This window comes from Pseudomonas sp. PS01270, assembly GCF_029959775.1.
Taxonomy (GTDB): Bacteria; Pseudomonadota; Gammaproteobacteria; order Pseudomonadales; family Pseudomonadaceae; genus Aquipseudomonas; species Aquipseudomonas atacamensis.
Genome location: NZ_JASCPT010000012.1, coordinates 1 through 56,849, shown reverse-complemented (window position 1 = coordinate 56,849; position 56,849 = coordinate 1). Strand labels below are relative to the sequence as shown.

Sequence of the window (56,849 nt, the reverse complement as noted above, 5' to 3'; positions counted from 1 at the left end):
CGCCGAGCCACGCGGTCATGCTCGCGCAGGTGATGCCAGCGGCGATCGACACCACCAGTTGATTAGGCTTGAGGCTCGGGCGAATCGCCTCGCACACGGCTTTCATCGCCTGTGGCTTGACCGCCAGCACGATGACATCGACGCTGTCGATGGCCTGGGCGTTGTCAGCGAAGGTTTCGATGCCGTGTTCGGCGCTGACCTTGGCACGGGTGTCTTCGCCCGGATCACTGGCGCGGATCTGCGCCGCTTCCAGACCTTTGGCGCGCAAGCCGCCAATCAGACTGGCCGCCATGTTGCCCGCACCGATAAACGCAATACGTGTGTTGCTCATGTGTGGTCCTTATCTGGAAACGTTCAAGACTGGGAATAATCTCTGGCGCCAAACAGCGCGGTACCGATCCGCACCCAGGTGGCGCCTTGGGCGATGGCCGACTCGAGGTCGTGGCTCATGCCCATGGACAGTGTGTCGAGCGGCAGAGCGAGGCTCGCCTGCAATGTCTGCACGGCGGCGAAGGCAGCGTCCTGTTCGGCGCGCTCCTCGGTCGGCTCGGGAATCGCCATCAGTCCGCGCAGTTTCAAACGGGGCAACGCGCTGATGGCCTCGGCCAGCGCTGGCAGATCGGCCGGGGTGCAACCGGATTTGCTCGCCTCGCCGCTGACATTGACCTGAATGCAGATGTTCAGTGGCGGCAGTTCGGCCGGGCGTTGTTCGGACAGGCGTTGGGCAATTTTCAGACGATCCACGGAGTGCACCCAGTCGAAATGCTCGGCAATCGCGCGAGTCTTGTTCGATTGAATGGGGCCGATGAAGTGCCAGATCAAGGGCAGGTCGGCCAGCTCCAGCTGTTTGCCCAAGGCTTCCTGCAAGTAGTTCTCGCCGAAGTCGCGCAGGCCGGCGGCGTAGGCCTCCCGCAGGGCCTGGGCGGGTTTGGTCTTGCTCACGGCGAGCAAATGGATGCTGTTTTCGTCGCGGTGCGCGGCTTTGGCCGCTGCCTGGATGCGCGAACTAACCTGAAGGATGTTGTCTGCTATCGTGGACATCAAGAGGCGCCGGCGGTCTGTAGGTTCGCGGCATTCTACTGGAATTGAGGGACGCTATGGATATCACTGAACTGCTGGCCTTCAGCGCCAAACAGGGCGCTTCCGACCTGCACCTGTCGGCCGGCCTGCCGCCGATGATCCGTGTCGATGGCGACGTGCGACGGATTAATCTGCCGGCGCTGGATCACAAGCAAGTGCACGATCTGATCTACGACATCATGAACGACACCCAGCGCATCGAATTCGAGAAAAATCTGGAAACGGATTTTTCCTTCGATGTACCCGGCGTGGCGCGCTTTCGGGTCAACGCCTTTAACCAGAATCGTGGTGCCGGCGCGGTGTTCCGCACCATTCCGTCGAAAGTGCTGAGCATGGAAGACCTCGCCATGGGCGATGTTTTCCGCAAGATCACCGATGCGCCGCGCGGGCTGGTCCTGGTCACCGGGCCGACCGGCTCCGGCAAATCGACCACGCTGGCGGCGATGATCGATTACCTCAACACCCATCGCCATCACCACATTCTCACCATCGAAGACCCCATCGAGTTCGTCCATGAATCGCGCAAATGCCTGATCAATCAGCGCGAAGTCCATCGCGATACGCGCAGCTTCGCCACCGCACTGCGCTCGGCGCTGCGTGAAGACCCGGACGTGATTCTGGTCGGCGAGATGCGTGATCTGGAAACCATTCGCCTGGCGCTGACCGCCGCCGAGACCGGGCATCTGGTGTTCGGCACGCTGCACACGACCTCGGCGGCGAAGACCATCGACCGCGTGGTCGACGTGTTTCCCGGCGACGAGAAATCGATGGTGCGTTCGATGCTGTCAGAGTCGTTGCTCGCGGTGGTGTCGCAGACGTTGATCAAGAAGATCGGCGGCGGGCGGGTGGCGGCGCATGAAATCATGCTCGGGACATCGGCGATCCGTAACCTCATTCGCGAGGACAAGGTGGCGCAGATGTATTCAGCGATTCAGACCGGTGGGTCGTTGGGGATGCAGACACTCGATATGTGCCTGAAGGATCTGGTGACCAAGGGCTTGATCAGCCGCGAGCATGCACGCGAGAAAGCGCGTACGCCGGATAATTTTTGAGGGAGTGATCGTTCCCACGCTCTGCGTGGGAATGCAGCCCGGGACGCTCTGCGTCCCTGCCGAAGCGGACGCGGAGCGTCCATTGAGTCATTCCCACGTGGAGCGTGGGAACGATCGGTATGGTGTTAGCGCTGGACTACGCGCATCTGCTGTTGTTCTTTCGGCAGTACGCGCTTGGCCACGACGTAATGCTTTTGCCAGTACGGCTTGTTCAGCGTGTCGATGCTCACCGCTTTGCCCCGGCGCGGGGCGTGGATGAAGCGGTCGTTGCCCAGGTAGATGGCAACGTGGTTGACCCGACGGCTCTTGATGTTGAAGAAAATCAGATCGCCCGGCTTCAGATCCTTGCGCTCGACTTTCTCGCCGTGACCGCTGGCCATGGCGTTGGAGGTGCGTGGCAGGTCGAAAGTAGCGTCGTTGAACGCATATTTCACCAGACCGCTGCAATCGAAGCCTTTACTTGGGCTGCTGCCGCCCCAACGATAAGGTGTACCGAGGACGTTTACCGCACGGCTCAGCACATTGCTGCTTTCTTTGCTCGCCATTGGTGGCACCAGCTTGCTGCGGCTCTTGCTGCTCAGCGTGGTGGTCTTGCTCTTGCTGCTTTTGCTCGATGGAGCCGAAGCATGGGATTTAGGGGTGAAGCCGTTGACGTTGGGAAGACGTTGCTCACGATTGGTGGCGTGGGCGGCCAGTGGCATTAATAGGCAAATAGTCAGCCATGTCTTGAAAAATGGTCGCATTAGGCGTGGCTCATAAGTGATAGCGCGCAACTTTATAACAGCTTTTTTTGCCGTTCCGAGGCCGTTCATCGATTCATTCGGCTGGCTACGGAACCAAAAACGCTCAAAAAGTACGCAATTGTCCGACAGAAGTCAGGTTCTGCAAGGGTTTCGCGCTAGCAACGGTAACATTTGCCATACGTCGGCCACCTGTAAAAAAGTCACAAAGAAATGAAGAATATTTATCTATCGAGTGCAATGAGGTCTTAATGAACAGCTATCAGCTCCCCCGCGTGAAAGAAAAAGACACTCACAGCAAAGTCATCGGCTACCTGCTGTGGATTTTCGGATTCACTGGCGCGCACCGCTTTTACTACGGCAAACCGGTGACCGGGACGATCTGGTTCTTCACCTTCGGTTTGCTGGGGATTGGCTGGCTGATCGACCTGTTTCTGATCCCGGCGATGGATCGCGAAGCGGATTTGCGCTTTGCTGCCGGGCCGATCGAGTACAACGTCGCGTGGATTCTGCTGACTTTCCTCGGTGTGTTCGGCGTGCACCGGATGTATCAGGGCAAATGGATCAGCGGCCTGCTATATCTGCTGACCGGCGGGTTGTTCTTTATTGGCGTGCTGTATGACTTCTGGACCCTGAACGATCAGGTGTCGGTGCGCAACGCGCAGAATCGCGGCGCCTTCCAGTAAGTAGTGGCGAGGGGATTTATCCCCGTTGGGCCGCGAAGCGGTCCTGAATCCGAGAACGCGGTGGATTTGTTCCACCGCGTGCAATGCCTTCGCGACTGCTACGCAGCCGAACGGGGATAAATCTCCTCGCCACAATCTCCCTCAGCAGCAGGTCATGCCTGGTGGGTAATCCGCCCATCCACCAGCGTATAGCGCACCACGCCCGGCAGACTGTGCCCGATGAACGGGCAGTTCTCGCCCTTCGACAGCCAGTGTTCACCGGCCACCGTCGAAGCTTTCGGATCGAACAGGACGATATCCGCCGCGCCGCCTACCGCCAGTTTGCCCGCCGGCAGGCGCAGGGCTTCGGCCGGGCCTGCGCTGAGACGTGCCAGCAGCGTCGGCAAGTCGAGCAAACCATCCTCGACCAGCGTCATCGCCAGCGGCAGCAGCAACTCAACACTGCTGATGCCCGGCTCGGTGGCGCCGAACGGTGCCAGTTTGGCGTCGCGCTCGTGGGGCTGGTGATGGCTGGAGATCGCTGAAACCACCCCGGACTTCACTGCCTCACGCAGGCCATCGCGGTCGGCGCGGGTGCGCAGCGGCGGTTGCACGTGGTAGAGGCTGTTGAAGTCGATCAGCGCTTCGTCAGTCAGTATCAGCTGATACAACGCAACATCCGCCGTTACCTTCAAGCCACGGGCCTGCGCCTGGGCAATCAGGGCAACACCGCGCGCACTGGTCAATTGGCTGAAGTGCGCACGCACGCCGGTCTGCTCGACCAGCAGCAGATCGCGAGCCAGCGCCACGGTTTCGGCGGTTTCCGGGATGCCCGGCAGGCCGAGGAAACTGGCGACCGCGCCTTCGTGAGCGAGACCGCCCTCGGCCAGATCGTGATCCTGCGAGTTGAAGATCACCGTCAGGTCGAACGTCGCCGCGTATTCCAGCGCCCGGCACAGGGTGCGGCTGTTGCGGAAGCTCTCCAGACCGTTGCCGAACGCCACGCAACCGGCGTCGCGCAGCGCGACCAGTTCGGCCAATTGCTCGCCATCAAGACCTTTGCTCAGCGCGCCAATCGGGAACACCTTGGTGTTACCGGCCTCGCGGGCGCGGTCGAGGATCAATTCGGCGACGGCGGATGTGTCGAGCACCGGTCTGGTCTTCGGCGGGCAGCACAGGCTGGTCACGCCACCGGCAGCGGCGGCGCGGGTTTCGCTGACGATCGAGCCTTTGCGGCTGTAGCCCGGCTCGCGCAGGGCAACGTTGAGGTCGACCAGGCCAGGCGCGGCGACCAGACCTTGGGCATCGATGGTTTCCACTGCGCTGAAACCGGCCGGCGCGGCGCCGAGGGCGACGATCTTGCAGGCTTCAACGTGGATGTCGGTGATTTGATCCAGGCCGCTGCTGGGATCGATAACGCGTGCGCCGAGAATGCTGAGCTTCACTGGGCGTTCTCCTGCTCGAATTGACGTTGCGCAGTCTGCCCGCTCATGGCCATGGACAGCACGGCCATACGAATCGCGATGCCGTAGGTCACTTGATTGAGGATCACCGAGTGCGGGCCGTCGGCCACCGCCGACTCGATCTCCACGCCACGGTTGATCGGCCCCGGGTGCATGACGATGCAATCGGGTTTGGCCCCGGCCAGACGTGCGGTGGTCAGGCCGAACAGGCGATAGAACTCGCCTTCGCTGGGCAGCAGTCCGCCGGTCATGCGCTCGCGCTGCAGGCGCAGCATGATCACCACGTCGACGTCTTTCAGGCCTTCAGCCATGTCGGTGTAGACCTTGACGCCGTATTGCTCGATGCCGATCGGCAGCAGGGTTTTCGGCGCGATCACGCGGATATCCGGGCAGCCGAGGGTTTTCAGCGCGAGCATGTTCGAGCGCGCCACCCGCGAATGCAGGATGTCGCCGACGATCGCCACCGAAAGGTTTTCGAAACCGCCCTTGTGCCGACGGATGGTGAGCATGTCGAGCATGCCCTGGGTCGGGTGCGCATGCCGGCCGTCGCCGCCGTTGATGATCGCCACCTGCGGGCAGACATGTTCGGCGATGAAATGCGCCGCGCCCGAGTCGCCGTGACGCACGACAAACATGTCGGCGGCCATCGCTTCAAGGTTGCGCAGGGTATCGAGCAGCGTTTCGCCCTTGCTCGCCGACGATGTCGACACGTTCAGGGTGATCACGTCCGCCGACAACCGTTGGGCCGCCAGTTCAAACGTGGTGCGGGTGCGCGTGGAGTTTTCGAAGAATACGTTGCACACGGTCTTGCCGCGCAGCAACGGGACTTTCTTCACCGCCCGGGCACCCACTTCAAGGAACGAGTCGGCAGTGTCGAGGATTTCCGTCAGCAACTCGCGGCGCAAACCGTCGAGCGAGAGGAAGTGGCGCAGCTGGCCCTGATCATTGAGCTGCAGCGGGCGCTTGGTATCTAGAGGCGTCATCGCGAGGGGGACTCTCAATAGGGCGGATTAAAGGGTGACGTCTTGCAGTTCGAGCGTCAGCGGCTCGGGGCCGGACAACTTGACCCGCTGGTTGCCGGCCAGGGTCAGGGTGGCGCCGACCACGTTGGGGCGGATCGGCAGCTCGCCGGCGTCCAGGTCCAGCAGGCAGACCAGGGTGACGCTGGCCGGGCGGCCGTAATCGAACAGTTCATTCATGGCGGCGCGGATGGTCCGACCGCTCATCAGCACGTCGTCGATCAGCACCAGATGCTGGCCTTCGATCTCGAAGGGCAGGGCGGACGGGCGCACTTGCGGGTGCAGGCCGTTCTGGCTGAAGTCGTCGCGGTAGAAGGACACATCCAGCGTGCCCAGTGGCGCATCGCTGGCCAGTTCCTTGAGCAGCGCCTGCGCGACCCAGATGCCGCCGGTGCGAATGCCGATGTAACGCGGTTCGCTGATGTCACGCTGGGCAAGGTGCGCCTTGAGGCGGGTCGCCATCTGGCTGATCAGATCGGCGGGATTGGGCAGGCTCATGGTTGCTCCTTCGTGATTCCGCGCTGCGTCCTGCCGGACGAAGCTCGGTTTATAACCAAAAGAAAAGCGCCGAAGCGCTTGTCAGGATTCAAACAATGCAGTGTTTTCATCGAGCCAGCCCTGCAGCAGCAGGGCAGCGGCGATGGCGTCCACCGGGTTGTCGCGGTAACTGCCTTTCTGCCCGCCACGCACCAGTCGCTCGCCCTTGGCTTCGAAGGTGGTCAGGCGTTCGTCGTGGGTATAGAAGGGCAGGTTGTAGCGGCCGTTGAGGCGGCGGGCGAATTTCTCCGCGCGCACGCACATCTCGCCGGGCGTGCCGTCCATGTTCAGCGGCAGGCCGACCACCACGGCGTCGGGTTTCCATTCTTTTATCAGCGCTTCGACCTGATCCCAGTTCGGCACGCCATTCTGTGCTTTGAGGGTGCACAGCTCGCGGGCCTGGCCGGTGATGACCTGGCCGACCGCGACGCCGATCTGTTTGGTGCCGTAGTCGAAGCCGAGAATCAGGCGCAGGGCCATCAGGCGTGACCCGCCTGGCTGGTGAGCAGATTGAGGTCGATGCCCAAGTGCCGCGCTGCCGCTTCCAGGCGCAATTCGCTGCGGGTGTTGAACAGGATGTCGGCGTTGAACGGGCAGGTCAGCCAGGCGTTGTCAGCCAGTTCGGCTTCCAGTTGCCCGGCTTCCCAACCGGCGTAACCGAGGGTAATCAGGCTCTGCGCGGGGCCGACGCCGTCAGCGATGGCAAACAGCACGTCCTGCGAAGTCGACAGGGCCAGGTCGCCGTCCAGCTGCGCGGTGGCCTGGAAGGTCTGGCCCGCCGGGTGCAGGACAAAACCGCGATCGGTCTGCACCGGCCCGCCGATGAAGATCGGCACATCCTGGCAGCGTGCCGGCGGCTCGATGTCCGGGCGCAGCTGTTCGAGGATGTCGGCCAGGTTCAAGTCTTGCGGCCTGTTGACCACCAGCCCCATCGCGCCATTGGCCGTGTGCTCGACGATGTAGGTCAAGGTGTGGGCAAAGTTCGGGTCGGCCATGTGTGGCATGGCGATCAGGAAGTGATGCTTGAGGTAGCTGGGGCTGACGTTTTTCATGAGCGCTAGTGTGGCGTTCGAGGGGCGAACTGACAAGCTGGAGATGCTGACAACAACACAGATCCATTATTGGAACAGAGCTTTTGTGGCGAGGGGATTTGCTGTGGTGAGGGAGTTTATCTGTGGTTAGGGGATTTATCTGTGGTTAGGGGATTTATCTGTGGCGAGGGGATGTATCCCCGTTGGGGCGCGAAGCGCCCCTGAATCGCTTGATAGGTTCTGCCTGACACTCCGTATGGAATGGTTTTGCGGCTGCTGCGCAGCCGAGCGGGGATAAATCCCCTCGCCACAGATAAATCCCTCGCCACATAAATATTCAGTTGCTGGAGAGCTTGTCGCCCCGGGCAAATTTCCAGGTGCGGATGATTTCCAGGCGGTCGATGTCCGACAGATCACCGGTAAACGGTGCAAACGGCGCGGCCAGGCGGACGATGCGCTGCGCCGCCTGATCGAGCAGCGGCTGGCCGGAGGATTCCAGCACCAGCACTTCATACAGCGAGCCGTCGCGATTGATCGAGACCATCAGGCGCAAATTGCCGTAGATCTGCTTGCGTCGGGCTTCTTCGGGGTAGTTGAGGTTGCCGATGCGCTCGACCTTCTTGCGCCAGTCATCCTTGTACCAAGCGCCCTTGTCGCGCATGGTCGATGCCGCGCTCAAGCGGTGGATGCGCGGGCGTTTGGCGTACAGCTGTTGTTCCTTGGCCAGTTCCGCTTCGAGGCTGGCGATGTCGCTGGACAGCTGCGAGCTGTCGAACGCTGGCGCGTCGACGGTCGGTTTGACTTCGGTTTTGCTTTCTTCTTTCTTGGTCGGCGCCTTTTTCGGTTTCGGCGCAACGGTGGTCACCGCTGCCTTCGGGGCGGCTTCCTGCACCACTGGCTTGGCGGCGGGCGGCGGGGTGACCTTTTTGACCTGATTGTCCTGGAACGGCGCGACTTCGGTGGTCTTGGGCAGGGCTTTCTTGTCCAGCGTGCCGCTGCCTTCCTGGTTTTCCTGAGCGAGAAAATCTGCCTTTTCCGGCTTCTTCTCAGCCTTGAAGGTGGCCAGGGTGATTTCCAGGGTTTTGCTGATCTGCTGCGGCTCGACCATGGTGAAACCGACGCCGAGCAGCAGCGCCAGGTGAATCAGCGCCGCGAGAAACAGGGTAAAACCGAGGCGATCGGCCGGGCGCACGCCACGATGGGCGAGTTCAGCGGGCAGATCGGACGGGAGGGTCATGACAAGAAAACCAACATCGCGTTTTTCAGAGGCTGCGCATGATAACGCAATGTTGGTTTCGCGCCTTGGGCTTCACGCTTCAAGCGACAGACTGCATGTGACGTACATCAAGCTTGTGGCTTTTTGCCGGCCGCTTGCAGCTTTTTATCGATCGCATCCATCAGCATGCCGCCGATATCAGTGCCGAACGCATTGTCGATTTCGCGGATGCAGGTCGGGCTGGTGACGTTGATTTCGGTCAGGTGCTCGCCGATCACGTCGAGGCCGACGAACAGCAGGCCTTTCTCGCGCAGGGTCGGTCCGACCTGGGCGGCGATCCAGCGATCCTTTTCGGTCAGCGGACGTGCTTCGCCACGGCCACCGGCGGCCAGGTTGCCACGGGTTTCGCCCATGGCTGGAATCCGCGCCAGGCAATAATCCACCGGCTCGCCATCGATCATCAGGATGCGCTTGTCGCCATCGACGATCGCCGGCAGGTAGCCCTGAATCATGATCTGCTGCTTGCCGTGCAGGGTCAGGGTCTCGAGGATCACCGAGAGGTTCGGGTGGCCGGCGGTGTGGCGGAAGATCGACGAACCGCCCATGCCGTCCAGCGGCTTGAGGATCACGTCACCGTGATGGTCGGCGAACTGACGCAATACGTCCGGGCGGCGGCTGACGATGGTCGGCGGCGTGCACTGCGGAAACAGCGTAGCGAACAGCTTTTCATTGCAGTCGCGCAGGCTCTGCGGCTTGTTCACCACCAGCACGCCGGCGGCTTCGGCCTGTTCCAGCAGATAAGTGGAATAGACGAATTCCATGTCGAACGGCGGATCCTTGCGCATGAGGATCACGTCCAGGTCGCTCAGCAGCTTGTCCTGCTCGGCGTCCAGTTCGAACCATTTGTCCGGGTTGGCGAAGACTTTCAGCGGGCTCATCCGCGCCCGCGCCTGGCCTTCGGCCTGATACAGGTCTTTCTGTTCCATGTAGAACAGTTCCCAGCCACGCTTCTGCGCGGCCAGCAGCATGGCCAGCGAGCTATCCTTTTTATAGGAGATGCTGGCGATAGGGTCCATGACAATCCCGACGCGAACGCTCATTGGGTTTTCCTCGAAATTTGGCTACCGGATCGGTATTGAAAAAGTGCCGCCAGAGTGGCGCCGGGCGGGTTTCGGGTCAAGGAAAAACCCGTCGATAGATTGCATCTGGAGACTGTGCTAAAAAGGCTGGCAGATCGCGCCGCCCCATGGGTTTCAAGGGTTTCAGGCCATTATTCACAGCAAAACGGACAATTTGATTCGCAAAGGCGACGGTAGAACCCTCTTATGGAACAGCAGTCCAGCGCCTTGAAGGTCATGGTGATCGACGACTCGAAAACGATTCGCCGCACCGCCGAAACATTGTTGAAGAATGTCGGTTGCGAAGTGATCACCGCCATCGACGGTTTCGATGCGCTGGCGAAGATCGCCGACCACCATCCCGGGATCATCTTCGTCGACATCATGATGCCGCGTCTGGACGGTTATCAGACCTGCGCCCTGATCAAGAACAACAGCGCCTTCAAGGCGACGCCGGTGATCATGCTTTCATCCAGGGACGGGTTGTTCGACAAGGCCAAGGGGCGGATTGTCGGTTCTGATCAATTTCTGACCAAACCGTTCAGCAAAGAAGAACTGCTCAACGCGATCCAGGCCCATGTTCCGGGCTTCGCCGCCGTTTTGCCGCAGTAAGACACGCACAGTGACGCTCGGCCAGCGGGCCGGCAGTCGACCAGAAAAATGGGGAAGACCATGGCACGTATCCTGATCGTCGATGATTCGCCGACTGAAATGTACAAACTCACCGGCATGCTCGAAAAGCACGGCCATGAAGTGCTCAAGGCCGAGAACGGCGCCGACGGCGTGGCCCTGGCCCGTCAGGAAAAACCCGACGCGGTGCTGATGGACATCGTCATGCCCGGCCTCAACGGTTTTCAGGCAACCCGGCAGTTGACCAAGGATGCCGACACGGCGCACATCCCGGTGATCATCATCACCACCAAGGATCAGGAGACCGACAAGGTCTGGGGCACCCGCCAGGGCGCCAAGGATTACCTGACCAAACCGGTCGACGAAGACACCCTGATCAAGACCCTGAACAACGTACTCAACGGCTGATCGCGCGATCATGAACGAATCGCTGACCGCGTTCGAACTGCTCTGGCAGATCGACCAGCGCTGCCGCCTGCTGGCAGCGGATCTGCCGTCGCAAGCGGCGCGCGCGGATCGCTGGAGCGGCATCGGCTTTCGCCTCGGCGAGCATTGGTATGTGGCGCCGATGGGCGAAGTCAGCGAAGTCCTGCATGAACCGCGCTTCACCCAGTTGCCCGGGGTCAAGCCGTGGGTCAAGGGTGTGGCTAACCTGCGCGGGCGGCTGCTGCCGATCATGGACCTGTGCGGGTTCTTCGGCCATGAACTGTCGCCGCTGCGCAAACAGCGGCGGGTATTGGTGGTGGAACATGAAGACGTGTTCGCCGGGGTGATGGTCGATGAAGTCATCGGCTTGCAGCATTTCGAACAGGGCAGTTTCGAGCCGCTGTCGATCAGCAAGCGCCAGGGCTCCAAGGCCGAATTCGTCAAAGGCTATTTCCGCCGCGAACAGAACTGGCGGGTGTTCAGCCTGTTCGCGCTGGCCAGGTCTCCGGTGTTCATGGGTGTGGCTCTATAGCAGGAACAACACAGAACCCATTGGGCGGAATGGGCCATGTGATCAGGAAAATTGTGGGTCAGACAGACCTGTGGCGAGGGGATTTATCCCCGATGGTTGGCGAAGCCGACCCAAGACCTGTATTTGAGATGTAGCCGATACGACGCAGGTTTTTGGGGCCGCTGCGCGACCCATCGGGGATAAATCCCCTCGCCACAAAATTTCTTCATCATGAGGTTGCCTCCCACAGGGATTGCAGCAGGCCTCAAAGGTGTGGGTTAAGGCGAGGACCGATGACAAAAGCAAAAACAGGCAAGTCGGCAGAAGCATCGCGCAGTCGCGCACAGATCATTGTGCTGTTTATCGCACTGATCGTGTTCATCATGCTGCTGTTCGCCAACTTCGCGTACCTCAACACCCAGGCGAACTACGACAAGCAGTACATCGGCCATGCCGGCGAACTGCGCGTGCTCTCGCAACGCATTGCCAAGAACGCCACCGAAGCGGCGGCGGGCAAGGCGGCCGCCTTCAAATTGCTCAGCGATGCGCGCAACGATTTCGCCCAGCGCTGGGGTTACCTGAAAAAGGGTGACCCGAACACCGGCCTGCCACCGGCACCCGTTGCCGTGCGCCCGGAAATGCGCGCGGTGCAGATGGACTGGGAACGCCTGCTGAAAAACACCGACGCGATCCTCACCAGCGAACAGACCGTGCTGTCGCTGCATCAGGTCGCCGCAACGCTGGCCGAAACCGTGCCGCAGTTGCAGATCGAATACGAAAAAGTCGTGGAAATCCTGCTCCAGCGCGGCGCCCCGGCGGCGCAGGTGGCGATGGCGCAACGGCAATCGCTGTTGGCTGAGCGCATTCTTGGCGCAGTCAACACCGTGCTCGCCGGTGACGAAAACTCGCAGCAGGCCGCCGACGCGTTTGGTCGTGATGCCGCGCGTTTCGGTCTGGTGCTCAACGGCATGTTGCAGGGCAACCCGGCGCTGAAAATCAGCCAGGTCGAAGACCGCGACGCCCGTGCGCGTTTGAGCGAAATCTCCGAGCTGTTCCAGTTCGTTTCCGGCTCGGTGGACGAAATCCTCGAAACCTCGCCAGAGCTGTTCAAGGTCCGCGAATCGGCGAGCAACATCTTCACCCTGTCGCAAACCCTGCTCGACGAAGCCTCGCACCTTGCTACAGGTTTCGAGCATCTGGCCGGCGGGCGCAACACCGACACCATTGGCGGCTATGTGTTGGGCTTGCTGGCGCTGGCCTCGATCATCCTCATCGGTCTGGTCATGGTCCGCGAAACCAATCGCCAGTTGCGCGAAACTGCCGAGAAGAACGAGCGCAACCAGAACGCGATCATGCGCCTGCTCGACGAAATCGAAGACCTCGCCGATGGCGACCTCACCGTGACCGCCTCGGTGACCGAAGACTTCACCGGCACCATCGCCGACTCGATCAACTATTCCGTCGACCAATTGCGCGATCTGGTCGCCACCATCAACCTCACCGCCGGCCAGGTTGCCGCCGCCGTGCAGGAAACCCAGGCCACCGCCATGCATCTGGCCCAAGCCTCGGAGCAACAGGCCCAGCAGATTTCCGAAGCTTCGACGGCGATCAGCGACATGGCCGAGTCCATCGATCAGGTCTCGGCCAACGCTGCCGAATCGTCGGCGGTGGCCGAGCGTTCCGTGGAAATCGCCAACAAGGGTAACGAAGTGGTGCACAACACCATCCACGGCATGGACAACATTCGCGAACAGATTCAGGACACCGCCAAGCGCATCAAACGCCTCGGCGAGTCGTCCCAGGAAATCGGCGACATCGTCAGCCTGATCGACGACATCGCCGACCAGACCAACATCCTCGCCCTCAACGCGGCGATCCAGGCATCGATGGCCGGCGACGCCGGGCGCGGTTTTGCCGTGGTTGCCGACGAAGTGCAGCGCCTGGCCGAACGTTCGTCCGCCGCGACCCGGCAGATCGAAACCCTGGTGCGAGCGATTCAGGCCGACACCAACGAAGCGGTGATTTCCATGGAGCAGACCACCACCGAAGTGGTGCGCGGCGCGCGACTGGCGCAGGATGCCGGTGTGGCCCTGGAAGAAATCGAAGGCGTGTCCAAGACCCTCGCCGCGCTGATCCAGAGCATTTCCAACGCGGCGCAGCAGCAGACCTCTTCGGCCGGGCAGATCTCGCTGACGATGAACGTGATCCAGCAGATCACCTCGCAGACTTCGTCGGGGTCCACGGCCACCGCCGAGAGCATCGGCAACCTGGCGAAAATGGCCAGTCAGTTGCGCCGTTCGGTGTCCGGTTTCACCTTGCCGGCGGCGACAGATAAAGCGTGAGTGGAGTGGTTATGGGTGATCGGCACGACTACGTGGCCCTGGAATGGGTCAAGGGCGAAATTGCCGAAACGCTGAAGCTGGCGCATCAGGCGATCGAAGCCGTGCTCGACGATCCGCAGGCCTTTCCCGGTCTGGACGAGTGCCTGGCGTACATTCATCAGGTCCACGGCAGTCTGCAAATGGTCGAGTTCTACGGCGCAGCGTTGCTCGCCGAAGAAATGGAGCATCTGGTCGAAGCCCTGCAACATCAACGCGTGCCACACCGCGACGAGGCCTTGCACCTGCTGCTGCAAGCCCTGGGGCAACTGCCGCTTTACCTTGACCGCGTGCAGAGCGCCCGCCGCGACCTGCCGCTGGTGGTGTTGCCGCTGATCAACGATCTGCGTAGCGCTCGCGGTGAAAGCCTGCTGGCGGAAACCAGCCTGTTCAGCCCGCCACTGCCCGAGCTGGCGCCGCTCGGCGACGCGGCACTCGCCGCGCTGGAACCGCCCGATCTGCCGAACGTGCTGCGAAAACTGCGGCAGATGCTGCAAATGGCTCTGGTCGGTCTGCTGCGCGAACAGGACGACCAGACGCACCTTGGCTATCTGGCCAAAGTCTTCAGCCGTCTCGAAGCACTGAGCGGCGATGCGCCGTTGAGCCCGTTGTGGCAGGTCGCCTCGGCGTTGGTCGAGGGCATGCGCGAGGGCGTCATCGCCAACAGTCCGGCGCTGCGCAGCCTGTTCAAGGACGCCGACCAAGAGCTCAAGCGCCTGCTCGAGCAGGGCATCGTCGGGCTCAACCAGCCGGCTCCGGCCGAGCTGCTGAAAAGCCTGTTGTTCTATATTGCCAAAGCCGAACATCCCACCGGGCAGATGCTGACCATGAAAGATCACTACTCCCTGGACGACGCGTTGCCCGACAGCGCGATGGTCGATGAAGAACGCGCGCGCCTCGCCGGCCCCGACCGCGATGCCATGCGCTCGGTGCTGGCGGCGCTGTGCGAAGAGCTGGTGCGGGTCAAGGAGCGCCTCGATCTGTTCGTGCGCAGTGACCGCCAGCACGCTTCGGATCTGGACAGCCTGCTCGCGCCGCTGCGACAGATCGCCGACACCCTCGCGGTGCTGGGTTTCGGCCAGCCGCGCAAGGTCATCATCGACCAACTGGCGGTGGTGCTCAGCCTCGCTCAGGGCCAGCGCGAACCGAACGACGCGATTCTCATGGACGTCGCCGGGGCCTTGCTCTACGTCGAAGCGACGCTGGCCGGCATGGTCGGCACGGTGGAGACGCAAAGCGCCGAAGACGCGCGCCTGCCGACCACCGACCTGACGCAGATCCATCAGATCGTGATCAAGGAAGCGCGCATCTGCCTGCAACAGGCCAAGGACATGATCGTCGACTACATCGACGCCGATTGGGACCGCGAGCATCTGCAACCGCTGCCCGAACTGTTGACTCAGGTGCGTGGCGCGCTGGCGATGATTCCGCTGGCCCGCGCAGCGAGTCTGGTCGAGGCCTGCAACGGTTTCATTCGCGAGCATTTGATGCTCGATGCCCACGAACCGGGCTGGGAACAACTCGATCATCTGGCCGATGTGATCAGCAGCCTGGAGTATTACCTCGAACGCCTGAGCGACGACCCGCAGGCGCCCGCCGAGCATCTGCTCGATGTCGCGCAAAACAGCCTTGCCAGCCTCGGCTTCTTCGCCAACGAGCAGCCCGGCGAAGCGCAAGTGCCGGTGCTCGATGAGGTGCTCAGCCCCAGCGAAGCGCAGCTCATGCAGGATCTGCAAACCCTCGACGACCCTGACGTCGTGCAGTCGCTGGCCGAAGTGCTGGCCAGCCCGCTGTCGGCGCTCAACCCGCCGGCGCGCAACAGCCCCGACAGCCTGATGCCGCCGCCGGCCGATGAAGAACCGGTCGACGATGAGCTGCGCGAAGTGTTCCTCGAGGAGACCGACGAAGTTCTCGCAGTCCTCCACGAATACCTGCCGCGCTGGACCGCCAATCCCCAGGACCGCGCCGCGCTGACCGAACTGCGCCGGGCTTTCCATACCTTGAAGGGCAGCGGGCGCATGGTCCGCGCGTTGGTCCTTGGCGAGCTGGCCTGGGCCGTGGAAAACCGGCTCAACCGCGTGCTCGAACAAAGCGTCGAGCCCGGCGCAGTGCTGCGTCAGTTGCTCGGCGACACGCTGTTGCTGCTGCCCGAGCTGATCAACGAATTTGCCACCCAGCGTCAGCGCCAGCGCAACGATGTCGACCAACTCGCCGCCCGCGCCCACGCGTTGGCCAAAGGCGATGAGCCGCTGGCTGCCGAAGACACCGACGACGTCGCCGCGCTTGATCCGCTGCTGCTGGAAATCTTCCGCAAAGAAGCCGAAACCCACCTCGCCAGCCTCAACCGTTTCCTCGATCAGGCCGCCGAACAGGTGCCGTTGCCGGCCAGCGACGAACTGCAACGGGCGCTGCACACGCTCAAGGGCAGTGCCTCGATGGCCGGCGTATTGCCGATGGCCGAACTGGCGGCTTCGCTGGATCAACTGGCCCGCGAGTTCAAGGCGCATCAGTTGCCGCTGGATCTGGACGAGGTCGAACTGCTGCTCGAAGCCGAGGGCTTGTTCCGCGTCGGCCTGCGCCAGCTCAAACACGATCCGCTGGCGCCGATTGTCGGTGCGCAGTCGCTGATCAAACGCACCGAGGCGCTGCTCGCCGAGCGCCTGCAAGCCAGCACCGATGGCGCTGACAGCGGCCTGCGCCTCAAGCGCGATCCGCAGCTGATCAACAACTTCCTCGCCCAGGGCATGGACATCCTCCTCGACGCCGAAAACCTTTTGCAGCGCTGGCAGCAGCACCCCGGCGAGCGCCAGGAACTCAGCGCCTTGCTCGATGAGCTGACCACTCTGGGCGAAGGTGCGCATCTGGCCGATCTGCAGGCGGTCGATGGCTTGTGCGAAGCCTTGCTCGACCTGTATGGCGCGGTGGAAGAAAGCAGCCTGGCGGTCAGCGAGCGGTTTTTCCACGAAGCGCAACTGGCCCACGAAGCGCTGATCAACATGCTCGACGAACTCGCTGCCGGCCAGGAAATCACCGCGCAACCGGAGCGGATTCGTGCCTTGCAGGAACTGCTCGACGAAGGCCTCGACCCGGCGTCGATGGGCCTGATCCGCAGCGACGGCAGTCGCACCCTGGACATTCGCGAGCTGGGCAGCGCCACCGCGCAATTGCAGCAATCGGTTGCCGCCCTCGAGCCGGACGACGAAATCGTCGAAATCTTCCTCGAAGAGGCGGTGGACATTCTCGACAGCGCCGGGCAAGCCTTGCAGCGCTGGCGCAAGGATCCGGACAACGCCGCGCCGCTGTCGTCATTGCAGCGCGACTTGCACACGCTGAAGGGCGGCGCGCGCATGGCCGAGGTCGAGGCCGTCGGCGACCTTGCCCAGGAACTGGAAAACCTCTACGAAGGGCTGGTCGATCGGCGCTACAACCACAGCGCCGCGCTCGAAGGTTTGTTGCAGCACAGTCATGAGCGGTTGGCGCTGATGCTGGAGCAACTGCAAGCGCATCAAGCGCCCACCCCGGCGCAGGATCTGATCGACGCGATCCGTCAGTTGCGTCAGGGCCAGGCCGCCAGCGAATCTGCCCCCGCAGCGGTCGAACACGACAACGCCGGGCATGATCCGGAGTTGCTGGAGATCTTCCTCGAAGAAGGTTTCGACATCATCGAAAGCTCCGGCGCCGCGCTGTTGCGCTGGCAGGCCGAGCCGGGCAACCGGCAGGAAATCGAAACCCTGCTGCGCGATCTGCACACCCTCAAGGGCGGCGCGCGGATGGTCGAAATCGGCCCGATCGGCGACCTCGCCCATGAGCTGGAATTTCTCTACGAAAGTCTTTCCACCGGTGCGCTGCAACCATCCGCCGAACTGTTCGCGCTGGTGCAGCGCGGCCATGACCGACTGGCGCAAATGCTCGATGGCGTGCGCGCCGGGCAACCGTGCCCGCCGGCCGATCGGCTGATCAGCGCGATCCAGAATTTCAGCCATCCGGCGCAGGTTGAAGCGCCGCCGGCGCCGGCTCCAGTCATCAAGCCCGAGGCCGCGCCGCCGAGCGCCGATGCTGGCGCGGACATGGTCAAGGTCTCGTCCGAGCTGCTTGATGAACTGGTCAATCTGGCCGGGGAAACCTCGATCTTTCGTGGACGGATCGAGCAGCAGGTCAACGATGCGCAGATTGCCCTCAACGAGATGGAAACCACCATCGAGCGTATGCGCGATCAGTTGCGCCGCCTCGACACCGAAACCCAGGGGCGCATTCTCAGCCGCCAGCAAGTCGATGGCGAACGCCTCGGTTACGAAGATTTCGATCCGCTGGAAATGGATCGCCATTCGCAGTTGCAGCAATTGTCGCGGGCGCTGTTCGAATCCGCCTCGGACCTGCTCGACCTCAAGGAAACCCTCGACCGCCGCAACCACGATGCGGAGAACCTGTTGCAGCAACAGGGGCGGATCAACACCGAATTGCAGGAAGGCCTGATGCGCACGCGCATGGTGCCGTTCGAACGCATGGTGCCGCGTCTGAAACGCATCGTGCGGCAGGTCGCCGAAGAGCTGGGCAAGGATGTCGCATTCGTCGTCGGCAACGCTGATGGCGAGATGGATCGCAACGTGCTGGAGCGTATGGCCGCGCCGCTGGAACACATGCTGCGCAATGCCGTCGACCATGGCCTGGAATCCACCGAGGTGCGGCTGGCGGCGGGTAAACCGGCGCAAGGGCAGATCACCCTCGATCTGTCCCGCGAGGGCGGCGACATGGTTTTCGACATCCGCGATGACGGCGCCGGTGTGCCATTGGAAGCCGTGCGGCGCAAGGCGATCAAGCGCGGTCTGCTGGCGCCCGACGCCGAGATCAGCGACCGCGATGTGTTGCAGTTCATTCTCCAGCCGGGTTTCTCCACGGCGGAAAAGATCACCCAGATTTCCGGGCGTGGCGTCGGCATGGACGTGGTCCACGAAGAAGTGCGCCAACTCGGCGGCAGCATGAGCATCGATTCGGTGCCGGGGCAGGGCGTGCATTTCCGCATTCGCCTGCCGTTCACCGTGTCGGTCAACCGCGCGCTGATGGTGCAGTGCGCTGAGGATCAGTACGCGATCCCGCTGAACACCATCGAAGGCATCGTGCGCGTGTTGCCGAATGATCTGGAAGGGCACTTCCGTCAGGATCCGCCGAGTTATCAATACGCCGGCCAGCGTTATGAGCTGTGTTATATCGGCGAGCTGTTGAAGACTGTGCCACGGCCAAAACTGCTCGGGCAGAACCTGCCGTTGCCCGTGCTGCTGGTGCATTGCAACGACCGCCACATTGCGGTGCTGGTCGACGCCATGGCCGGCACCCGCGAGATCGTGGTCAAGAGCCTCGGCCCGCAATTCGCGGCGGTGCAGGGCGTGTCGGGGGCGACGATTCTCGGCGATGGCCGGGTGGTGCTGATTCTGGATCTGCTCGCACCGATCCGGGCGATGCAGGCGCGGCTGGCGCAGGAACCGAAGGCCACGGAGATCGACAGCGAGCCGCACAAGCCGCTGCTGATCATGGTCGTCGATGACTCGGTGACGGTGCGCAAGGTCACCAGCCGTTTGCTCGAACGTCACGGCATGAACGTGCTGACCGCCAAGGACGGTGTCGATGCGATGCTGTTGCTCGAAGAGCACATGCCCGACCTTATGCTGCTCGACATCGAAATGCCGCGCATGGACGGCTTCGAAGTCGCCACCCAAGTGCGCGCCGACGAACGCCTGTGCCACTTGCCGATCATCATGATCACCTCGCGCACCGGGCAGAAACACCGCGACCGCGCCATGGCCATCGGCGTCAACGACTACCTCGGCAAGCCGTATCAGGAATCGGTGTTGCTGGAGAGCATCGCCCAGTGGAGCAAGAAACATGCATGAGCACCGGCATAACCCGCGCACCAGCCAGCTCACCGGGCTGCTGCTGCCGCTGGCCGATCGCAACCTGATCCTGCCGAATGTCGCCATCGCCGAGCTGATCGACTACCAGGCCAGCGCCTTCGACCTCGACACGCCGCCGTGGTACCTGGGCCGGGTAACGTGGCGTGAGCGGCAGATTCCGCTGATCAGTTTCGAATCGGCCTGCGGGCAGAAAATCGTCATCGGCGAACGGGCGCGGATCGTGATTCTGAATGCGCTGGGCGGCTTGCCCGAGCTGAGATTCATCGCCCTGTTGGTGCAAGGGATTCCTCGGTCGTACAAGCTCGACAGTCAGTTGAGTTATGTCGATGTGCCGTTGTGTGCGCTGGAACAGGCGGCGGTGCAGGTGGGCGAGCAGGTGGCGAAGGTGCCGGATTTGTTGGGGCTGGAGAAGTTGTTGGTGGAGGCGGGATTGGCCCGCTGATCCAAGGCTTGACTGATCGTTCCCACGCGCAGCAAAGGAATGCAGCCCGGGACGCTCCGCGTCCCATTAAGAGCCGAACGCGGAGCGTCCGTGGAGGCATTCCCACGCAGAGCGTAGGAACGATCAACATCAAGCCACGCCTGTGTTTAAAGACGCCCAGTGTTACGCCGCACCAGCCTACGATTCGCGAGCAGGCTCGCTCCCACAATTGGAATGCATTCGATCGTTCCCACGCTCCGCGTGGGAATGCCGCAACGGACGCTCCGCGTTCGGCTTTGGAAGGGACGCGGAGCGTCCCGGGCTGCATTCCCACGCGGAGCGTGGGAACGATCAATAGGTTCTACAGGGGCTTCAGCTTGTCCGTTACGCTCAGCGTAATGATTCACCACCCAGCTTGATTGATGCCCTCACCACACACGCCTAACTTGGCTCCACGACAGCGAACCCGTGGAGTGAGCATGACAACAACAATTTCCCCCGACTCGCGCTGGACGCGGCGGCGTGACGAGAAGCAGCGCCGGCTCGACAAGGTGCGCGGGCTCGCCGATGGTGCGGTGCTGCCCAGCGACAAAATCGTCGCCGCGCTCGAAGCGCTGATCCATCCCGGCGACCGTGTGGTACTGGAAGGCAACAACCAGAAGCAGGCGGATTTCCTCTCGCGTTCACTGGCCAAGGCCGACCCGGCCAAGCTCCACGATCTGCACATGATCATGCCCAGCGTCGGCCGCTCCGAGCACCTTGATCTGTTCGAACGTGGCATTGCCCGCAAGCTCGATTTCTCCTTCGCCGGCACCCAGAGCCTGCGCATCAGCCAGTTGCTCGAAGATGGCTTGCTCGAAGTCGGCGCCATTCACACCTACATCGAACTCTACGCCCGCCTCGTCGTGGACCTGATCCCCAACGTTGTGCTCTCGGCCGGTTTCATGGCCGACCGCGCCGGTAACATCTACACCGGCCCCAGTACCGAAGACACCCCGGCACTGATCGAACCAGCGGCGTTCAGCGACGGCATCGTCATCGTCCAGGTCAACCAGTTGGTCGATGACGTCAGCGAACTGCCCCGCGTGGACATTCCCGCGTCGTGGGTCGATTTCGTCGTGGTGGCGGACAAGCCGTTCTACATCGAACCGCTGTTCACCCGCGACCCGCGCCACATCAAGCCTGTGCACGTGTTGATGGCGATGATGGCGATTCGCGGGATCTACGAAAAACACAACGTGCAGTCGCTCAACCACGGCATTGGTTTCAACACTGCCGCCATCGAACTGATCCTGCCGACCTACGGCGAATCCCTCGGCCTGAAAGGCAAGATCTGCCGCAACTGGACGCTCAATCCGCACCCGACGCTGATTCCGGCGATTGAAAGCGGCTGGGTCGAGAGCGTGCATTGCTTCGGTACCGAACTGGGCATGGAAAACTACATCGCCGCTCGGCCGGATGTGTTCTTCACTGGCCGCGACGGCTCGCTGCGCTCCAACCGCATGGTCTGCCAACTCGCCGGGCAATACGCGGTGGACCTGTTCATCGGCGCGACGCTGCAAGTTGACGGCGACGGCCATTCCTCGACCGTCACCCGAGGCCGTCTCGCCGGTTTCGGTGGTGCGCCGAACATGGGTCACGACCCGCGCGGCCGCCGTCACGGCACTCCGGCGTGGCTGGACATGCGCCACGCCGATGGGCCGCAACCGATGCTCGAACGTGGCAAGAAACTCGTGGTGCAAATGGTCGAGACCTTCCAGGAGGGCGGCAAACCGACCTTCGTCGAAACCCTCGACGCCGTGGAGGTGGCGAAGAAAAGCGGCATGCCGCTGGCGCCGATCATGATCTACGGCGACGACGTTACCCACCTGCTCACCGAAGAAGGCATCGCCTACCTGTACAAGGCGCGCTCGCTGGAAGAGCGCCAGGCGATGATCGCAGCGGTTGCCGGGGTTACCGCCATCGGCCTGCGACACAACCCGAAAGACACCGAACGCATGCGCCGCGAGGGCCTGATCGCCCTGCCGGAAGACCTCGGCATCCGCCGCACTGACGCCACGCGCGAATTGCTCGCGGCGAAAAGCGTCGCCGATCTGGTCGAGTGGTCCGGCGGCCTGTACAACCCGCCCGCCAAATTCAGGAGCTGGTAATGCACGCATTCAACCTGCAAGCGAAACCGCTGTCCCTGGCTGACCGCTTGGCCGATCTGGCAGTGGACGCGTTGATCGACGAAGCCGATCTGTCGCCGAAACCGGCGCTGGTCGACCGTCGCGGCAATGGCGCACACACCGATCTGCACCTGGGCCTGATGCACGCGTCGGCGCTGGCATTGTGGCCGGCATTCAAGGAAATGGCCGAGGCCGCACTGGAAATCGGTGAAGTCGGTGTGCCGTTGCGCGAAGCGATCGGCCGCATCGGCCGCGAGGGCGAACAAGCGATGCTCGTGACCACCAATGGCGTCAACACCCATCGCGGCGCGATCTGGGCGTTGGGACTGTTGGTGACGGCCGCCGCGCTGCAACCGAAATCCATCGCCCTGTGCGCCGCCCGCCTGGCACTGCTCGACGACCGCTACGCACCGACACCGCTCAGCCACGGCGCACAAGTCGCCCAGCGTTACGGCGCACGCGGTGCTCGCGAGGAAGCGCAACTGGGCTTTCCGTCCGTGCTGCAACGGGGCCTGCCGCAACTGCACAAAAGCCGCGCCAACGGCCACGGCGAACAGAACGCCCGGCTCGATGCGTTGCTGGCGATCATGACCGAGCTGGCCGACACCTGCGTGCTCTACCGCGCCGGGGAAACGGGCCTGCACGCCATGCAGGCCGGCGCGCAAGCGGTGCTCGATGCCGGTGGCAGCGCCAGCCTCAGCGGTCGTCGCCGCCTGCACGAACTGGATCAACAACTCATCGCATTGAATGCCTCGCCCGGTGGCGCCGCCGACCTGCTCGCCGCCACGCTGCTGCTTGATCGTATCGAGCACGACGGCATCTCTCATGGAGCGTTTTGATGGAAAACCTATCGTTTGAATTCCCCGCCGGGCAGCCGCCACGCGGGCGTGCGCTGGTCGGTTGTGTTGGTTCGGGTGATCTGGAAGTGCTGATCGAACCGGGTCTGGCCGGCAAACTGACGATCAACGTGCAGACCTCGGTCAACGGCGCGCAGCAGCGCTGGCAGCACCTGTTTGCGCGGATGTTCGACGGCACCACGCCGCCGGCGATGGCCATCGATATCCACGATTTCGGCGCGACGCCGGGGGTGGTGCGCTTGCGTCTGGAACAGGGTTTCGAGGAGATCGGCCATGACTGACAGCGCAGCGTTGCTCAACAAACACAGCTTCGTCGAACTCGGCGCGCGGCAGCGGGCGCAAGCCTTGCTCGACATCGGGACCTTTCGCGAACTGCTCGATCCCTTTCAACGGGTCATGTCGCCATGGCTTGAGCGCCAAGGTGTGGTGCCGCAAGCCGACGACGGGGTGATCATCGCCAAGGGCAGCCTCGACGGTTTGCCGGTGGTCATCGCGGCGATTGAAGGTGCGTTCCAGGGCGGCAGCCTTGGTGAAGTCGGCGGGGCGAAGATTGCCGGTGCGCTGGAACTGGCTGCCGAAGACAACCGCAACGGCATCCCCACCCGCGCCGTATTGCTGCTGGAAACCGGCGGCGTGCGCTTGCAGGAGGCCAATCTCGGTCTGGCGGCGATTGCCGATATCCATGCGGCGATTGTCGATTTGCAGCAATACCAACCGGTGGTCGGCGTGGTCGCCGGCAGTGTCGGTTGCTTCGGCGGCATGTCGATCGCCGCAGCGTTGTGCAGTTATTTGCTGGTGACCCAGGAAGCACGCCTCGGTCTGAACGGCCCGCAAGTGATCGAGCAGGAAGCCGGGATCGAGGAATACGACTCCCGCGACCGGCACTTCATCTGGAGCCTGACCGGCGGCGAACAGCGTTTCCACAGTGGTCTGGTGGATCGTTATGTCGCCGATGATGTAGCGCAGATTCGTCAGCAGGTCGGCCAACTGCTCCAGCAAGGCCTGCCGGCACAGCCGCGCAGTCAACGCGCCGAGTGGTTCCTGCAACGCCTCGGCAAGCTGAACACTGACCTGCAAATCGAACCGTCGGTGGTTCGCGATCTGTATCAAGGAGAGCGCTCATGAGCGGTTATTCATTGCGCGGTTTGCACTGGTTCAATGCGCTCAGCGCTGGCGCCAGTGTCGTCGAAGGTTTGCCGCCGTCGTTGAAAGTCGCCGACGCCGAGCTCGGCCGCTTTATCGCCGTGGTCGCCGACCCGGACAATCGTTTTCCCCGCGCCCGCAATGGCGAGGTCGGTCTGCTCGAAGGCTGGGGGCTGGCCAAGGCTGTGGATGACGCGATCAGCGCCGACCGCGACAGCGCGCAGAAGCGCCCGATCATTGCCATAGTCGATGTGCCGAGCCAGGCGTATGGCCGCCGCGAAGAAGCCCTCGGCATTCATCAGGCCCTGGCCGGCGCGGCGGACGGTTATGCCCGTGCGCGTCTGGCCGGGCATCCGGTGATTGCGCTGCTGGTGGGCAAGGCCATGTCGGGTGCATTTCTCGCCCACGGTTATCAGGCCAATCGCCTGATCGCGCTGCGTGATCCCGGCGTGATGGTCCACGCGATGGGCAAAGCCTCGGCGGCGCGGGTCACCTTGCGCAGTGTCGAGGAACTGGAAGCGCTGGCCGCCAGCGTGCCGCCGATGGCCTATGACATCGACAGCTACGCCAGCCTCGGCCTGCTCTGGGAAACCCTCTCGGTGCAGCAGATTGAACAGCCGACAGAGGAAGATCTGACGCGCGTGACTGAGTGCCTGAAGCAAGCGATCAGCGATGTGACCAGCACTGATTTGAAAGGGCGCCTTGGTGCGAGCAATCGTGCCGCCTCCAGCAAAGTCCGCGAATTGCTGAGGGCGCAGTGGTGAACCTGCCCCTGGCCCACGATCTGCTCTGGGGCATGACCCCGGCGCACTTGCCGGCGGATGCGCCAGCGTGGGCGATCGCGGCGCTGGCGGTTGGGCAACCGGTGGTGGTGCGCCGGGCCTTGAGCGAGGAAGGTCTGGTCGCGGTCGGCGTTCGTGGTGTGTTGCGCGAGCAGCGGCTGGCGACGTTTATGCCGCTGGATTCGATTGCCTGTCGGGTCAGTCCCGAAGCCCTTTGTCAGGTTGAGTGCGAGCGAGATCTGCCGGTGATGCAGGCGCTCAAACAACTGCGGCCGATACTCGATGACTGCGGTTGGGTCTGGGGTGTCAGCGGCAGTGTCGGGTTTGAATTGGCCAGTGGTTTTGCAGCGATGCACGCGGCCAGTGATCTCGATCTGATTCTGCGTGCGCCGCAGATGATCACGCGCAATCAGGCCTGCAAACTCGTGGAGCTTTTCGATCAGGCTGTGTGCCGGGTCGACATGCAATTGCAGACCCCATTCGGCGCTGTGGCCTTGCGGGAATGGGCCAGCGGTTCGGCCCGAGTGCTGCTGAAAAATGCGCATCAGGCTGCATTGGTGACGAATCCGTGGCACCCGCATGAGCAGGCAGCGTGAGCAGCCTGTTGGTGTTTCCCGGCCAGGGCGCGCAGCAAGCGGGCATGCTCCAGCGTTTGCCAAGGGAAACGCTGGTCGAGGCCAGTGATGTGCTGGGCGAAGATGTTGCGCTGCTGGATTCAGCCGAGGCATTGCGCACGACCAGAGCGGTGCAGCTGTGCCTGCTGATCGCCGGTGTCGCTGCTTCGCGGCAGTTGTTGCAGGATGGACTGACTGCGGATTACGTCGCCGGCCTGTCCATCGGCGCCTACCCGGCAGCAGTGGTGGCGGGAGCCTTGAGTTTCAGCGATGCGCTGCATCTGGTCAGCCTGCGCGGTGAGCTGATGCAGCAGGCTTATCCACAGGGCTACGGCATGACCGCGGTCATCGGCTTGCAGTTGTCCACAGTCGAAACCCTGCTGGCCCAGGTGCACAGCGAAGATTCGCCGGTGTATCTGGCCAACATCAACGCCGATAACCAAGTGGTCGTCGCCGGCGGCGACAAGGCCATGCAAGCGGTGGCCGAACTGGCGCGCAGTCGCGGCGCCGGAGTGGCGAAACGGCTGGCGGTGAGCGTGCCGTCGCACTGCCCGTTGCTGGAAAAACCGGCGCAGGAGCTCGCCGAGGCCTTCGCCAGGGTCGAACTTAAAACGCCACGGATCGGCTATCTAAGCGGCAGCCGCGCCCGCCCTGTGAGCAAAGTCGAAGCGCTGCGTGACGACCTCGCTTTCAACATGTGCCGCGTGGTGGACTGGCGCGGCACCGTGCAAAGCGCCTACGAGCGCGGCGTACGTCTACAGATCGAACTGCCGCCCGGTGCGGTGCTGACCGGGCTGGCGCGCCGGGTGTTCGAGCAGGGCACCGTCACTGCCTTCGACAGTGCCCGCCTCGATACCCTGCAAGCGCTGTTGCGCGAGGAGGGTGGCCGCCAACTCTAAAACCGCCGCGACTCAAGCTTCGAACAACAAAAACAACATTCGACGATGCACTTTGAGGACTACAACAATGATTATTTACGGTGTGGCGTTTCTCGCCTTTTGCACGCTGGTCGGGATCTGGGTCGGTGAATTGCTCGGCAAGCTGATCGGCGTGCCGGCCAACGTCGGCGGCGTCGGTATTGCGATGCTGCTGCTGATCGGCCTGGGCAGCTATCTCTACAAGAGCGGCTGGCTCAAGGGCAAGACCGAGCAGGGCGTGGAGTTCTGGAGCGCGATCTACATTCCCATCGTGGTCGCCATGGCCGCGCAGCAGAATGTCTACGGTGCGCTGAAGGGCGGGCCGATGGCAATTCTTGCCGGCACCCTCGCCGTAGTGATCGCTTTTGCCCTGGTGCCGGTGCTGACGCGCATGGGCAACAAGCAAGAGACACCGATTGCTCCTGCCAAGACTGCGGGGTAATCGCCATGTACGAATCAATGATGAAAGTGATCACCGGCTACGGTCTGATCAGCGGCTTTTTGATTGTCGGCCTGACCATGTGGGTGTCCTACTGGATGTCCAACACCTTCACCAAGGGCCGCCTGCACGGTTCGGCGATCGCCATTCTGCTCGGGCTGGTGCTGTCGTATATCGGCGGCGCACTCACCGGTGGGCAAAAAGGCGTGGTGGATATTCCGCTGCTGTCCGGCATCGGCCTGCTCGGCGGTGCGATGCTGCGGGATTTCGCGATTGTGGCGACGGCGTTTGGGGTGAGTGTCGATGAACTCAAACGCGCCGGACTCGTCGGTGTGCTGGCGCTGTTTGTCGGCGTTGGCACCTCGTTCGTCGCCGGGGTCGGCGTGGCGATGGCGTTCGGCTACACCGATGCGGTGAGCCTGACCACCATTGGCGCCGGTGCGGTGACCTACATTGTCGGCCCGGTGACCGGCGCGGCGATCGGCGCCAGTTCCGAGGTGATGGCGCTGTCGATTGCGGCGGGGCTGATCAAGGCGATTCTGGTGATGGTGATGACACCGTTCGTGGCACCGATGATCGGCCTGAACAACCCGCGCAGCGCGGTGATTTTCGGTGGTTTGATGGGCACCTCCAGCGGTGTTGCCGGAGGCCTCGCGGCCACCGATCCGAAGCTGGTGCCGTACGGTTGCCTGACGGCGGCGTTCTACACCGCGCTTGGATGTCTGCTGGGGCCTTCGCTGCTGTTTCTGGCGATGCGCGGGTTGATGGGCTGATCGAGCTGATATTGATCGTTCCCACGCTCTGCGTGGGAATGCAGCCCGGGACGCTCCGCGTCCCAAAGCGGACGCAGAGCGTCCATTGAGGCATTCCCACGCAGAGCGTGGGAACGATCATGAGCTGGCCTGGCGATTGGCATACATCCGACACTCCGCCAGCAACGCCAGCAAATTCGGATCACGCTCCTTGGCCTTCAGAAACACCACGCCAATGTGCTGTTGCAAGCGGTACTTCTCCTGCAACGGGATGAGCTTCACCCGGTTCTCGTACACCGCCGCAATCCGCCCCGGCAGCAACGCATAACCCACCCCCGAGCTGACCATGCTCAGCAGGGTGAAGATGTCATTGACCTGCATTGCCACCTTCGGCTCGAATCCCGCTTGCTTGAACACCCGCACACCGTCCTGATGCGTGGCGAAGCCCTGGGTCAGGGTGATGAAGGTTTCATCACGCACTTCCGCCAGATCGACTTCACTGCGCTGAGCGAATTTTGAATCGGCCGGGGTGGCGAGGAAGATGTCGTCGGAAAACAGCGCAATCTGCTCGCAATCCGGATCGTTGATGCTGTCGTCCAGCGACACCAGAATCGCGTCGACTTCCATGTTTTTCAGCTTGTAGAGCAGGTCGATGTTCGAGCCGAGGATCAGGTCGATGTTGAGTTCGCTGCGGCGGATCTTCAGGCCCATGATCAGCTGCGGCACGGTCTTCACCGTCAGCGAATACAGCGAGCCGAGCTTGAAACGCTCGGCGGAGAACCCGGCGGCTTCGCGGGTCAGACGCACGCTGTCGACGACGTCGTTGATCAGCTTCTGCGCACGTTCTTCCAGCACATAAGCGCTTTCCAGCGGCGTCAGGTTGCGCCCTTCGTGTTTGAACAGCGGGCAGCGCAGGGCATTTTCCAAAGAGTGAATGGCGCGGTGCACGCTGACGTTGCTGGTCTGCAGTTCGGCGGCAGCGCGGGCGAGGTTGCCGGTGCGCATGAAGGCGAGGAACACCTCGAGTTTTTTCAGGGTCAATTCTTCGTCGATCAGCATGGCGCGGACTCTTTTTGGTATCGGCCGATTGTGCCCAATTCCCGCGTGCCGCGCAGGCGAGGTTGAACAGAAACATTGCGCTTTTACGCTCAAGGCCCGAGCCTTGCGCGCTTGCGGTAGTGACTACGAGGTATGCGACACATGTATCACGGGGAAAAACTCAACGCCTGGACCCATCTGGTCGGAGCCATCGCCGCGTTTATCGGCGGCGTATGGATGCTGGTGATTGCCAGCCTCGACGGCAGTCCTTGGAAGATCGTCAGCGTGGCGATCTACGCCTTCACCTTGCTGGTGCTCTACAGCGCCTCGACCGTGTACCACAGCGTGCGCGGGCGCAAGAAAGCGATCATGAAGAAGGTCGATCATTTCTCGATCTACCTGCTGATCGCCGGCAGCTACACGCCGTTCTGTCTGGTGACGTTACGCGGGCCGTGGGGCTGGACGCTGTTCGGGATTGTCTGGGGGCTGGCGCTGATCGGCATCCTGCAAGAGATCAAACCGCGCTCCGAGGCACGGATTCTGTCGATCGTGATTTACGCGGTGATGGGCTGGATCGTGCTGGTCGCGGTCAAACCGCTGATCGCCGCTCTGGGCACAGCGGGGTTTGCCTGGCTGGCATCGGGCGGGGTGTTGTATACGGTGGGGATTATCTTTTTTGCCCTCGATCACCGGCTGCGGCATGCCCATGGCATCTGGCATCTGTTCGTGATTGCCGGGAGCTTGCTGCATTTTGTGGCGATTCTGTTTTACGTCCTGTAGCCCGGCTGACTGATCGTTCCCACGCTCTGCGTGGTAACGCCTCCTGTGACGCTCTGCGTCACGCTGTTCGGGACGCGGAGCGTCCCGGGCTGCATTCCCACGCAGAGCGTGGGAACGATCAGTCCGGCAAAAAGGTTTAGAAATCACCCCAAAGTTGCTGGGCTACCGCCAGCGCCACCACCGGCGCAGTCTCGGTGCGCAGCACCCGTGGGCCGAGGCGGGCGGCGTGGAAGCCATTGCCTTTGGCCTGCTCGACTTCGCCGTCCGTCAAGCCACCTTCCGGTCCGATCAGGAACGCCAGCGTCGCCGGTTTGGCATGGCTGACCAGCGGTTCTGCGACCGGGTGCAGCACCAGTTTCAATTCGGCTTCAGTCTGCTTGAGCCAGTCCGCCAGCAATACTGGTGGATGAATCACTGGCACCCGTGAACGCCCGCACTGTTCGCAGGCACTGATCGCCACTTGGCGCCAGTGCAGCAAGCGCTTGTCGGCGCGTTCGTCCTTGAGCCGCACTTCGCAGCGTTCGCTGAAGATCGGGGTGATTTGTGTCACGCCCAGTTCAGTGGCTTTCTGAATCGCCCAGTCCATCCGCTCGCCCCGGGACAGGCCCTGGCCGAGGTGGATCTGCAGCGGCGATTCGACCTGTCCGGCGAATTGCTCGTCGATTTGTACAACCACGCGTTTCTTGCCGACGTCCACCAAGGACCCGCGAAATTCATGGCCGGAACCGTCGAACAACTGCACCGCATCGCCTTCGGCCATGCGCAACACGCGGCTGATGTAATGCGCCTGGGCCTCCGGCAGTTCGTGTTCGCCAGTGCTCAGCGGGGCGTCGATAAAGAAGCGGGACAGTCTCATGCGGGGTCTCTGTAAAAAGTGTAAAAGTCTGGCGGCCCTATCGCTGGCAAGCCAGCTCCCACAAGGACTTGCGCAGGACCTGTGGGAGCTGGCTTGCCAGCGATGACGGTAGTCCGTTCACCGCTGAAGCTTAAGTGAAATAGATCAGCCCGGGTCGCGGAATCCCGGATGGAAGTCTTTCGGCACCGCAACACTGACGCTGTCCCGCGTAGCTATATCAATACCTTCACTGGCCACTTCGGCCAGGAAGTCGATCTGCTCCGGGGTGATCACATACGGCGGCAGGAAATACACCACGCTGCCCAGCGGGCGCAACAACGCGCCACGCTCCAGCGCATGCTGGAACACCTTCAAACCGCGACGTTCCTGCCAAGGGTAGGCCTCTTTCGTGGCTTTATCCTTGACCATCTCGATCGCCAGGACCATGCCGGTCTGGCGCACTTCCGACACATTCGGATGATCCACCAGATGCGCGGTCGCCGAAGCCATGCGCTGGGCCAAGGCTTTGTTGCTCTCGATCACGTTGTCCTGCTCGAAGATGTCCAGAGTCGCCAGTGCCGCAGCGCAGGCCAGCGGGTTGCCGGTGTAGCTGTGCGAATGAAGGAAGGCGCGCAGGGTCGGGTAGTCATCGTAGAAAGCGCTGTAGACCTCATCGGTGGTCAGGCACGCCGCCAGCGGCAGGTAGCCGCCGGTGAGGGCTTTGGACAGGCAGAGGAAATCCGGGCGGATGCCGGCCTGTTCGCAGGCGAACATCGTCCCGGTGCGGCCGAAGCCGACGGCGATTTCATCGTGGATCAGGTGCACGCCATAGCGGTCGCAGGCCTCGCGCAACAGCTTGAGGTACACCGGGTGATACATGCGCATGCCGCCGGCGCCCTGAATCAGCGGCTCAACGATTACTGCCGCGACGCTGTCATGATTCTCTGCCAGCGTCTGTTCCATGGCGGCGAACATGTTGCGTGAGTGTTCTTCCCAGCCCATGCCCTGCGGGCGCAGATAGCAATCCGGGCTCGGCACTTTGATGGTGTCCATCAACAGGGCTTTGTAGGTCTCGGTGAACAGCGGCACGTCGCCGACCGCCATCGCCGCCATGGTTTCACCGTGGTAGCTGTTGGTCAGGGTGACGAAGCGCTTCTTGTTTGGCTGGCCGCGATTGAGCCAGTAGTGAAAGCTCATCTTCAGCGCGACTTCGATGCACGACGAGCCGTTATCGGCGTAGAACACCCGGTTCAAGCCTTCCGGGGTCATCTTCACCAGACGCTCGGACAGCTCGATCACCGGTTGATGGCTGAAACCGGCAAGAATCACGTGTTCGAGTTGATCGACCTGATCCTTGATGCGCTGGTTGATGCGCGGGTTGGCGTGGCCGAACACGTTGACCCACCAGGAACTGACTGCGTCGAGGTAGCGCTTGCCTTCGAAGTCTTCGAGCCAGACGCCTTCGCCGCGCTTGATCGGGATCAGCGGCAGCTGTTCGTGGTCTTTCATCTGGGTGCAGGGATGCCACAACACCGCAAGATCGCGTCGCATCCACTGGTTATTCAGGCCCATTTACAGTCTCCTCGAGGCGGCTCGCGTCAGGCGCGGGCGAACAATCGCGCAAGCCTATGCAATGCATCGCGCGGGAACAACCCATTGTGTCGATTGAGCTACTTTGTCTGAGCCGATAGACGTCGCTGGCGGCGTTTTGATGGCTAACGTATTCTTCGCGGTTCTTTGAGTCGTCTGACTCGCAAAACTGCTTTTTCCCACATGTTTTTCCGGAGTTCGCTGAATGTCTGTCGGTTGGCTGCGCGCCTGTGCGCTGGTGATGTTGGGGCTGTTCAGCGTTACGGCGCTGGCCAAGGATAAAACCGCAATCGTGATCGGCGGCGGCCTGTCGGGTCTGACCGCTGCTTACGAACTGCAGAACAAAGGCTGGCAGGTCACCCTGCTGGAAGCCAAACCGAGTCTGGGCGGGCGCTCGGGCATGGCCACCAGCGAGTGGATCGGCAACGACAAGACTCAGCCGGTGCTGAACAAGTACGTCTCGACGTTCAAGCTCGGCACCACGTCGGCACCGGAATTCGTGCGTACGCCGGGTTATCTGATCGACGGCGATTATTTCTCCGCCGCTGATCTGGCCACCAAGCAGCCAGCCACCGCCGATGCGCTCAAGCGCTACCAGAAGACCCTCGACGATCTGGCGCGCTCGATCGACGACCCGCAGAACCCGGCGGCGACCGCCACTTTGCATGCGCTGGACCAGATCACCGTATCGAGCTGGCTCGACAAGCAGAACCTGCCGGCCACCGCGCGTCAGCTGATCAACCAGGACATTCGCACCCACTACGACGAGCCTTCGCGTCTGTCGCTGCTGTATTTCGCTCAGCAGAACCGCGTCTATCGCGGCGTTTCCGACCGCGACCTGCGCGCCTCGCGTCTGGTCGGCGGCAGCCAGGTCCTGGCCCAGGCCTTCGTCAAACAGATCAAAACCATCAAGACCAACTCGCCGGTCTCGGCGATCATCCAGGACAAGGACGGCGTGACCGTCAAAGTTGGCAGCGTCGGCTATCAGGCTGACTACGTGGTGCTGGCGGTGCCGTTGCGCGCACTGAACAAGATCGCCCTGACCCCGGCGCTGGATGCTCAGCATCTGGCGGCGATCAAGGGCACCAACTACGGTTGGCGCGACCAGATCATGCTGAAGTTCAAGACGCCCGTGTGGGAAAGCAAATCGCGCATGTCCGGCGAGATCTACAGCAACGCAGGTTTAGGCATGCTCTGGATCGAGCCGGCGCTGAAGGGCGGCGCCAATGTGGTGATCAACCTGTCCGGCGATAACGCCCGTGTGATGCAGGCGTTCGGCGACAAGCAGATGGTCGATCAGGTGCTGATCCGTCTGCACGCGTTTTATCCACAGGCCCGTGGCTCGTTCACCGGTTATGAAATCCGCCGCTACAGCGCCGACCCGTCGATGGGCGGCGCCTACCTGGCTTACGGCCCGGGGCAGATCAGCAAGTTCTGGCGCCTGTGGGAACGTCCGCTGCAACGCGTAGCGTTCGCCGGCGAGCACACCGACACCTTGTACCCGGGCACCCTGGAAGGCGCACTGCGCACCGGCCAGCGCGCGGCCAGCCAGGTTGAAGATCTGGCGGCCGGCAAATCGTTCGAGCCAGCCAAAGTGGTTCCGGCTGCAGCAGCGGCAGGCGCGGCGGGTGCGGTGGCGGCGAAGAAGGGCAACTTCTTCAGCAACCTGTTCGGCGGTTCGGATGACGAGAAAAAGCCTGAGCCTGCGAAAGCGCCAGAGCCAGCACCTGCTCCGGCCGCTCCAGCGCCTGCACCGACCCCGGCACCTGCGCCAGCGCCGGTGGAAGCACCGAAACCAGCGGCCCCGGTGAAAGCCGAGCCGGCGAAGAAAGCAGCGGCCAAGCCAGCGGCGAAGAAGCCTGCGGCCAAAACCGAAACGAAAAAGCCGGCGGCCAAACCGGCGGCGAAAAAAGCTGAACCGGCGAAGAAGCCGGCGGCCAAGCCTGCTGCAACGACCGAGACCAAGGCGCAGTAAGGCTTTGTTCACATGAAAACGCGGCCCTCGGGTCGCGTTTTTTTTGCCCTGCGGTTCAGTCCTTCGTCATCCGGTTACGGGACTTACCGGCGTACCGGAGCCTTCCCACAAGATGCTCGGAATGAGGTGATAGCGGCTGCCAGCGCGCCAATTTTATGCTGGAAAAAATTGGGGGCATGCTATGAAAACGCTTATCGCGATACTGGTTTTGATTGCACTTTCCGGATGTAGCAACGGGCAATTTTTCCCCGGCGGCTATGGTTCTGAACTGGCGCACAAGTGCCACATAGACCCCTACAGTGCCGAATGCCTGCAACCGCCGGCGGTACTTCATAACTGATCGGCCATGAATGGCTGGTCAGTTAAAACTCCCACTTGAAGAACTCTGTCCCGTTCGGCAGTTTCCTCAGCCACTTTTGCTTGGGTTTGCGCAGGCGCCCGATATCAAAACCGTTCATTTGTTCAAGCGCCCTATCCTGAGATCGCCTTTAATCCTTCCTTAACACCTCGCTTGCAGACTCTTGATCGTATTTCTCGATATTTCAAAGCAAAATTTTCCGCTTTAATTCGATAGATAACTCGCTAGTCTTGGTTCGCAGTTCTCACAGGATTTGGGCAATGCAGCTACGTAACTCTTCTTCGCGCTATGGTTGGGTCAGCATCTTCATGCACTGGGGCGTGGCGCTGGCGGTCTTCGGGCTGTTTGCGCTGGGTCTGTGGATGGTCGGGCTGGATTACTACAGCACCTGGCGCAAAGACGCGCCGGATCTGCACAAGAGCATCGGTCTGGTGCTGCTCGCGGTGATGGTGTTGCGGGTGGTGTGGCGTTTCATCAGCCCGCCGCCGCCAACGCTGCAAAGCTACAGCCGCATGACCCGTATCGGCGCTAAATTCGGCCACGGGTTTCTGTATCTGGCGCTGTTCGCTGTGATGATTGCCGGTTACCTGATTTCCACCGCAGACGGTGTCGGGATCCCGGTGTTTGGCCTGTTTGAAGTCCCTGCACTGCTCTCCGGACTACCGGATCAGGCAGATACCGCTGGGGTGATTCATCTCTGGCTGGCGTGGGCACTGGTAATTTTTTCCGGTCTCCATGCGTTGGCAGCATTGAAGCACCACTTTATCGATCGTGATGCGACCCTCACTCGAATGCTCGGTCGCAAAGCCTGAAATTCAACCTCGACTCAAAGGAAAAGAAAGCATGTTGAAAAAGACTCTGGCCGCTCTGGCAATCGGTTCTGCCGTGCTGTCCGCCAACGTAATGGCTGCTGACTACGTAGTAGACAAGGAAGGCCAGCACGCCTTCGTCGACTTCAAGATCAGCCACCTGGGCTACAGCTACATCACCGGTACCTTCAAGGACATCGACGGCAAGTTCAGCTTCGACGCTGCCAAGCCTGAAGACAGCAAGATCGAGTTCAACGTCAACACTGCCAGCGTGTTCACCAACCACGCCGAGCGCGACAAGCACATCGCCAGCGCTGATTTCCTCAACGCCAGCAAGTTCGGCAAGGCTACTTTCGTATCCACCAGCGTCAAGTCCACCGGTGCCAACACCGCTGACGTGACCGGCGACCTGACCCTGCTGGGCGTAACCAAGCCGGTTGTCGTCAAGGCCACCTTCCTGGGCGAAGGCAAGGATCCATGGGGCGGCTACCGTGCCGGCTTCGAAGGCACCACCACCATCAAGCGTTCCGATTTCGGCAAGCAGAAAGACCTCGGTCCGAAGTCCGATGCGGTCGAGCTGTATGTTTCGTTCGAAGGTGTGAAAGCGAAATAAATTTCGCCGCCACATGAAAACGCCCCCGGTCGCAAGGCCGGGGGCGTTTTTTATTGTCTGATACATCACTTCGCGTCACTGAAAAACCTGTGGGAGCGAGCTTGCTCGCGAAGGCGTCAGGTCAATTACTTGATTTGTTGAATGACACACCGCTTTCGCGAGCAAGCTCGCTCCCACAGGGATTTGAGTGATCTTGCGATTTTCACAAGTCAAAAAAATGCCCCGGCTCTTTCGAGTCGGGGCATTTTTTATGCGGTTTGAGACTCAGCGATTGCGGGTCAGCAGTGCTGGTTTCTCGCCACGCGGGCGGCTTGGCAGTTGATCGAGCTGCTCAGGCGTCGGGAAGCGGTCGGCTTTCGATTCCTTGTGCATGATCTTCGGCCCGTTGCTGCGCGGGTTCTGCACGGCCGGTTCGCTGCGAGGTTGATCGTCACGGGCCGGGCGGCGGTTGCGCGGCGCGGATTCGTCACGACGACCCTGACCGTCACGCGGTGCGCCATTGCGCGGGCCGCTGCGTTTGGCCGGTGGCGTGCCGGTGCTTGAGCCGTTGCTGTTGCGTGGACCGTTCTGACGACCCTGAGGCTGGCCACCGCGTGGTGCGCCCGCGCCTTGCGCCGGGGCGCCCGGACGACGGCCACGGCCACCGGCAGGAGCGGCTTTCGGCACGTAGTCGACGCGGTTACCGAAGTTATCGATATCGTCGTCGAGGAACTCGTCCGGGGCACGGTCAGCCGCTGCACGCGGTGGCTGGCTCGGGCGCTGTTCGCGGCTCGGCGTGCCTTCGCGCGGTTTCTGCTGACGGGCAGGGCGCTCGCCACGTTCACCGGCCGGCTTTTCCTTGCCCTTGTCTTTGCCTTTGTCCTTGCGACCACCACCACCGCCGCCGCCGCCATTCGGGCCGTCGCCACGCGGGCCACGGGAATTGCGCGGGTTGCGGATGTCCGGACGCTCGCGGGCTTCCGGCTTCTCGGCTTCGATGGTGCTGGAGTCGAAGCCCATCAGATCGCCGTCGGCAATCTTCTGTTTGGTCATGCGCTCGATGCTTTTCAGCAGTTTTTCTTCGTCTGGCGCGACCAGCGAGATCGCCTCGCCCGAACGACCGGCGCGGCCGGTACGGCCGATACGGTGCACATAGTCTTCATCGACGTTCGGCAGCTCGAAGTTGACCACATGCGGCAACTGGTCGATGTCCAGACCACGGGCGGCGATGTCGGTGGCAACCAGAATGCGTACTTCGCCGGCCTTGAAGTCGGCCAGGGCTTTGGTGCGCGCGTTCTGGCTCTTGTTACCGTGGATCGCCACAGCCGGCAGGCCGTGTTTGTCCAGGTATTCAGCGAGACGGTTGGCGCCGTGCTTGGTGCGGGTGAAGACCAGTACCTGTTCCCACGCGCCGGCGGTGATCAGGTGCGCCAGCAGCGCACGTTTGTGGCTGGCCGGCAGGCGGAACACGCGTTGTTCGATGCGCTCGACCGTGGTGTTCGGCGGCGTCACTTCGATGCGTTCCGGGTTGTGCAGCAGTTTGCCCGCGAGGTCGGTGATGTCTTTGGAGAAAGTCGCCGAGAACAGCAGGTTCTGACGCTTGGCCGGCAGACGTGCGAGGACTTTCTTCACGTCGTGGACAAAACCCATGTCGAGCATGCGGTCGGCTTCGTCGAGAACGAGAATTTCCACGTGGGACAGATCGACGCTGCCCTGGCCGGCGAGGTCGAGCAAGCGACCCGGGCAGGCGACGAGAACGTCGACGCCACGGGACATGGCCTGGACCTGCGGGTTCATGCCGACGCCGCCGAAGATGCAGGCGCTGACGAATTTCAGGTCACGGGCGTAGATCTTGAAGCTCTCGTGCACCTGGGCCGCGAGTTCGCGGGTCGGGGTCAGGACCAGCACGCGCGGTTGGCGCGGGCCGTGACGCTGGGATTTGTCCGGGTGACCGTTGGGGAACAACCGCTCCAGAATCGGGAGGGCGAAACCGCCGGTTTTACCGGTACCTGTCTGAGCCGCCACCATCAGGTCGCGACCTTGCAACACGGCGGGAATGGCCCGCTGTTGCACCGGAGTAGGCTCGGTATAGCCCGCATCTTCGATGGCACGGACTAAAGCCTCGGAGAGACCGAGGGAAGCAAAGGACATGAGTAATCCTGTTTTAGTTAGGGCTTGGCCCAATGGGAGTCTTGCCTGGCGCGAATCACGTTTAAGAGGACGCAATCCCGTCCGGTCCAGCGGCGGTTCCGAAGGCACGTCAGGAGCGCTCGCGCGGGCTGGAAGCTGCGCTGTAGCGGGTCGAGAGGCCTGTTACGGTTCCGGGCGTCCGGGCGTGAGCCTGGCGGGAACGCCGGAGTATAACAGAGCAATCACTGCGCGCTGCTTTCCTGCTGCTCAACGGTTTTGCCGCCGGCCGTGGCCGGGCGCATTGGTGCGCCCTCAACAGGTGCGGCACCATAGCGCGCGCTGAGCTCGGCGTAGGCCGGTTCACGCTTGAAACGCTTGAGCTCGGCGCCGAAACGCTGCACCAGCAAATCCATGCCGGCATTGCGCCGAACCGCAAGAAACTGGCTCTGACGGCTGATAACCGTCGGGTTTTCCGTAATCAGATCGCGAATATTCAGCTCATCGAGCAAATGCTGACCGACGCGGCGATCGGTTATCAGCAGGTCGATCCGCCCGCGCACCAGTTTGCCGAAATTGGCTTCATGGGTCGGTGCCGGCTCTCGGGTAAACAGCTGCGACTGGCTGAAATCAGGGCTGTACAGATAACCCGGCGAGGTGCCGATGGTCAGGCCTTTGAGTTGTTCGAGGGTGTTGAATGGATGCGGCCGGTCGTTGGCGTAGAACATCACGAATTCGACATCGGACAACGGTTCGCTGGGATAGAGCAAGGTGGCGTCGCGTTCGGCGCTGTGAAAGATGTCCAGCGCACCGTCGGCCTGGCCGGTCTCGAGCATCGACAGGCAGCGCTTCCACGGCAGGAACTGCCATTCCACTTCAATGCCCAGACGCTGGAACACGATGGCGGTGGTTTCGTAGTCAAGACCGAGGTTCTTTCCGCCCTGTTCGTAGACGTACGGCGCCCACGGCTCGGTGACAATACGCAACTTCTCCCCCCGAGCGGCGACGCTCAGGCAAGTCAAAAGAATAACGCTCAGCAGTTGGGCAATAAGGGGCATGGCCTGAGGTTAGTACGCGAAACGCCTGATGAGAAGCTCTGGCATGCATGTTTCGCGCAGACCCCGGGCGCAATGGCCGTGATGGCCTTATTTGCTTGCGGTTTTCAGCAGGTGTTGGTGGACCTTCGCGTGACGCGAACCAAGGATCCGCTTGACCAGGCCGCGACTGAACCAGTCCCTGAGCAAGTGCCTGCAAACCGGCTTGCCAATGCGTTTCTGCTGGTTTTCCAGCGCCTTGTCCCACCAGACCGCTGCACACGCCTGATCGAACTCGTTGGGATGTTCATAGCAGCCGTAAAGGATTTCGCGCATGAACTGACGCAGATGTGCCGGCAGCAGCAACGTGGCGAGCTTGTAGAACATCCGCTGCAGGCGCGGTGGTCGCGGCAGTTGCGGCGACACCCGCCGGGTGTCGTCCAGTGCAGCCTCGCCGGTCGGGTTGTCGCCATGTTTGGCGACCCAGGCCTGAACCTTGGCCCTGAACAGGTGCTTGCGGCTCCAGTAATGGTGAATCAGATCCGGGCACTTGTTGACGTCGAGCGTGCGGTAGGCGGCCACTGACAGGCAGAACTCTTCGAGGGTGTAGGCGCCCTGTGCCGACGGGAACAGCTCATCAATCAAAGCGATGGAGCGGTCCAGCACGTGAGCGTCCTGCCGGTGCAAGCCGATGACGCCGGAGTTGAGCAGGCGCATGTGATCGTCAGTCAGGCCTTTGTCCAGCAGTGTGGCCGACAGCGTGCGGTAGAGCAGGCTCATCTTGTTGTCGCCATAGCGGGCGTAGTAGTCATTGCACAGCAGCGTGCCGGGCTGTACCCGCTCGAACAGTTTCAGCGGCGAGCAGTGGAAAAACGTATCGGTGTCGATCAACAGCGCCGTTTCATGCTCTTCAAGTACCGAGCGCAACGCGACATGTTTGATGCGGAAATGATAACCGTGGGGCTCGCTCCATTTCTGGCGCGTTTCGGCGTCCAGCGGGCGAATGCGTACGGGGAGATGCTCGTAGGGTTGCGGATTGTCGCTGAAGACCTGGATATCGATCGCGGCATCCGGTGTCTCGCGCAACCACGCCAGAGCACTGGCGATGCTGAAAACAGCTTCCTGATGGTAAGTCTCGGCACCGAAAACCAGATAGACCAGTTGAGGGCGTGTTTTTGTTTGCGCGCAGATCATCGACAACAATATTCCATTTGTGCTTTTCATTGAAAAGGCCCGGTGAGGGCCTTTTTTATCGCATGGAAAACCTTCAGCGCGGCAGCTTCAGGTTGTTCCAGATGGCCAGGCTAGGTTCGGCCTGGTTCATCGAGTAGAAGTGCAGCCCCGGTGCGCCGCCCTGCAGCAGGCGTTCGCACATTTCGCTGACGACTTGTTCGCCAAAGCTTTGAATGCTTCGCGTGTCGTCGCCGTAGGCTTCCAGTTGCTTGCGGATCCAGCGCGGGATTTCCGCACCGCAGGCATCGGAGAAGCGCGCGAGTTTGCTGTAGTTGGTGATCGGCATGATCCCCGGCACGATCGGCAGATCCACGCCCAGCGCCTGCAAACGGTCGACGAAGTAGAAGTAGCTGTCGGCGTTGAAGAAGTACTGGGTGATCGCGCTGTCGGCACCGGCCTTTGCCTTGCGCACGAAGTTGGCGAGATCGTCTTCGTAGTTGCGCGCTTGCGGATGCATCTCCGGGTAAGCGGCGACTTCGATGTGGAAATGATCGGCGGTTTCTTCACGAATGAATTCCACCAGTTCATTGGCGTGACGCAGCTCACCGCTGGTCATGCCCATACCGGACGGCAGGTCGCCACGCAGGGCAACGATGCGCTTGATGCCGGCAGCCTTGTATTCGTTCAGCAGGCCGCGCAGGTCGTCCTTGCTGTCACCGACGCACGACAGGTGCGGAGCGGCGGGTACTTTGACTTCGTTTTCCAGCTGCAACACGGTGTTGAGCGTGCGATCACGGGTCGAACCGCCAGCGCCGTAGGTGCAGGAAAAGAAATCAGGGTTGTAGGTGGCCAACTGACGGGCAGTGGCGAGCAGCTTTTCTTGCCCGGCATCGGTCTTGGTCGGGAAAAACTCGAAGCTGTAGCGACGGTCTTGGGACATGGTCATACCCTTGTAAACAAGTACCTTCGAGGCGCTGCAATCCCGTGTGGGAGCGAGCCTGCTCGCGAAAGCGCTGGGTCAGACAACCGTGATGTTGAATGATCAATCGCCTTCGCGAGCAAGCTCGCTCCCACAGGGAGAGCGAGCTTTCAGCGCCTGTTAGTAGCGATAGGCGTGCGGCTTGAACGGGCCTTCGACGGTGACGCCGATGTAGTCAGCCTGTTGCTTGGTCAGTTGGGTGACCACGCCGCCGAAGCCGCGAACCATTTCCAGGGCCACTTCTTCGTCGAGTTTCTTCGGCAGTACTTCAACGGTCAGACGCTCGGCTTTCTGCGCTGGCGACAGGTCGGCGTATTTCTGGCCGAACAGGAAGATCTGTGCCAGAACCTGGTTGGCGAACGAACCGTCCATGATGCGGCTCGGGTGACCGGTGGCGTTGCCCAGGTTCACCAGACGGCCTTCGGCCAGCAGGATCAGGTAGTCGTCGTTCTGTGGATCGAAGCTGCCAGCGCCGGTGCGGTGAACCTTGTGCACCTGTGGCTTCACCTCTTCCCATGCCCAGTTCTTGCGCATGAAAGCGGTGTCGATTTCGTTGTCGAAGTGACCGATGTTGCAGACAACGGCGCGCTTCTTCAGGGCTTTGAGCATGTTCGCGTCGCAAACATTGACGTTACCGGTGGTGGTCACGATCAGGTCGATCTTGCCCAGCAGCGCTTTGTCGATGCTTGCTTCGGAACCGTCGTTGATACCGTCGATGAACGGCGACACCAGTTCGAAACCGTCCATGCAGGCTTGCATGGCGCAGATCGGGTCAACTTCGGAGACTTTAACGATCATGCCTTCCTGACGCAGCGACTGAGCCGAGCCCTTGCCCACGTCACCGTAACCGATGACCAGCGCTTGCTTGCCGGACAGCAGGTGGTCGGTGCCGCGCTTGATCGCATCGTTCAGGCTGTGACGGCAGCCGTACTTGTTGTCGTTCTTGGACTTGGTCACCGAGTCGTTGACGTTGATCGCCGGGATCTTCAGCTCGCCCTTGGCCAGCATGTCCAGCAGACGGTGTACACCAGTTGTGGTTTCTTCGGTCACGCCGTGAACGCGATCGAGCACTTGCGGGTATTTCTTGTGCAGCAGCTCGGTCAGGTCGCCGCCGTCGTCGAGGATCATGTTGGCGTCCCAAGGCTGGCCATCCTTGAGGATGGTCTGCTCCAGGCACCACTCGTACTCTTCTTCAGTCTCGCCTTTCCAGGCGAACACCGGGATACCGGCGGCAGCGATAGCGGCAGCGGCCTGATCCTGAGTGGAGAAAATGTTGCAGGACGACCAGCGCACTTCGGCACCCAGGGCAACCAGGGTTTCGATCAGCACGGCAGTCTGAATGGTCATGTGGATGCAGCCGAGGATTTTCGCGCCCTTGAGCGGCTGCTCGGCAGCGTATTTGCGGCGCAGACCCATCAGGGCAGGCATTTCCGATTCGGCGATGATGGTTTCGCGACGGCCCCAGGCAGCCAGGGACATGTCGGCAACTTTGTAATCGGTAAAATCGGCAGGCGTGTTGACAGCGCTCATGAAGAGCCTCCATTCGTAATGTATGCGAATGGGCGCCGTTGTGCGTTTAGTGTCCGGCGCAGGCCGGTCAACGCCCCATCCGAGCCTGACAGGTCGAACCTGCTGCAGCGCCCCTCGGACAGGTGGCGGGAAAACGGTAGCCAGTGAACGTTACCGTTTTTTGAAACGGGGGCGATTATAGCCGCCCGGGCTGATCTTCCAAAGGGTTTCTGTCGGCCAGATGAAGATCGCCAATGGCGACCATAGTCGCAGCTGCCTGGAGCCTGACTGAGCAGTCTGCCAAGATGGGCGCATCTTTCGGCAAGCGCTCAGGAGTGAACATGAATTTCCACACCCGCAAATGGGTAAAACCCGAAGACCTCAACCCCAACGGCACCCTGTTCGGCGGCAGCCTGCTGCGCTGGATCGACGAAGAAGCCGCGATCTACGCCATCGTGCAACTGGGCAACCAGCGTGTGGTGACCAAGTACATCTCGGAAATCAACTTCGTCAGCGCCTCGCGCCAGGGCGACATCATCGAACTGGGCATCACCGCCACCGAATTCGGCCGCACCTCGATCACCCTGACCTGCGAAGTGCGCAACAAGATCACCCGCAAGAGCATCCTGACCGTCGAGAAGATGGTGTTCGTCAACCTCGGCGAAGACGGCCTGCCGGCGCCGCACGGGCGGACCGAGATCAAATACGTGAAAGACCAGTTCAAGGATGACGAGGCCGTTCAATAAGATCGACGGCGCATTCTTCGCGAGCAGGCTCGCTCCCACAGGTACAGCGTGATCCTTGTGGGAGCGAGCCTGCTCGCGAAAGCGGTTGCCAATTCAGCGGAGATTCGCCTGGCCACTGAACAGCCATGAAGCGCAACGGTCGTAGCTACATCCCCCCCCCACCGGTTGCCACGCCATGACCACCCCCACCAGCGACAAGACCCCCGACCTCTCGGCCAAGGAGCAGCACGAAGTCGAGAAGAGCCAGCCGCCGCGCGCGGCCGTTCTGCATGAAATCATCCGCACTCAGGGCGACCAGGAACTGGAGCGCAGCATTGCCGCGCTGTGGTGGTCGGCGCTGGCGGCAGGGTTGACCATGGGCCTGTCGCTGATGGGCATGGGATTGCTCAATTCGCGCCTGCCCGACGGCGACGAATTCAAGGTGATCGCCAGTTTCGGCTACTGCGCCGGTTTCCTCGCGGTCATCCTCGCGCGCCAGCAACTGTTTACCGAAAACACCCTGACCGCCGTGCTGCCGGTGATGACCAGGCCGACGCTGAAGAATTTCCTGCGCCTGATCCGTCTATGGACAGTGGTATTGGTCGGCAACCTCTGCGGGACGATTCTGGTGGCGTACGTGATGCTGGAACTGCCGATTTTCGACAGCAAGACCGACGTCGCCTTCCTCGAAATCGGCCGCAAGGTCATGGAGCACAGCGCCAGTCAGATGTTCGCCAAGGGCATCGTCTCCGGCTGGATGATCGCCACCATGGTCTGGATGATCCCGTCCATGGAGAGCGCGAAGATGTGGATCATCATCCTCATCACCTACTTCATGGCGCTGGGCGACTTCACCCACATCGTCGTCGGATCGGCGGAAGTGTCCTATCTGGTGTTTGCCGGCGAGTTGCCGTGGAGTGATTTCTGGGCGGTGTTCGCCGGGCCGACGCTGGCGGGAAATATCATCGGCGGCAGCTTTATCTTCGCGCTGATCAGCCATGCGCAGATTCGCAGCGAAAGCGGTGCGCCGAAGGAACCTGCGGATCAGGCTGTTAAGCCCGATCCGCAGTCGATCAAGAAATGATCAGTGGTGGGCTGGCTCAGGCACGACGGCCGGCTCATTGCGCGTCGCATGCTTGACCAGTTTGCCGATGGTCAGGCCCTGCAGCAGGATCGACGACAGCACGACGATGTAGGTGATGCTCAGCAGCAGATCGCGCTCCGGGCCCAGCGGCAGGGCCAGCGCCAGTGCCACCGAAACACCGCCGCGCAAACCGCCCCAGGTCAGGATGCGGATGGTGCCGGCCGGCACTGAGCGCCAGCGCCGCAGCAGCAGGATCGCCGGGGCCACGGTGAGCAGGCGCGACAGCAGAATCGCCACCGCCAGCAGGCCTGCGGCGGCCATGTGCAGCCAGTTGAACGGCAGCAGCAACAGCTCCATGCCGATCAGCGCAAACAGCAGCGCGTTGAGCATGTCATCGAGCAACTCCCAGAAACCGTCCAGATAGCGCCGGGTCATGTCGTTCATCGCCAGATTGCGCCCGAGGTTGCCGATGATCAGACCGGCCACCACCATCGCAATCGGCGCCGAGACGTGCAGTTCGGTGGACATCGCCGAACCGCCGATCACCAGGGCCAGCGTCAGCATCACGGTGATCTGGTGCTGCTCGACGCTTTTGATCATCCGATAGACCAGATAACCAATCAGTCCGCCGAACAACACACCACCAATCGCCTCATGGACGAAGAGCATGGCCGTGGCGCTGACGGTCGGGGTTTCGCCCAGTTGCGCGATGCCCAGCAGCACGGTGAAGACCACCACCGCCGTGCCGTCGTTGAACAGTGATTCGCCGACGATGGTGGTTTTCAGTGGCTTCGAAGCGTTGGCGGTACGCAATACGCCGAGCACGGCAATCGGGTCGGTCGGTGAGATCAGCGCGCCGAACAACAGGCAGTAGAGGAAACTCACGTGCCAGCCGAACAGGGCAAAAATGTAGAAGGCCAGGCTGCCGATCACCACGGTGGCGATCAACACGCCGAAGGTCGCCAGCAGGCCGATCGGCCAGCGGTAGCTGCGCAAATCATTGAGGTTGACGTGCAGGGCGCCGGCGAACAGCAGGAACGAGAGCATCCAGTTCATCAGCAGATCGCCGAAATCGATCTGGCCGATCAGTTGCTGCACGCGGTCTTCGAGGCCGGGAAAGCCGAGGACGCTGAGGCCTTGCAGGAGCAGTGAGAACAGCAGGGCGGTAACCATCACGCCGATGGTCGGCGGCAGGCCGATAAAGCGGAAATTGACGAAGGTCAGGAGGGTGGTGAGGCAGATAAAAGCGGCGACGAGTTCAAGCATCCGGGGTCCTTTGGATGGAGAGTGAATGGAGCGCGACCGGAGGTTGGACGCAGGGGTTTGATGGGCGAAGAGCGACATTGGACACACCACAGTTCATTGTGGCGAGGGGATTTATCCCCGCTCGGCGGCGAAGCCGTCGCAATCCGGTTTATCGATTATTTCTGACAAAACCCGATTGAAGGTTTTGGGGGCTGCTGCGCAGCCCAACGGGGATAAATCCCCTCGCCACAGGTAGTCAGTCGCAGAGGTCTCAGCCAGACACATTGACCGCACTCGCCCGCCGACGTTGCAGGTAAATGAACAACAGCGCCGTCAGCACCGTCAGCACGCCGACCAGCGCCCCGGTCCACGGCAGGTCCGCCAGATCCGCGCCGCTGGCAACCACCAGCCCGCCAATCCAGGCACCTGCTGCGTTGCCCAGATTGAACGCGCTCTGGTTCAGCGTCGAACCCAGATTCGGCGCTTCGTGCGCCTGATCGATGATCAACAGCTGCAGAATCGGGCACAGCGCAAAAGCGAAAATTCCCCACAGCACCAGAGTGATCGCCGCCGGAATCACCGAACGGCTGGTCTGGCTGAACGCCGCGAGAATCACCACGACCGCCAGTGCCACGCCGACCAGTGACGGCAGCAAGCGGCTGTCGGCCAGGCGCCCGCCGAGCATGCTGCCCGCTGTCAGGCCGACGCCGAACAACAGCAGCATCACCGTCACGCCGTGGGGGCTGACGCCAGTGATGTCTTGCAGGATCGGTGCGATATAGGTGAACACGCTGAACAGGCTGGTCGAGGCCAGCACGCTCATGCCCAGCGCCAGCAGCACGTTGGCCTTGCCCAGCACTTTGAATTCGCTGGCGAGGTTGGCTTTGTCCATTGCGATGTGTTTTGGCAGCCACAACCACTGCGCCAGCGCCGCAACAATGCCGATCACCGACACTGCCCAGAAGGTCGAGCGCCAGCCAGCGTATTGGCCAAGCGCTGTGCCGAGTGGCACGCCGAGCACGTTGGCCAGGGTCAGGCCGGTGAACATCATGGCAATGGCTTGCGCGCGTTTGTTCGGCGCCACCAGGCCGGCGGCAACCACCGAGCCAATGCCGAAAAACGCCCCATGACACAGCGCCGTGACCACCCGCGCCGCCATCAGCGTCGCGTAGTTCGGCGCGAGCGCGCAGAGCACGTTGCCGAGGATGAACATCAGCGTCATGCCCAGCAGTGTCGCTTTGCGCGGCATATTGGCGGTGCCGATCGCCAGGATCGGTGCGCCGAACACCACGCCCAGGGCGTAACCGGTGATCAGCAGCCCGGCGTGAGGAATGCTCACCGCCAGATCGCGGGCGACGTCGGGGAGCAGGCCCATGATGACGAATTCGGTAGTGCCGATGCCGAACGCGGCAACGGCGAGTGCAAGCAAAGCGAGGGGCATGCGCAAGGTCTCTGTCGGTAGTCTTGACGCTTTGATCAGGCATACGCGTGCCAGCGACCGTTTTCGATGAAAGCGGAGCAGGCAGCTTTTATTGGAATTTTTTGGTGTGCAGCTGAGTACGGCGCGGTGGGTTGCAGTATAAACAGCTGCTGACACATGGCGAATCAATAATCTGACTAATCGACGGCTCACTGGAATTGCCGTGTTATATCCAGCTGAAAGAACCTTTCTGCCGGGCGCGGCTCTTAGCCTGTGGGCAGGTGCTGATCGGCATGCTGGTGATGAAGTTCTGATCGCTCGCCAATTTCACCAATCGAAAAAAAGGACGACGTTATGACAGTGGCTCTGTGGTGTGTGTTGATCGCGATTTTCCTGCCGTACGTGTGCACGATCGTGGCGAAGGCCACCGGCGGTTTCCGCTTGAAGGACAATTATGATCCACGGGACTTTCTCGACAGCGTCGATGGCGTCGCCCGTCGCGCCCACGCCGCGCAACTGAACAGCTTTGAAGTAACGCCTGCGTTTGCCGCTGCGGTGATCGTTGCGCATCTGGTCGGCACTGCGCAGCTGGTGACGGTCAATGTGCTGGCCGTGCTGTTTATCACCAGTCGCCTGCTGTACATCATTTGCTATCTGGCCGACTGGGCTGCACTGCGTTCGGTGGTGTGGTTTATCGGGATGGGGCTGATTGCTTCGTTCTTCTTTGTGTCGATCTGATTATCGGCTGTTGCTGCCGGCCTCTTCGCGAGCAGGCTCGCTCCCACATGGAAATGCATTCCAGATGTGGGAGCGAGCCTGCTCGCGAAAGCGATGGATCAGACGACGAAGAACCTAAGACTTTTGCTTTGGTGTATCCGCCACCTGCGGCACTTGCGGCAACGCCGCCCCTTTGGGCCAGAGCATCCAGATCTGCCCCTGCTGTTTCATTTCCCCGGCCAGTTGCCCGGCCGCATCACCCGTGCCCCAGAACAGATCCGCGCGCACCTCGCCGGCAATCGCGCCGCCGGTGTCCTGCGCCGCGACCGGGCGCACCAGTGGGGTGCCATCCGGTTTGGTGGTCGACAGCCATAACAGACTGCCCAACGGAATCACCTTGCGATCCACTGCCGCGCTGTAGCCGGCGGTCAATGGCACGTTCAGCGAGCCGCGCGGGCCTTCGTTGCTGTCCGGGTTGCGGGTGAAGAACACGTAGCTCGGGTTGCTGGCGAGCAGTTCCGGGATGCGCGTCGGGTTGGCCTTGGCCCAGTTGCTGATCGCGCTCATGGTCACGTCTTCTTTCTTCAGCTCGCCTTGCTCGACCAGCCAGCGACCGATCGGTCGGTAAGGGTGGCCATTCTGATCGGCGTAGGCGATGCGCAACTGTTTGCCGTCCTCGGTCTGGATCCGGCCCGAGCCCTGGATCTGCAGAAATTGCAGGTTCATCGGGTCAGTCAGATAGGCGACCACTGGCGCTTTCACACCGTTGGATTCAATGGTCGCCGCATCGTCGTAAGGCTTGAGCACGCGGCCTTCGAGGCGGCCGCGCAGGCGCTTGCCTTTCAATTCCGGGTAGATGCTGTCGAGCGAGACGATGATCATGTCTTCCGGCACGCCATACACTGGCACGTTCGCCGTTGCGGTCGGCGTCAGGCTGCCGGGGTACACCGGTTCGTAGTAGCCAGTGATCAGACCATTGGGGTTGTCGTTCTCGGCGCGCAGGCCGTAGACATCGAGATTCTGCTTGAGGAATGCACGAATCTCGGCGGCGCTTTGCGGCACATTCGCCGCCGCAGCGCAGGTCGGCCCCCAGACTGCGTCAGCTTTGAGTCGTGTGCACGCGCTGCGCCAGGAACCGAAACCGGCGACCAGATCGCTGTCGGAGACCGCTGGCAAGGCTTCCCATGTCGCGCTGGAATAGGTAGCCAGCGCATGGGTTTTTGGTTTGGCGCTGTCGCCGCCTGTGCAACCGGCGAGGATGGCGAGCAGTGGAAGGGTGACGATAAGCGGGTGACGCCAGGCCGTGAAGCGGCTGTTCATGGAGTGATTCCTGTGCCGGTTGGTCGAGTGCTCCATGCGCTCGAGCAACCCGTATTTTTAATAGGGCTATTGGTGTTTGGCGGTGAGCCGAGGATACTGGCCGCCGATTTCCGCGACCTGAAGCCACCATGACTCTGAAACCCATTGCTGTTGTATTGCTGGCCTGCCTGACCTTGTCCGCCTGTGGCGGTGTCGACCCGAATTCGCCGCTGGGCCAGCGCAAGGCGATCTTCAAGCAGATGCTCAAGACCAGCGAAGACCTCGGCGGCATGTTGCGTGGGCGCATTGCCTTCGACGGGCCGAAATTTGCCGAAGGTGCGGTCAGACTTGATGCGTTGGCCCATGAGCCTTGGAAGCATTTCCCGCAGGTGCGCGAGGAAGATCACACCAGCGCCAAGGACGATGTCTGGCAGAAACAGGCGCGTTTTCAGGAACTGGCCCGCGCCCTCGAAGCGGCTACCGGTGAATTGGTGGTCGCCAGTCAGGTTCAGCCGTACAAGGCCAGCAATCTCGGGCCGGCAGTGCAGAAAGTCGAGGATGCCTGCAGTGCTTGCCATAAAGAGTTTCGCGATCATTGATTCCTGAAACTGCTGAGTGCCTTGTGGCGAGGGGATTTATCCCCGGTGGGCTGCGAAGCAGCCCCAAAACCATACAACCGGGTTTTTTCAGTCGGACCCGACCAGTCGAATTTGCGACGGCTTCGCCGCCGGACGGGGATAAATCCCCTCGCCACAGGGCTTCGGTTACTTATCGATCTCGTCCAGCGCTTCCTGCAGTTCCTTGCGCGACTCGGCGAGCTTTTCCTTGCGCTTGTTGATCTTCTCCGGATCGCCCTTCTTCATGGCCTTGTCGAGGTCCGCCTGCCGCTGGCTGACTTCATGCTTGGCCTCAAGCACTTTGTTCTCACGCTCTTTCTTCAGCCCGGCGTCGGTGCAATGTTCGTTCACTTCACGCAGTGCGGTTTCCAGGCCTGCCTGCTGCTCCATGTTGCCGCGTGACTTGGCCTGTTCGATCTGATTGATGATGCCCTGCTTCTTGGCAGCGCAACCGGTCAGGCCCGGGCCGTCTTCTTCGGCCATGACCGGGGCGGCCATGACGCCGCAAAGAGTAAGCAGGGCGAGCGGTGCGAGAAATTTCATAAAAGCTCCATGTGCAAAGGCAATCGGGGTGGGAGGGCACTGCGCTGTTGGAGCGTCTGGCCGGCCGTTGGGTTCCCGCCGGGCGGGGATTGCAGGTTCAGAAGCCGTCGATTCCGGCGGCTTTCAGGGTTTCACTCAAAGCCAGTACCTGCGGGTCGCGAAAGAATGCGCTCAGTTGCGCCGCGCGTCCCGGGCCGATGCCGGCTTCTGCCTGCCATTGTTCAGTGTCGCGTTGTGCCAGGGCCTGCCACGAATCGTCCAGTTGTGCCTGTCCGGCCGGCGGCATGCCCAGCGCTTTCAACCATCGAGCGAACGGCTGTTGCCGCGCGCCCTCAAAACTCTGGATCAGGCGTGCGCTGCTGCGCTCGCCGAGGCCGGCAATGTTAGCAAGCTCTGACGCATCGAGGGTCAGCCAATCCAGCAGGTGTTTCAGACGGCCTGTTTCCAAAAGTTTCTCCCAAGTGCCGCGACCGACATGCTGCATGGCCAGGCCCTGCTTGCCACTGAGCCAGGTCAGACGCGCGAGAAACTGGCTTTCACACCCCGGCGTCGGTTGCCAGCAGCTCAGTACGTGGTAATCGCCGGCATCTGGAATGCTGATGTCTGCCCGTTCGCTGGTGCGCAGTACGACACTGTCGAGGCGCGGAATGGTCAGCCCGGCCAGACTGATTGCCACCTGATCGCCTGGGTGGATGTCGAGGGTTTGCCAGCGCTTGAGCGAGCTGACGCTGACCCGTTTGATTTCGCGGTCATCGAGTCTGAGCGGCAGCAGTTCCAGCACCGGCGTGATCCGCCCGGTGCGGCCGATCTTGAAATTGACCTTGCGCACTTCGGCCAATGCCTGGGCGAATGGGTATTTCCAGGCGATCGCCCAATAAGGTGCCTTGGCCTGCCAGCGTTCGGCGGGTGGCCGTTGGCTCTGACGCAGCACCACGCCGTCGCTGGCAAAGGGCAGGGGCGAGCGATACCAGTGCTCGCGCCATTTTTGCGCATCTTCGAATCGGTTGACGGGCTGTGTAAAGGGCTCGGTTGCAGCGAACCCCAATGCTTGAAGTTCGGACAATCTCTCCGGCAGCCGCACAGGACCTTGCGGCCAGTCCCAGACAAACAGGCCGATCCCGGCGGCCTGTTCAACATCGAGTGTTTTGCGTCCCATCAGCCCGGCGACGGTGGCGCGGGCATTGACGCTGCCGGACTGTGATTGAACATGTGCGTTGAGGCGCCAATAAAGTTCGCCCTGTACCAGCAGATCCCGTGGCTGCCTCAACCGTTGCGGAATGGCTGCGATCCTGCGCGCGGAGGCGGTCCAGTCCTGGCCGTTGACCCCATCACCGCGACTGATGGCCTGCTGCAATATCCCCTGGCGGTAGATCAGCGTGACAGCCACGCCGTCGACCTTGGGTTGCACCCAGACGTTCTGGCGATCACGCAACCAGTGGGCGACGTCTTCGGCTTTGTGCAGCTTGTCCAGACCGGTATGGGCGATGGGGTGGGTGACCGTGCCGGACGCGGTGCGCAACGGCTGCGGGGATGAGGGTTGGTTAAAACAGGCTTGCCATTCTTTCAGACGCAGCTGGGACTGGTCATAGAGTTCGTCGCTGATCAATGAGCGGCCTTCGCGGTGATAGGCGTCGTCCCATTGGTCGATCCGGTTTTGCAGGGTGGTGATTTCGCGTTGGGCTTGGGAAAGATCCCAGTTCGGACAGTTGGCTTGGCTGACGAGGGTGATGAGTGCCAGCAGGAAGGCCAGCAACAGGCGCAGTGTGAAGAGCATCGTTGAGCGTCCTTGCTCGGGGGTAATATTTGAAGGGTAGGTGAGGATTCGAAATGCGTTACCTGGGGTGTTTTTCGAGGTGTTTCCGGATTCTGAATTGACGTTGCATGGGCGGGCGCCTTCGCGAGCAGGCTCGCTCCCACACGGATCTCAAAAATCTGTCAGGCATGAAAAAGCCCCGCACGGCGCGAACCGTGCGGGGCTTTCTTGCAGCCAGGGTATTACAGGCCAGCGGCGGAACGCAGGGCGTCGGCGCGGTCGGTTTTTTCCCAGGTGAACGTGGTGAAGCTGTCTTCGCCAACGGTCTTGGTCTGCGGCGCACGACCGAAGTGGCCGTAGGCTGCGGTTTCCTGATACATCGGGTGCAGCAGGTCGAGCATGGTGGTGATTGCGTATGGACGCAGGTCGAACACTTCACGCACCAGCTTGATGATCTTGTCATCGCTGATCTTGCCGGTGCCGAAGGTGTTCAGCGAGATCGACGTAGGCTGGGCCACACCGATCGCGTAGGAAACCTGGATCTCGCAACGCTCGGCCAGGCCGGCCGCAACGATGTTCTTGGCCACGTAACGGCCAGCGTAGGCAGCCGAACGGTCAACCTTCGATGGATCCTTGCCGGAGAACGCGCCGCCGCCGTGACGGGCCATGCCGCCGTAGCTGTCGACGATGATCTTGCGGCCGGTCAGACCGCAGTCACCTACCGGGCCGCCAATGATGAACTGGCCGGTCGGGTTGATGTGGAACTGGGTGTCCTTGCTCAGCAGTTCGGCAGGCAGTACGTGCTTGACGATCAGCTCCATCACGCCTTCGCGCAGGTCTTTGTAGGAAACTTCCGGGTTGTGCTGGGTCGACAGCACCACAGCGTCGATGCCGACAACCTTGCCGCCTTCGTAACGGCAGGTCACTTGCGACTTGGCATCCGGACGCAGCCAAGGCAGCAGGCCCGACTTGCGTGCTTCAGCCTGACGCTGCACCAGCTGGTGCGAGAAGGTGATCGGCGCTGGCATCAAAACGTCGGTTTCGTTGCTGGCGTAGCCGAACATCAGGCCCTGGTCGCCGGCGCCCTGATCTTCAGGCTTGGCGCGGTCGACACCCTGGTTGATGTCAGGGGACTGCTTGCCGATGATGTTCATCACGCCGCAGGTCGCGCCGTCGAAGCCGACTTCGGAGCTGGTGTAGCCGATGTCGCAAATCACGTCACGAACGATCTGCTCCAGGTCGACCCAGGCGCTGGTGGTCACTTCACCGGCAACGATGGCGACGCCGGTCTTGACCAGGGTTTCCACGGCCACGCGAGCGTGTTTGTCCTGGGCAATAATGGCGTCCAGCACCGCATCGGAAATCTGGTCGGCGATTTTGTCCGGATGTCCTTCAGACACGGACTCGGAGGTGAAGAGGGAGTATTCGCTCATCTCGATGTTTTCCTGAATTTACCGATGGTGAGTGTCGCCAGCCGGTCGCTGAAAGTGGCGAACCTGGATCTGGAAACCATTACGTAAGCCTACATAGAGGCTTTCCCCGGGAACGAGTCCCGCAGCGGTGGCCCAACGGGCCAGATCGTCCTGTTCAAACCCCAACCAGAGATCACCGCAGGCCTCCCTGGCCCAACTCTGGTTGTGGCTACATAACTCTGTCACGAGCAGGCTACCGCCCGGTTGCAGCAAATCGGCCATGTGCCTGAGCGCATCGGCCGGAGCGGCGAAATGGTGCAGGACCATGTTCAACACTACGCAATGGGCCTTGAGGCTTGTGCCGTTCAATGCATCGGCCAATTGCAGGCTGACGTTAGCCAGCTGTTCACGTTCACACACCTGACGCGCCAGTTCGAGCATCGCCGGGCTGTTGTCCAGCGCGGTTACGGTGCCGAAGCGACGGGCCAGTTCCGGCAGAAAAGCACCATCGCCGGGGCCGACTTCAATGGCCGTGGCTGCACCATCGAAGTTCAGTTTGTCGAGCAGGGCCAGCACGCTGTCACGGTACTGCGGCAGGCCTGCGATCAAATCCTGCTGGGCACGGAATTTTTCCGCGACCCGGGCGAAAAAGTCCCGGCTGGCGGCGGCACGCTGACCATGAACCTGCTCGATGCGTGCTTGCACTTCATCAGGCAGATCCAGATCGTCGACTTCTTCCAGCAATGCCGCGTGCAGCTTGCCGCCGAGCAATTCGCTGTGGGGCAGGGCACGACGATAGAAAATCGCGTTGCCCTCACGGCGTGTCGCCACCAGGTCGGCTTGCGCCAGCACCTTGAGGTGATGGCTCATGCCCGACTGACCGATGCCGAAAATCTGCGCCAGCTCCAGCACGCCAAACGAATCGTTGGCCAGCGCGCGCAAGACATTCAGCCGCAGCGGATCGCCGCCGGCCTTGCACAGGGCCGCCAGCTCGTCGCAATCGTCATGGCGAATGGAAGGCACGCGTAAGTTCATAGGGCTGGCAGTCTAGAGACGGGGGCAAGGCACCGCAAGGCCAATATCAAAAAGTTTTGATATTGCTCGATAAATGGCACTTCTCGGCGGACGGCAGTCTCTACAAACGAATAGCGGAAAGGTTTCACCAAGCGAAACCTGTGCTATCGATTGGAAAAACGCCTGCCGATGACTATCTGTCATTGCCCCGAGGCGCATGGGTGAGGGAAAATGCCCTCCTTTTTCCGTTTCAGTCTATTCACACCCAGGAGATCAGCGATGCCTAGCCGTCGTGAGCGTGCCAACGCCATTCGTGCCCTCAGCATGGATGCCGTGCAAAAAGCCAACAGCGGCCATCCCGGTGCCCCTATGGGTATGGCAGATATTGCCGAAGTGCTGTGGCGCGACTACCTCAAGCACAACCCGAGCAACCCGTCGTTCGCCGACCGTGACCGCTTCGTGCTGTCCAACGGCCACGGCTCGATGTTGATCTACTCGCTGCTGCACCTGACCGGCTACGACCTGTCGATCGACGACCTCAAGCAGTTCCGTCAACTGCACAGCCGCACTCCAGGTCATCCCGAATTCGGTTACACCCCGGGCGTCGAAACCACCACCGGTCCGCTGGGTCAGGGTCTGGCCAACGCCGTCGGTTTCGCCTTGGCGGAAAAAGTCATGGGCGCGCAGTTCAACCGTCCCGGCCACAACATCGTTGACCACCACACCTACGTGTTCCTCGGTGATGGCTGCATGATGGAAGGCATTTCCCACGAAGTCGCTTCCCTGGCCGGCACGCTGGGCCTGGGCAAGCTGATTGCCTTCTACGATGACAACGGCATTTCCATTGACGGTGAAGTCGAAGGCTGGTTCACCGATGACACGCCGAAGCGTTTCGAAGCCTACAACTGGCAGGTGATCCGCAACGTCGACGGCCACGATCCGGAAGAGATCAAGACCGCCATCGAAACCGCACGCAAGAGCGCTCAACCGACGCTGATCTGCTGCAAGACCACCATCGGTTTCGGTTCGCCGAACAAGCAGGGCAAGGAAGATTGCCACGGCGCCCCACTGGGTGACGCGGAAATCGCCCTGACCCGTCAGGCGCTGAACTGGAACTACGGCCCGTTCGAAGTCCCGGCCGAGATCTATGCGGAGTGGGACGCCAAAGAAGCTGGCCGCGCGGTCGAAGCAGAGTGGGATCAGCGTTTCGCCGCTTACTCCGCTGCATTCCCGACTGAAGCCAACGAGCTGATCCGTCGTCTGAGCGGCGAACTGCCGGCCGACTTCTCGGAAAAAGCCTCGGCCTACATCGCCGAAGTCGCGGCCAAGGGCGAAACCATCGCCAGCCGCAAAGCCAGCCAGAACACCCTCAATGCTTTCGGCCCGCTGCTGCCGGAAATGCTCGGCGGTTCGGCTGACCTCGCCGGCTCCAACCTGACCCTGTGGAAAGGCTGCAAAGGCGTCAGCGCTGAAGACGCCAGCGGCAACTACATGTACTACGGCGTGCGCGAGTTCGGCATGACCGCGATCATGAACGGCGTCGCCCTGCACGGCGGCCTGGTGCCTTACGGCGCGACCTTCCTGATGTTCATGGAATACGCGCGCAACGCCGTACGTATGTCGGCTTTGATGAAGAAGCGCGTGATCCACGTCTACACCCACGACTCCATCGGTCTGGGCGAAGACGGCCCGACGCACCAGCCGATCGAGCAACTGACCAGCCTGCGCAGCACGCCGAACCTCGACACCTGGCGCCCAGCCGATGCCGTGGAATCGGCAGTGGCCTGGAAAAACGCGCTGGAGCGCAAGGACGGCCCTTCGGCGCTGATCTTCTCGCGGCAGAATCTGCAACATCAGGAACGCGACGCTGGCCAGATTGCCAACATCAGCCGTGGTGGTTATGTGCTCAAGGATTGCGCAGGCGAGCCTGAGCTGATCCTGATCGCCACCGGTTCGGAAGTCGGTCTGGCGGTTCAAGCCTTCGACAAACTGACCGAGCAGGGCCGCAAGGTTCGCGTGGTCTCGATGCCTTGCACCAGCGCGTTTGATGCTCAGGATGCGGAGTACAAGCAGTCGGTTCTGCCGTTGCAGGTCAGCGCGCGTATTGCCATCGAAGCGGCCCACGCCGATTTCTGGTTCAAGTACGTGGGTCTGGAAGGCCGCGTGATCGGCATGACCACCTACGGTGAGTCGGCGCCGGCTTCGGCATTGTTCGAAGAGTTCGGTTTTACCCTGGAAAACATCCTCGGTCAGGCTGAAGAGCTGCTGGAAGACTAAATCTGACAGTTGTGTTGTCCGGGCTGACGCCTTCGCGAGCAGGCTCGCTCCCACAGGGAAATGCATTTCCCTGTGGGAG

The 56,849-nt window shown here is 61.7% G+C and carries 51 protein-coding genes, 1 pseudogene and 1 riboswitch (1 of these 53 running past the window's edge); of the genes and pseudogenes, 27 read left to right on the top strand and 25 right to left on the bottom strand.

All coding sequences use genetic code 11. From position 1 onward, the window contains the following. Both proC and QMX86_RS06670 read right to left on the bottom strand, forming a co-directional pair. Window positions 1-331, bottom strand: partial view of a pyrroline-5-carboxylate reductase gene (gene proC, locus QMX86_RS06675; protein WP_282383838.1) — the 5' portion only. 488 nt of this gene lie to the left of the window's left edge; only the first 331 of its 819 coding nucleotides appear in the window; the start codon lies at window positions 329-331; its stop codon lies beyond the left edge, outside the window. 23 nt (window positions 332-354) lie between these two features. Continuing rightward, a complete protein-coding gene (locus QMX86_RS06670; RefSeq protein WP_071172225.1) occupies window positions 355-1,041 on the bottom strand; it encodes a YggS family pyridoxal phosphate-dependent enzyme in 687 nt (228 codons plus the stop codon). A gap of 56 nt (window positions 1,042-1,097) precedes the next feature. On the opposite strand from QMX86_RS06670, the gene QMX86_RS06665 reads away from it, so the two are divergent. Next, on the top strand, window positions 1,098-2,132 hold the full coding sequence (locus QMX86_RS06665; RefSeq protein ID WP_016772732.1) for a type IV pilus twitching motility protein PilT: 1,035 nt from the start codon (window positions 1,098-1,100) through the stop codon (window positions 2,130-2,132). Between the two features lie 125 nt (window positions 2,133-2,257). Here QMX86_RS06665 and QMX86_RS06660 read toward each other — a convergent pair whose 3' ends face one another. After that, window positions 2,258-2,875: a C40 family peptidase gene (locus QMX86_RS06660; RefSeq protein ID WP_243243037.1), complete on the bottom strand. Its 618-nt coding sequence runs from the start codon at window positions 2,873-2,875 to the stop codon at window positions 2,258-2,260. A gap of 248 nt (window positions 2,876-3,123) precedes the next feature. On the opposite strand from QMX86_RS06660, the gene QMX86_RS06655 reads away from it, so the two are divergent. Next, window positions 3,124-3,558 carry a TM2 domain-containing protein gene (locus QMX86_RS06655; RefSeq protein ID WP_016772734.1) on the top strand — a complete coding sequence of 145 codons (435 nt, stop codon included), beginning with the start codon at window positions 3,124-3,126 and terminating at the stop codon, window positions 3,556-3,558. A gap of 152 nt (window positions 3,559-3,710) precedes the next feature. Here QMX86_RS06655 and QMX86_RS06650 read toward each other — a convergent pair whose 3' ends face one another. The 7 genes from QMX86_RS06650 to gshB all read right to left on the bottom strand — a co-directional run bounded on the left by QMX86_RS06650 (window position 3,711) and on the right by gshB (window position 9,903). Continuing rightward, window positions 3,711-4,982, bottom strand: a complete 1,272-nt coding sequence (locus QMX86_RS06650) for a dihydroorotase (protein WP_042606567.1) — start codon at window positions 4,980-4,982, stop codon at window positions 3,711-3,713. After that, entirely contained in the window at window positions 4,979-5,983 is a 1,005-nt protein-coding gene (locus QMX86_RS06645; RefSeq protein ID WP_016772736.1) for an aspartate carbamoyltransferase catalytic subunit, read from the bottom strand. The genes QMX86_RS06650 and QMX86_RS06645 overlap by 4 nt, the downstream gene beginning before the upstream one ends. A gap of 27 nt (window positions 5,984-6,010) precedes the next feature. Beyond that, entirely contained in the window at window positions 6,011-6,517 is a 507-nt protein-coding gene (pyrR, locus tag QMX86_RS06640) for a bifunctional pyr operon transcriptional regulator/uracil phosphoribosyltransferase PyrR (protein WP_024014655.1), read from the bottom strand. Between the two features lie 81 nt (window positions 6,518-6,598). Beyond that, window positions 6,599-7,036: a Holliday junction resolvase RuvX gene (gene ruvX, locus QMX86_RS06635; RefSeq protein WP_282383846.1), complete on the bottom strand. Its 438-nt coding sequence runs from the start codon at window positions 7,034-7,036 to the stop codon at window positions 6,599-6,601. Then, a complete protein-coding gene (locus QMX86_RS06630; RefSeq protein WP_016772739.1) occupies window positions 7,036-7,608 on the bottom strand; it encodes a YqgE/AlgH family protein in 573 nt (190 codons plus the stop codon). Before QMX86_RS06630 ends, ruvX begins: the two co-directional genes overlap by 1 nt. A gap of 316 nt (window positions 7,609-7,924) precedes the next feature. Next, window positions 7,925-8,824: an energy transducer TonB gene (locus QMX86_RS06625; protein ID WP_024014654.1), complete on the bottom strand. Its 900-nt coding sequence runs from the start codon at window positions 8,822-8,824 to the stop codon at window positions 7,925-7,927. Window positions 8,825-8,931: 107 nt separating this feature from the next. Next, complete coding sequence (gshB, locus tag QMX86_RS06620) at window positions 8,932-9,903, bottom strand: glutathione synthase (protein WP_243243035.1); 972 nt, start codon at window positions 9,901-9,903, stop codon at window positions 8,932-8,934. A 225-nt stretch (window positions 9,904-10,128) separates the two neighbouring features. Here gshB and pilG point away from each other — a divergent pair, with 225 nt between their 5' ends. The 15 genes from pilG to madM all read left to right on the top strand — a co-directional run bounded on the left by pilG (window position 10,129) and on the right by madM (window position 27,886). Then, on the top strand, window positions 10,129-10,533 hold the full coding sequence (pilG, locus tag QMX86_RS06615) for a twitching motility response regulator PilG (protein ID WP_016772743.1): 405 nt from the start codon (window positions 10,129-10,131) through the stop codon (window positions 10,531-10,533). 60 nt (window positions 10,534-10,593) lie between these two features. Beyond that, window positions 10,594-10,959: a twitching motility response regulator PilH gene (gene pilH / locus QMX86_RS06610; RefSeq protein WP_016772744.1), complete on the top strand. Its 366-nt coding sequence runs from the start codon at window positions 10,594-10,596 to the stop codon at window positions 10,957-10,959. Window positions 10,960-10,969: 10 nt separating this feature from the next. Beyond that, window positions 10,970-11,509: a chemotaxis protein CheW gene (locus QMX86_RS06605; protein WP_122706773.1), complete on the top strand. Its 540-nt coding sequence runs from the start codon at window positions 10,970-10,972 to the stop codon at window positions 11,507-11,509. Between the two features lie 272 nt (window positions 11,510-11,781). Next, a complete protein-coding gene (locus QMX86_RS06600; RefSeq protein ID WP_016772746.1) occupies window positions 11,782-13,830 on the top strand; it encodes a methyl-accepting chemotaxis protein in 2,049 nt (682 codons plus the stop codon). Window positions 13,831-13,841: 11 nt separating this feature from the next. Then, window positions 13,842-19,751, top strand: coding sequence for an Hpt domain-containing protein (locus tag QMX86_RS06595; protein ID WP_282383853.1), 5,910 nt, complete (start codon window positions 13,842-13,844; stop codon window positions 19,749-19,751). Then, window positions 19,744-20,214, top strand: a complete 471-nt coding sequence (locus tag QMX86_RS06590; RefSeq protein WP_076564430.1) for a chemotaxis protein CheW — start codon at window positions 19,744-19,746, stop codon at window positions 20,212-20,214. Before QMX86_RS06595 ends, QMX86_RS06590 begins: the two co-directional genes overlap by 8 nt. 458 nt (window positions 20,215-20,672) lie before the next feature. Next, entirely contained in the window at window positions 20,673-22,343 is a 1,671-nt protein-coding gene (gene mdcA / locus QMX86_RS06585; RefSeq protein WP_016772750.1) for a malonate decarboxylase subunit alpha, read from the top strand. Beyond that, on the top strand, window positions 22,343-23,200 hold the full coding sequence (locus QMX86_RS06580) for a triphosphoribosyl-dephospho-CoA synthase (RefSeq protein ID WP_282387149.1): 858 nt from the start codon (window positions 22,343-22,345) through the stop codon (window positions 23,198-23,200). The genes mdcA and QMX86_RS06580 overlap by 1 nt, the downstream gene beginning before the upstream one ends. Further along, window positions 23,200-23,499: a malonate decarboxylase subunit delta gene (locus tag QMX86_RS06575; RefSeq protein WP_039757560.1), complete on the top strand. Its 300-nt coding sequence runs from the start codon at window positions 23,200-23,202 to the stop codon at window positions 23,497-23,499. Before QMX86_RS06580 ends, QMX86_RS06575 begins: the two co-directional genes overlap by 1 nt. Next, window positions 23,492-24,343 (top strand): biotin-independent malonate decarboxylase subunit beta, encoded by an 852-nt coding sequence (locus QMX86_RS06570; RefSeq protein ID WP_282387147.1) that lies wholly within the window; start codon window positions 23,492-23,494, stop codon window positions 24,341-24,343. Before QMX86_RS06575 ends, QMX86_RS06570 begins: the two co-directional genes overlap by 8 nt. Continuing rightward, window positions 24,340-25,125, top strand: coding sequence for a biotin-independent malonate decarboxylase subunit gamma (gene mdcE / locus QMX86_RS06565; protein WP_110603647.1), 786 nt, complete (start codon window positions 24,340-24,342; stop codon window positions 25,123-25,125). The genes QMX86_RS06570 and mdcE overlap by 4 nt, the downstream gene beginning before the upstream one ends. Continuing rightward, complete coding sequence (locus tag QMX86_RS06560) at window positions 25,119-25,739, top strand: malonate decarboxylase holo-ACP synthase (RefSeq protein ID WP_282387144.1); 621 nt, start codon at window positions 25,119-25,121, stop codon at window positions 25,737-25,739. The genes mdcE and QMX86_RS06560 overlap by 7 nt, the downstream gene beginning before the upstream one ends. Continuing rightward, window positions 25,736-26,656, top strand: a complete 921-nt coding sequence (gene mdcH, locus QMX86_RS06555; RefSeq protein WP_282387142.1) for a malonate decarboxylase subunit epsilon — start codon at window positions 25,736-25,738, stop codon at window positions 26,654-26,656. The genes QMX86_RS06560 and mdcH overlap by 4 nt, the downstream gene beginning before the upstream one ends. Before the next feature lie 67 nt (window positions 26,657-26,723). After that, window positions 26,724-27,116: a malonate transporter subunit MadL gene (madL, locus tag QMX86_RS06550; protein WP_016772756.1), complete on the top strand. Its 393-nt coding sequence runs from the start codon at window positions 26,724-26,726 to the stop codon at window positions 27,114-27,116. Between the two features lie 5 nt (window positions 27,117-27,121). After that, the gene (madM, locus tag QMX86_RS06545; RefSeq protein ID WP_024014642.1) at window positions 27,122-27,886 is read left to right on the top strand and encodes a malonate transporter subunit MadM; all 765 of its coding nucleotides are present in this window, start codon (window positions 27,122-27,124) and stop codon (window positions 27,884-27,886) included. Window positions 27,887-28,003: 117 nt separating this feature from the next. Here madM and QMX86_RS06540 read toward each other — a convergent pair whose 3' ends face one another. After that, window positions 28,004-28,924, bottom strand: a complete 921-nt coding sequence (locus tag QMX86_RS06540) for a LysR substrate-binding domain-containing protein (protein ID WP_024014641.1) — start codon at window positions 28,922-28,924, stop codon at window positions 28,004-28,006. Between the two features lie 141 nt (window positions 28,925-29,065). On the opposite strand from QMX86_RS06540, the gene QMX86_RS06535 reads away from it, so the two are divergent. Beyond that, a complete protein-coding gene (locus QMX86_RS06535; RefSeq protein ID WP_039757573.1) occupies window positions 29,066-29,683 on the top strand; it encodes a hemolysin III family protein in 618 nt (205 codons plus the stop codon). Between the two features lie 136 nt (window positions 29,684-29,819). Here QMX86_RS06535 and QMX86_RS06530 read toward each other — a convergent pair whose 3' ends face one another. Both QMX86_RS06530 and QMX86_RS06525 read right to left on the bottom strand, forming a co-directional pair. Further along, on the bottom strand, window positions 29,820-30,539 hold the full coding sequence (locus QMX86_RS06530) for a 16S rRNA (uracil(1498)-N(3))-methyltransferase (RefSeq protein ID WP_071172238.1): 720 nt from the start codon (window positions 30,537-30,539) through the stop codon (window positions 29,820-29,822). A 144-nt stretch (window positions 30,540-30,683) separates the two neighbouring features. Then, window positions 30,684-32,090 carry an adenosylmethionine--8-amino-7-oxononanoate transaminase gene (locus tag QMX86_RS06525; protein ID WP_282386466.1) on the bottom strand — a complete coding sequence of 469 codons (1,407 nt, stop codon included), beginning with the start codon at window positions 32,088-32,090 and terminating at the stop codon, window positions 30,684-30,686. A 223-nt stretch (window positions 32,091-32,313) separates the two neighbouring features. Here QMX86_RS06525 and QMX86_RS06520 point away from each other — a divergent pair, with 223 nt between their 5' ends. The 4 genes and pseudogenes from QMX86_RS06520 to QMX86_RS06505 form a co-directional block, all read left to right on the top strand. Beyond that, on the top strand, window positions 32,314-34,083 hold the full coding sequence (locus tag QMX86_RS06520; RefSeq protein ID WP_282386465.1) for a flavin monoamine oxidase family protein: 1,770 nt from the start codon (window positions 32,314-32,316) through the stop codon (window positions 34,081-34,083). A 618-nt stretch (window positions 34,084-34,701) separates the two neighbouring features. Beyond that, window positions 34,702-35,253 (top strand): cytochrome b, encoded by a 552-nt coding sequence (locus tag QMX86_RS06515; RefSeq protein ID WP_073471054.1) that lies wholly within the window; start codon window positions 34,702-34,704, stop codon window positions 35,251-35,253. Window positions 35,254-35,284: 31 nt separating this feature from the next. Continuing rightward, window positions 35,285-35,863: a YceI family protein gene (locus QMX86_RS06510; RefSeq protein WP_039757580.1), complete on the top strand. Its 579-nt coding sequence runs from the start codon at window positions 35,285-35,287 to the stop codon at window positions 35,861-35,863. A gap of 53 nt (window positions 35,864-35,916) precedes the next feature. After that, window positions 35,917-36,042, top strand: a pseudogene (locus QMX86_RS06505) (metal ABC transporter ATP-binding protein); the annotation flags it as partial. Window positions 36,043-36,127: 85 nt separating this feature from the next. Here QMX86_RS06505 and QMX86_RS06500 read toward each other — a convergent pair. The 5 genes from QMX86_RS06500 to ahcY form a co-directional block, all read right to left on the bottom strand. Continuing rightward, window positions 36,128-37,993 (bottom strand): DEAD/DEAH box helicase, encoded by a 1,866-nt coding sequence (locus QMX86_RS06500; protein WP_282386463.1) that lies wholly within the window; start codon window positions 37,991-37,993, stop codon window positions 36,128-36,130. 221 nt (window positions 37,994-38,214) lie between these two features. Continuing rightward, on the bottom strand, window positions 38,215-39,027 hold the full coding sequence (locus QMX86_RS06495) for a transporter substrate-binding domain-containing protein (protein ID WP_110644414.1): 813 nt from the start codon (window positions 39,025-39,027) through the stop codon (window positions 38,215-38,217). Window positions 39,028-39,114: 87 nt separating this feature from the next. Beyond that, window positions 39,115-40,197 carry a hypothetical protein gene (locus QMX86_RS06490; RefSeq protein WP_282390387.1) on the bottom strand — a complete coding sequence of 361 codons (1,083 nt, stop codon included), beginning with the start codon at window positions 40,195-40,197 and terminating at the stop codon, window positions 39,115-39,117. 73 nt (window positions 40,198-40,270) lie between these two features. After that, a complete protein-coding gene (gene metF, locus QMX86_RS06485) occupies window positions 40,271-41,116 on the bottom strand; it encodes a methylenetetrahydrofolate reductase [NAD(P)H] (RefSeq protein WP_016772770.1) in 846 nt (281 codons plus the stop codon). A gap of 159 nt (window positions 41,117-41,275) precedes the next feature. Further along, the gene (gene ahcY, locus QMX86_RS06480) at window positions 41,276-42,685 is read right to left on the bottom strand and encodes an adenosylhomocysteinase (RefSeq protein ID WP_016772771.1); all 1,410 of its coding nucleotides are present in this window, start codon (window positions 42,683-42,685) and stop codon (window positions 41,276-41,278) included. Window positions 42,686-42,708: 23 nt separating this feature from the next. Continuing rightward, window positions 42,709-42,807, bottom strand: a riboswitch (S-adenosyl-L-homocysteine riboswitch). Window positions 42,808-43,005: 198 nt separating this feature from the next. On the opposite strand from ahcY, the gene QMX86_RS06475 reads away from it, so the two are divergent. Then, the gene (locus QMX86_RS06475; protein WP_016772772.1) at window positions 43,006-43,410 is read left to right on the top strand and encodes a hotdog domain-containing protein; all 405 of its coding nucleotides are present in this window, start codon (window positions 43,006-43,008) and stop codon (window positions 43,408-43,410) included. 175 nt (window positions 43,411-43,585) lie between these two features. Then, window positions 43,586-44,473, top strand: coding sequence for a formate/nitrite transporter family protein (locus tag QMX86_RS06470; RefSeq protein ID WP_073471057.1), 888 nt, complete (start codon window positions 43,586-43,588; stop codon window positions 44,471-44,473). Here QMX86_RS06470 and QMX86_RS06465 read toward each other — a convergent pair whose 3' ends face one another. Next, window positions 44,474-45,739, bottom strand: coding sequence for a sodium:proton antiporter (locus QMX86_RS06465; RefSeq protein ID WP_073471058.1), 1,266 nt, complete (start codon window positions 45,737-45,739; stop codon window positions 44,474-44,476). It lies immediately after the preceding gene. 250 nt (window positions 45,740-45,989) lie between these two features. Then, complete coding sequence (locus QMX86_RS06460) at window positions 45,990-47,159, bottom strand: MFS transporter (protein WP_042606597.1); 1,170 nt, start codon at window positions 47,157-47,159, stop codon at window positions 45,990-45,992. A 333-nt stretch (window positions 47,160-47,492) separates the two neighbouring features. On the opposite strand from QMX86_RS06460, the gene QMX86_RS06455 reads away from it, so the two are divergent. Further along, window positions 47,493-47,876 (top strand): MAPEG family protein, encoded by a 384-nt coding sequence (locus tag QMX86_RS06455; RefSeq protein WP_039757593.1) that lies wholly within the window; start codon window positions 47,493-47,495, stop codon window positions 47,874-47,876. Between the two features lie 114 nt (window positions 47,877-47,990). Here the strand turns inward: QMX86_RS06455 and QMX86_RS06450 are convergent, their stop codons facing one another. Further along, window positions 47,991-49,175: a murein transglycosylase A gene (locus QMX86_RS06450; RefSeq protein WP_122706791.1), complete on the bottom strand. Its 1,185-nt coding sequence runs from the start codon at window positions 49,173-49,175 to the stop codon at window positions 47,991-47,993. A gap of 128 nt (window positions 49,176-49,303) precedes the next feature. Between QMX86_RS06450 and QMX86_RS06445 the strand changes: the two genes are divergently transcribed. Further along, window positions 49,304-49,753, top strand: a complete 450-nt coding sequence (locus QMX86_RS06445; protein WP_056786463.1) for a cytochrome c — start codon at window positions 49,304-49,306, stop codon at window positions 49,751-49,753. 165 nt (window positions 49,754-49,918) lie between these two features. Here QMX86_RS06445 and QMX86_RS06440 read toward each other — a convergent pair whose 3' ends face one another. The 4 genes from QMX86_RS06440 to QMX86_RS06425 form a co-directional block, all read right to left on the bottom strand. After that, window positions 49,919-50,314, bottom strand: a complete 396-nt coding sequence (locus tag QMX86_RS06440; protein ID WP_016772779.1) for a DUF1090 domain-containing protein — start codon at window positions 50,312-50,314, stop codon at window positions 49,919-49,921. A gap of 97 nt (window positions 50,315-50,411) precedes the next feature. After that, on the bottom strand, window positions 50,412-52,088 hold the full coding sequence (gene ligB / locus QMX86_RS06435; protein WP_282387215.1) for an NAD-dependent DNA ligase LigB: 1,677 nt from the start codon (window positions 52,086-52,088) through the stop codon (window positions 50,412-50,414). 221 nt (window positions 52,089-52,309) lie between these two features. Continuing rightward, the gene (metK, locus tag QMX86_RS06430; protein WP_024014624.1) at window positions 52,310-53,500 is read right to left on the bottom strand and encodes a methionine adenosyltransferase; all 1,191 of its coding nucleotides are present in this window, start codon (window positions 53,498-53,500) and stop codon (window positions 52,310-52,312) included. Between the two features lie 18 nt (window positions 53,501-53,518). Then, window positions 53,519-54,514: a metalloregulator ArsR/SmtB family transcription factor gene (locus QMX86_RS06425; RefSeq protein ID WP_073471062.1), complete on the bottom strand. Its 996-nt coding sequence runs from the start codon at window positions 54,512-54,514 to the stop codon at window positions 53,519-53,521. Window positions 54,515-54,772: 258 nt separating this feature from the next. On the opposite strand from QMX86_RS06425, the gene tkt reads away from it, so the two are divergent. Beyond that, a complete protein-coding gene (gene tkt / locus QMX86_RS06420) occupies window positions 54,773-56,770 on the top strand; it encodes a transketolase (RefSeq protein ID WP_122706795.1) in 1,998 nt (665 codons plus the stop codon). The last annotated feature ends 79 nt before the right edge of the window (window positions 56,771-56,849 follow it).

Coding starts and splice junctions, on each gene's coding strand:
- pilG (WP_016772743.1), top strand. CDS start 10,129: ATGGAACAGCAGTCCAGCGCCTTGAAGGTCATGGTGATCGACGACTCG.
- QMX86_RS06510 (WP_039757580.1), top strand. CDS start 35,285: ATGTTGAAAAAGACTCTGGCCGCTCTGGCAATCGGTTCTGCCGTGCTG.
- gshB (WP_243243035.1), bottom strand. CDS start 9,903: ATGAGCGTTCGCGTCGGGATTGTCATGGACCCTATCGCCAGCATCTCC.
- QMX86_RS06625 (WP_024014654.1), bottom strand. CDS start 8,824: ATGACCCTCCCGTCCGATCTGCCCGCTGAACTCGCCCATCGTGGCGTG.
- QMX86_RS06465 (WP_073471058.1), bottom strand. CDS start 45,739: ATGCTTGAACTCGTCGCCGCTTTTATCTGCCTCACCACCCTCCTGACC.
- QMX86_RS06490 (WP_282390387.1), bottom strand. CDS start 40,197: ATGATCTGCGCGCAAACAAAAACACGCCCTCAACTGGTCTATCTGGTT.
- QMX86_RS06590 (WP_076564430.1), top strand. CDS start 19,744: ATGCATGAGCACCGGCATAACCCGCGCACCAGCCAGCTCACCGGGCTG.
- pyrR (WP_024014655.1), bottom strand. CDS start 6,517: ATGAGCCTGCCCAATCCCGCCGATCTGATCAGCCAGATGGCGACCCGC.
- QMX86_RS06665 (WP_016772732.1), top strand. CDS start 1,098: ATGGATATCACTGAACTGCTGGCCTTCAGCGCCAAACAGGGCGCTTCC.
- QMX86_RS06425 (WP_073471062.1), bottom strand. CDS start 54,514: ATGAACTTACGCGTGCCTTCCATTCGCCATGACGATTGCGACGAGCTG.
- madM (WP_024014642.1), top strand. CDS start 27,122: ATGTACGAATCAATGATGAAAGTGATCACCGGCTACGGTCTGATCAGC.
- QMX86_RS06580 (WP_282387149.1), top strand. CDS start 22,343: ATGCACGCATTCAACCTGCAAGCGAAACCGCTGTCCCTGGCTGACCGC.
- QMX86_RS06500 (WP_282386463.1), bottom strand. CDS start 37,993: ATGTCCTTTGCTTCCCTCGGTCTCTCCGAGGCTTTAGTCCGTGCCATC.
- QMX86_RS06470 (WP_073471057.1), top strand. CDS start 43,586: ATGACCACCCCCACCAGCGACAAGACCCCCGACCTCTCGGCCAAGGAG.
- QMX86_RS06475 (WP_016772772.1), top strand. CDS start 43,006: ATGAATTTCCACACCCGCAAATGGGTAAAACCCGAAGACCTCAACCCC.
- mdcE (WP_110603647.1), top strand. CDS start 24,340: ATGAGCGGTTATTCATTGCGCGGTTTGCACTGGTTCAATGCGCTCAGC.
- QMX86_RS06575 (WP_039757560.1), top strand. CDS start 23,200: ATGGAAAACCTATCGTTTGAATTCCCCGCCGGGCAGCCGCCACGCGGG.
- metK (WP_024014624.1), bottom strand. CDS start 53,500: ATGAGCGAATACTCCCTCTTCACCTCCGAGTCCGTGTCTGAAGGACAT.
- QMX86_RS06450 (WP_122706791.1), bottom strand. CDS start 49,175: ATGAACAGCCGCTTCACGGCCTGGCGTCACCCGCTTATCGTCACCCTT.
- tkt (WP_122706795.1), top strand. CDS start 54,773: ATGCCTAGCCGTCGTGAGCGTGCCAACGCCATTCGTGCCCTCAGCATG.
- QMX86_RS06660 (WP_243243037.1), bottom strand. CDS start 2,875: ATGCGACCATTTTTCAAGACATGGCTGACTATTTGCCTATTAATGCCA.
- QMX86_RS06460 (WP_042606597.1), bottom strand. CDS start 47,159: ATGCCCCTCGCTTTGCTTGCACTCGCCGTTGCCGCGTTCGGCATCGGC.
- QMX86_RS06540 (WP_024014641.1), bottom strand. CDS start 28,924: ATGCTGATCGACGAAGAATTGACCCTGAAAAAACTCGAGGTGTTCCTC.
- QMX86_RS06535 (WP_039757573.1), top strand. CDS start 29,066: ATGTATCACGGGGAAAAACTCAACGCCTGGACCCATCTGGTCGGAGCC.
- QMX86_RS06605 (WP_122706773.1), top strand. CDS start 10,970: ATGAACGAATCGCTGACCGCGTTCGAACTGCTCTGGCAGATCGACCAG.
- QMX86_RS06645 (WP_016772736.1), bottom strand. CDS start 5,983: ATGACGCCTCTAGATACCAAGCGCCCGCTGCAGCTCAATGATCAGGGC.
- QMX86_RS06670 (WP_071172225.1), bottom strand. CDS start 1,041: ATGTCCACGATAGCAGACAACATCCTTCAGGTTAGTTCGCGCATCCAG.
- QMX86_RS06530 (WP_071172238.1), bottom strand. CDS start 30,539: ATGAGACTGTCCCGCTTCTTTATCGACGCCCCGCTGAGCACTGGCGAA.
- madL (WP_016772756.1), top strand. CDS start 26,724: ATGATTATTTACGGTGTGGCGTTTCTCGCCTTTTGCACGCTGGTCGGG.
- QMX86_RS06600 (WP_016772746.1), top strand. CDS start 11,782: ATGACAAAAGCAAAAACAGGCAAGTCGGCAGAAGCATCGCGCAGTCGC.
- QMX86_RS06630 (WP_016772739.1), bottom strand. CDS start 7,608: ATGAAAAACGTCAGCCCCAGCTACCTCAAGCATCACTTCCTGATCGCC.
- ruvX (WP_282383846.1), bottom strand. CDS start 7,036: ATGGCCCTGCGCCTGATTCTCGGCTTCGACTACGGCACCAAACAGATC.
- QMX86_RS06440 (WP_016772779.1), bottom strand. CDS start 50,314: ATGAAATTTCTCGCACCGCTCGCCCTGCTTACTCTTTGCGGCGTCATG.
- QMX86_RS06515 (WP_073471054.1), top strand. CDS start 34,702: ATGCAGCTACGTAACTCTTCTTCGCGCTATGGTTGGGTCAGCATCTTC.
- QMX86_RS06595 (WP_282383853.1), top strand. CDS start 13,842: ATGGGTGATCGGCACGACTACGTGGCCCTGGAATGGGTCAAGGGCGAA.
- pilH (WP_016772744.1), top strand. CDS start 10,594: ATGGCACGTATCCTGATCGTCGATGATTCGCCGACTGAAATGTACAAA.
- ligB (WP_282387215.1), bottom strand. CDS start 52,088: ATGCTCTTCACACTGCGCCTGTTGCTGGCCTTCCTGCTGGCACTCATC.
- mdcA (WP_016772750.1), top strand. CDS start 20,673: ATGACAACAACAATTTCCCCCGACTCGCGCTGGACGCGGCGGCGTGAC.
- QMX86_RS06570 (WP_282387147.1), top strand. CDS start 23,492: ATGACTGACAGCGCAGCGTTGCTCAACAAACACAGCTTCGTCGAACTC.
- ahcY (WP_016772771.1), bottom strand. CDS start 42,685: ATGAGCGCTGTCAACACGCCTGCCGATTTTACCGATTACAAAGTTGCC.
- QMX86_RS06655 (WP_016772734.1), top strand. CDS start 3,124: ATGAACAGCTATCAGCTCCCCCGCGTGAAAGAAAAAGACACTCACAGC.
- QMX86_RS06495 (WP_110644414.1), bottom strand. CDS start 39,027: ATGCCCCTTATTGCCCAACTGCTGAGCGTTATTCTTTTGACTTGCCTG.
- QMX86_RS06525 (WP_282386466.1), bottom strand. CDS start 32,090: ATGGGCCTGAATAACCAGTGGATGCGACGCGATCTTGCGGTGTTGTGG.
- QMX86_RS06455 (WP_039757593.1), top strand. CDS start 47,493: ATGACAGTGGCTCTGTGGTGTGTGTTGATCGCGATTTTCCTGCCGTAC.
- QMX86_RS06445 (WP_056786463.1), top strand. CDS start 49,304: ATGACTCTGAAACCCATTGCTGTTGTATTGCTGGCCTGCCTGACCTTG.
- metF (WP_016772770.1), bottom strand. CDS start 41,116: ATGTCCCAAGACCGTCGCTACAGCTTCGAGTTTTTCCCGACCAAGACC.
- QMX86_RS06520 (WP_282386465.1), top strand. CDS start 32,314: ATGTCTGTCGGTTGGCTGCGCGCCTGTGCGCTGGTGATGTTGGGGCTG.